Here is a 57,232-nt window from a genome sequence, read left to right as displayed (position 1 = left end):
GCCTGGTGTTTGCGGCGCTGCGCGAGCGGCCGTGGATGCAGGAGATGCGCTACGTCTGGCAGCTCAAGCACCATCTGTCGCGGGTCAGCGGCTACCTGCCGGCGCTACGCCGCGGCGTCGCGGAGCACAACCACGTGGCGCTGGGCATCCTCAGTTTCTACCACCAGGGCATGGCGCAGCTTGCCGAGCTCAACGGCCGCACCCTGGACGATGACAGCGAATTGATCGCCGAGCGCGAGCAGTTGCGTCAGCAGCGTGAACGACTGGGCCTGCCGCGCGACGTCGACGGCTACGACACTGAGGACCTGGCCGCCTTCAAGCGCGGCTAAGTTGTCTCGACGTCGGGACTGATCTGCCGGCAGGCCTTCGAGGAGGCGCTGTAAACCCATCCCTGGGCGCTACCTACGCCCTGCTGCGCTCTCGCATCCTGCTCCGCTTGCAGGGCCGGTGCTGGCCATCCATGGCCAGCCCGTTCGGAGCAGTGCTCCTCACCCATGGCGTAGAACCTCCTCTACGACCTACCGCCAGCGTCCCTCGATCGGATAGCCCTCAGCGTATCAGGCCTTGCTGGCGTAGGCGTAGAGTAGCGTCTCCTGGGCGCTGATCGGTGCGGCGTCGCCCAGCTCACGCTTGTGGTAGGTGCCGTCGCTGTCGAGCAGCCAGCTCTGGCAGTTGTCGACCAGGTAGGTCTCGAGGTCCTTGCGTACCCGTGCGGCCAGTTTACGGTCCAGCAGCGGGAAGCAGGTCTCGACGCGATGGAACATGTTGCGCTCCATGAAGTCCGCGCTGGAGGCCCACACCTCGGGGCTGGCATCGTTATGGAAGTAGAACACCCGGGTGTGCTCAAGAAAGCGGCCGACGATCGAGCGTACCCGGATATTGTCCGAGATGCCCGGCACGCCGGGGCGCAGGCAGCACATTCCGCGTATGATCAGATCGCACTCCACGCCGGCATGGGAGGCGCGGTACAGGGCGCGAATCAGCTTGGGCTCGGTGAGAGAATTGCACTTGATGATCAGGTGCGCACGACGACCGGCGGCGGCGTGGGCGGCTTCACGGTCGATCATCGCCACCATCTGCTCATGCAGGGTGAAGGGGGCGTGCAGCAGATGTTCGATGTGGCGTGCCTTGCCCATGCCCGACAGCTGCTGGAAGACCTTATGCACGTCCTCGCACAGCGCCTCGTGAGCGGTCATCAGGCTGTAGTCGGTATAGAGCTTGGCGGTACCCGAGTGGTAGTTGCCGGTGCCGAGGTGTGCGTAATAGCGCAGTTCGCCGCGTTCGCGGCGCACGATATGCATTAGCTTGGCGTGCGTCTTGAAGGCCATGACGCCGTAGATCACGATAGCACCGGCTTCCTGCAGGCGCGAGGCCAGGGCCAGGTTGTCAGCCTCGTCGAAACGCGCGCGCAGCTCGATCACCACCGTGACTTCCTTGCCACCGCGGGCTGCCTCGACCAGCGCCGAGACGATCTGCGAATCGGCGCCGGTGCGGTAGAGGGTCTGCTTGATGGCCAATACGGCAGGGTCGCGGGCCGCCTCGGCGAGCAGCTCCTCCACCGGCGAGAAAGCATGGAAGGGGTGATGGAGCAGGATGTCGCCATCCTTGATCGCCTCGAACAGCGAATCGTGCTTCTTGAGCGCCTTGGGCAGTCCCGGGGTAAACGGGCGGTAGCGCAACTCAGGGCGCTCGACGTCGGCCAGCACCGCCATCATGCGGGTCAGGTTGACCGGCCCCTGAACGCGGTAGAGGTCATTCTGCTCGAGCTCGAATTGCTTGAGCAGGAACTCGGCCAGCGGTTCGGGACAGTTGTCGGCAACCTCCAGGCGCACCCCGCTGCCGTAGCGGCGTGCCAGCAGTTCACCACGCAGCGCCGAGGCGAGGTCGGAGACCGCCTCGGGGTCGACGGAAAGATCGGCGTTGCGGGTCAGGCGGAACTGGTAGCAGCCGCGCACCTGCATGCCAGGAAAGACCTCATGGGCATGGGCGTGGATCATCGACGACAGGAACACGTACTCGCTGTAGCCCTCGGCACAGCACTCCGCAGGCAGTGCGATCAGCCTTGGCAGCGAACGCGGTGCGGGGAGGATCGCCAAGCCGCCCTCGCGGCCGAAAGCGTCCTTGCCCTCCAGCTCGACGATGAAGTTGAGGCTCTTGTTGACCAGCCGTGGGAAGGGATGCGACGGATCCAGGCCGATGGGGCTGATGACAGGCATGATCTCGTCATCGAAATAGTCCCGCACCCATGCCTGTTGGGCAGGTGTCCACTGGTCGCGGCGGCGAAAGCGCAGATGTTGCTCCTCGAGGGCCGGGATCAGCACCTCATTGAGTAGCTGATACTGGCGTGCTACCTGCTCATGGGCAATGCGCGAGATCTCGCCGAGGACCTGGCGCGGCAGCATGCCGTCGGCACCGGTACTATCGTTGCCCAGCGCCAGCTGATGCTTGAGACCGGCGACGCGAATTTCGAAGAACTCGTCGAGGTTCGACGAGAAAATCAGCAGGAACATCAGCCGATTGAGCAGCGGATGCGATTCATCCAAGGCCTGTTCCAGTACGCGAATATTGAACTGCAGGTGCGACAGCTCGCGGTTCAGGTAGAGCGCCGGATCGTCGAGGTCGAGCGCCGAGGGGTCTCCCTTGGCACGCACCCCGGTGCGGGTGCGGTTGACCCGCAGCGGCGGTGTCTCGGCCGCTGCGGGAGCCTCCGCCGGCCGCGACGGCTGGTTGGTATCGGACATGGCGCGCGGCTCTTCCATCTTGCCTCCTGAGGCAGAGGAAGGGCCACGCGGCTGTGAGGTGCCGGCCCTTCCGGTTAGTGGGCGAGCAGCCGCGCTGCTCGCTTGGCAAAGTAGGTCAGTACGCCGTCGGCCCCGGCGCGTTTGAAACACATCAGCGACTCGAGCATCACCTTGTCGGCATCGAGCCAGCCCTGCTCGAAGGCGGCCATGTGCATGGCGTACTCGCCGCTGACCTGATAGGCGAAGGTCGGCACCCTGAGCTCCTCCTTGACCCGCCGCACCACGTCGAGATACGGCATGCCCGGCTTGACCATCACCATGTCGGCCCCCTCGGCGATGTCCATGGCCACCTCGTGGAGCGCCTCGTCGCCGTTGGCGGGGTCCATCTGGTAGGTGGACTTGTCGGCACGGCCCAGGTTGCCGGCCGAGCCCACCGCATCGCGGAACGGCCCGTAGTAGCTCGAGGCGTACTTGGCGCTATACGCCATGATGCGCGTATTGTGCAGGTGCTCCTGTTCGAGCACCGCGCGGATCGCGCCGATGCGCCCGTCCATCATGTCCGAGGGCGCCACCACGTCGGCGCCGGCCTCGGCGTGGGACAGCGCCTGCTTGAGCAGGGTTTCCACGGTGCGGTCGTTGTTCACATAGCCCGTCTCATCGAGGATCCCGTCCTGACCGTGGCTGGTATAGGGGTCGAGGGCCACGTCGGTGATCACGCCAAGCTCGGGCAGGGCCGCCTTGAGCTCGCGTACGCTGCGCTGCACTAGGCCGCTGGCGCTGTAGGCCTCCTCGGCCAGCTCGCTCTTGAGCTCGGCGTCGACCACCGGGAACAGCGCCAGCGCCGGGATGCCCAGCTCGAAGGCCTCGCGGGCCTCCTCGATCAGCAGGTCCAGCGAGAGCCGTTCGACGCCGGGCATCGAGGGCACCGCTTCACGGCGACCGCTACCTTCGAGCACGAATACCGGCCAGATCAGGTCGGCCGGGGTCAGCGTCGACTCGCGCATCATGCGGCGCGAAAAATCGTCCTTGCGCATGCGCCGCATACGCGCGGCGGGAAACTGTCGTGTTGTGCCAAGACTCAAGGGAATTCTCCGGTCGTTAAGCGTGACCGCCGTATCAGTATGGGTCGCTGAGATGACCAAACGATGACAGCCGGTGCGCATGAATGATGTCGGACGTGGTGTCCGGTACTGCCCCGAGTATATCAGCGCCGCTCCGCTGCGGGAGTGCCCGCGGCGCAGACGCTGCGTCGGAGATGGGCTACAGTGAGGGATTCCTGCTGCCGGGCGGCAGGCATCACGGTCACAAGGAGAGCGGTATGAGCAAACAGGTGGCAGTCATTCTGTCGGGGTGCGGTGTCCAGGACGGCGCCGAGATCTATGAAACCACCCTGACCCTGTTGCGTCTCGATCAACTGGGGATCGGCTATCGCTGTTTCGCCCCGGATATCGCCCAGCACCATGTCATCGACCATCGGCACGGTGAACCGGTACCCGATGAGGCGCGTAACGTGCTGACCGAATCGGCACGGCTGGCGCGCGGCGAGATCAGTGAGCTCGCCGAGCTCGACCCGCAGGCCTTCGATGCGGTGATCCTGCCCGGTGGCTTCGGCGTGGCCAAGACGTTGAGTGACTTTGCTGTCGCCGGCAGCGATATGCAGGTGCTGGATTCCCTCGCGGCGCCGCTGGTCGCCTTCCACGAGGCGCGCAAGCCCATCGGTTTGATGTGTATCGCGCCGGTGCTGGTGCCGCGGCTATTCGGCGAAGGCATCGCGGTGACGGTTGGCCACGATCCGGCGGTCTCCGGGGCGATCAGCGCCATGGGCGGGCTGCATCGTGGCTGCAAGGTCGACGATATCGTGGTCGACTTCGAGCACCGCATCGTCACCACCCCGGCCTATATGCTCGCCGAGCGGATCAGTGAAGCGGCTAGCGGAATCTTCAAGCTGGTGGATCGCATCGATGAGCTGATCGATCGATAAACGCCGAGCAGCGAGCGCCTGGCCGCTCGCTGCTACTCCTCTTGCTCGCGCTTCTTGCGCTGCGCCAGGCGGCCAAACAGCATTCCTACCTCGTAGAGCAGGTACATGGGCACCGCCAGCAGGCTCTGGGAGATGATATCGGGGGGCGTCAGCAGCATGCCGATAACGAAGCAGCCGAGGAAGATGTAGGGGCGCTTCTTCGACAGGCTCTCGACGCTGGTGGCGCCGGAGAAGATCAGCAGGAAGGTGGCGATAGGGATTTCGAAGGCCACGCCGAAGGCGAAGAACAGCTTGAGCACGAAATTCAGGTAGGCGTTGATATCGGTCATCACCGCCACGTTCTCCGGCCCGGTCTGGGTGAAGAACTGGAACAGCAGCGGGAACACCACATAGTAGGCGAAGGCCGCGCCGGCATAGAACAGCGCCACGCTGGAGGCCAGGATCGGAATCGCCAGGCTCTTCTCGTTGTCGTAGAGCCCCGGGGCAATGAACGCCCAGGCCTGGTGCAGCACGAACGGCACGGCGATGAACACCGCCACCACCAGGGTCAGCTTGAACGGTGCCAGAAATGGTGACGCGACTTCGGTGGCGATCATCTGCGAGCCTTCCGGCAGCATGTCCACCAGCGGTTGCGACACGAAGATATAGATGTCGTTGGCGAAGGCGTAAAGGCCGAGGAAGATCACCAGAATCACCACCACCGCGCGCATCAACCGCGAGCGCAGCTCGATGAGGTGCTCGATCAGAGGGGCCTGGGACGCTTCATCCTGCGGGTCGCGCTGATTGTTGCGAGAGGCATCGTCGCTCATCGGGAGGGCGAATCCTTGTCACTGGAGGGCGATGATGGGGCTGCCTGCTCAGGCGTCACTGACTCGCGCCGTGCCTTGCTCGCCAGCGCCTTGTCCAGGCGCTCGTCGGCGGTGGGCGGCGTCTCCTCGACGTCAGCGTGGGACGTGGCGTCGCCTTTGGGTGGCGTGCCGCTGTTGGGTTCGGCGTAGCGCTCAACGTCACGCTTGACCTTGCCTAGACTCTCGTCGAGCTTTTTCTGCTGATCGTTGAGTTTCTGGCGCAGCTCTTCGGCTTCCAACTGCGCATTGATCTCGCGCTGCATGCCCGACACGGTGCGCTTGATCTTGCCGATCCATAGCCCCAGGGTACGCGCCGCCTTGGGCAGCCGTTCGGGGCCCAGCACCAGCAGGCCAACGATGCCAATTAACAGTAGCTCGAGAAAGCCGATATCCAACATGGGCGGTTACTTGCGCTCTTCCTGGTCCTCGGCCTTCTGCTCGGCCTGGACGTCGTAGGTGTGGCCGGCTTCCTCTTCGTGGCTGACCTTGGCCTGAGGCTCGTCGCTGGCGTCCTTATCCTTGTCCTTGTCGTCCTCGTGCATGGCCTTCTTGAAGCCCTTGACGGCACCGCCCAGATCGCCGCCGACATTGCGTAGCTTCTTGGTACCAAACACCAGGATGATGATGCCGAGTACGATTAACAGCTGCCAGATACTGATGCCACCTAACATGGTTGGGTCTCCCACTGATCGAATTATGCGTGCCGGCTCAGGGCGACGGCGTGCGGGCGGCTTTTTCATCCAGCCCGGAGGTGCCGAAGCGACGTGCCAGTTCATCGAGTACCGCCTGATGCTCAATATCGAGGTGCGACAGCATCACCAGGCTATGAAACCACAGGTCGGCGGTTTCGGCGACTACCGCTTGACGCTCGGCGTCAACGCCCCGTTCCGCATCCTTGGCGGCGAGAATCGTCTCGGTGGCTTCCTCGCCGACCTTTTCCAGAATCTTGTTCAGCCCCTTGTGGTGCAGGGCAGCGACATAGGAGCTGTCGGCAGCGGCGTGGCGGCGCTCTGCGAGCACTTCACTAAGCCGCTCGAGTATATCACTCATGGGGGTCATCCTCCGTCGCAAGGGGGTTGGGGTCAATGCCAGGCGAGCAGCAGCGCGCCGAGTGCGGCGACTGCGACCACCGGCCATGGCTGCTGTAAGGCCCAGCCCAGCAGCGGCTGCCAGGCGAGTGCCGCTGCCAGAAGCAGTACACCGAGGCGCAGGCGGCGGGCACCGCGGCTGCTGGATACCAGTTGGCGGCGCATGCCGACCAGCGATTCAGCCTGGCGACGGCGCTGCTGGCGCTCCAGCTCGGCCCGCGACATCACCTGGTGGGCCAGTACCGGTAGCTCTGGCAGCTGTCGGGTCAGCTCCGGCGCCTGGCGCTTGAGCGACTCCCATAGCCCGCTAGGGCCGGCGCGCTCCTTCATCCAGCGCTCCAGATAGGGCTTGGCGGTGCTCCACAGGTCGAGGTCAGGGTAGAGCTGGCGGCCCAGACCCTCGATATTGAGCAGGGTCTTTTGCAGCAGCACCAGCTGCGGCTGAACTTCCATGTTGAAGCGCCGCGCGGTCTGAAACAGGCCCAGCAGCACCTGGCCGAAGGAGATGTCCTTGAGCGGTTTCTCGAGAATCGGTTCGCACACCGCGCGGATCGCCGCGGCAAACTCGTTGGCACGGGTATCCTCGGCCACCCAGCCCGACTCGATATGCAGCGCGGCGACCTCATAATAATCCTGGTGGAAGAAGGCCAGCAGGTTGCGCGCCAGGTAGTCCTGGTCCTCGCGGGTCAGGCTGCCGACGATGCCGCAGTCGATGGCGATGTACTGTGGATCCTGGGGGTCGCCTCGGGACACGAAGATATTCCCGGGGTGCATGTCGGCATGGAAGAAGTTGTCGCGGAATACCTGGGTGAAGAAGATCTCCACGCCGCGCTCGGCAAGCTTCTTGAGGTCGGTCTGCTGGGCCTTGAGGGCGGCGAGATCGGCCACCGGCACGCCGTGGATACGCTCCTGAACCATCACCCGGGTGCGCGTCAGCGACCAGTGGATGGCCGGCACGTAGAGCAGCGGTGAATTCTTGAAGTTGCGCTTGAGCTGCGAGGTGTTGGCAGCCTCCTTGTGCAGATCGAGCTCGTCGAACAGCGTCGCCTCGTAGTCGCGCACCACTTCCACCGGGCGCAGGCGTCGCGCCTCGGGTACCCGCGCCAGCACCTGTGCCACGCGGTACATCAGCGCCATGTCCTGGCGCATCACCCGGTCGATGGCGGGGCGGATGATCTTGACCACCACGTCCTCGCCGCTGTGCAGCCTTGCGGCGTGGACCTGGGCGATCGAAGCCGAGGCCAGCGGGATGGTATCGAAGCTGGCGAAGGCCTCGTCCAGCGGCATCTCCAACTCGTCCTCGACCAGTGCCACGGCGGCCTCCCCGGGGAACGGCGGGACCTGGTCCTGGAGTCGCTTGAGTTCGTCGGCGATGTCGGGGGGTAGCAGGTCGCGTCGGGTCGACAGCATCTGGCCGAACTTGACGAAAATCGGCCCCAGCGCCTCCAGCGCCAGGCGTAGCCGCTCGCTGCGGGAGCGGCTGCCGATCGGTACCAGGCGCAGCGGAGACAGCTGGAAGGCCAGGCGCAGCCACCACGGCAGGCGCTCCAGCGGGATCAGCGTATCCAGCCGGTAGCGGGTAATCACCCACAGGATGCGCAACAGCCTCATGCCGCGCCTCCGGGACGGGCAGCCAGCCGTCGCTCGAGGCGCTCAATACGCGCTTCGAGCCGGTCACTGGCCAGCTCGACATTGGTCAGCAAGTCACGGGCGACGTCATGCTGGTCGTGGCCGGTGAACAGGCGTGCCTCCTCGAACAGGTATTCGCTGATATCGGCATGTAGCTGGCGGGCGCTGCGGGCGCCGAAGCGCCCTAGTCGGCGGCCACCCTCAGCCAGTTGGTGGGCCGGCTGGTCGCCGAGCAGGCGGGCCAGTTCGCCCTCCCAGTCGGCGTCGAGGTCCAGCAGCAGGTCGCGCAGCGCTTCGAGCAGGGCCGGGTTGCCACGCACCGCCAGGCGGCCGGTGAACATCAGGCGTTCGATGCTTTCGCCACCCAATAGGGCGCCGAGGCTTTCGGCGTCGAGCTCGACCCGTGCGTCGGCGTCGGTCGCATCGTCCGTACTGGCGCGCTGCAGATGCAGTCCCTGGGAGTGGACCTGCAGCAGCAGGCAGAGGCGCGGCGTGGTGAGGTTGACCACCAGCCGCTTGCCGGCCAGCGCCTCGAGCCGCGCCGGCGCCGCGGGGTCGCGGGCCAGCAGGGCATTGAGGGTCGCTTCGAGGCCGGCCAACAGCATCACAGCTTGATGCCGCGGTGCAGGGCGACGATGCCGCCGGTAAGGTTGGTGTACTCGACCCGCTCGAGGCCGGCCGCCTCCATCATCGCCTTGAGGCTCTCCTGATCCGGGTGCATGCGGATCGACTCGGCCAGGTAGCGGTAGCTGTCGGCGTCGTTGGCGACCAGTTCGCCCATCTTGGGTAACAGGCGGAAGGAGTACTCATCGTAGACCTTCGACAGCAGCGCGCTGGGGGGCTTGGAGAACTCCAGCACCAGCAGACGGCCGCCGGGCTTGAGCACTCGCGCCATGGAGCGCAGCGCGGCGTCCTTGTCGGTGACGTTGCGCAGGCCGAAGGCGATGGTGATGCAGTCGAAGCTGTTGTCGGGAAACGGCAGGCACTCGGCGTTGGCCTGGACGTACTCGACATTGCCGCCGACACCCTGGTCGAGCAGTTTGTCGCGGCCGACGCGCAGCATCGACTCGTTGATATCGGCCAGCACCACGCGGCCACGCGGCCCCACCAGGCGCGAGAACTTGAGCGTCAGGTCGCCGGTGCCGCCGGCGATGTCGAGCACGCTGTGGCCCGGGCGTACCCCGGCGCGTTCGATGGTCAGGCGCTTCCAGACACGGTGGATACCCAGTGACATCAGGTCGTTCATGACGTCGTAGCGGGCTGCCACCGAGTGGAAGACGTCGGCGACGCGGGAGGCCTTCTCCTCGAGGGGGACTTCCTGATAGCCGAAGTGGGTGGTGCGCTTGTCCATGGATGGTCCCTGGCTGGATTCGTCGAGCCAACGCGCCGGGCGCGTCGGCAAATGGCGATATTGTAGCGCCCCGCCTGGGGTGTTGTCCTGCGCGGTAGGGTCGCGGGCAGGGGGATTCTAGGTAGTCGTATCGCTCGGGGCTGATCCGGCGGCAGGCCTGCGAGGAGGCGCTGTAACCCCCTCCCTGGGCGCTACCTTGCGCCCTGCTGCGCTCCCGCATCCTGCTTCGCTTGCAGGACCGGTGCTGGCCATCCATGGCCAGCCCGTTCGGAGCGATGCTCCTCACCCATGGCGCAAACCTCCTCTTCGACCTGCCCCCGGCGTCCCTCGCCAGCAGCTATTGCGATAGCCCAGACGATATAGCTCAGAGCTGCTTGAACTGGATGGTCTGGGGTTCCCGGGAGGCGCCGGCTTCTTCTAGGCGGCGCAGATAGTCGGCCCAGTTGGTGTCGTGATTGACGGCCAGGGCGTAGAGGTAGTCCCAGCTGTAGAGGCCGCTGTCGTGGCCGTCGTCGAAGTGCAGCTTGAGCGCGTAGTTGCCGGCCTGGGTGATGTTCTGCAGGCCGACGTCCTTCTTGCCGACCTGCAGCACGGCGGTATCGGGGCCGTGGCCGCGCACCTCGGCGGAGGGCGAGAAGACCCGCAGGTACTCGACGCTGAGCAGGAAGCGCTGGCCGTTGGGGTACTCCAGCTCCAGCTCGCGGGCCTTCTTGTGGTAGTGCACCTTGGAGGGGATCGGGGTGTCCATGTTCATGGCTCCGGGGTTGAGGCCTTAGGAGTGCAGCTTTCGACTCTGCCCGAGCGATAAGGCCAGCGTCGAGAAGGCGCGGTGTAAGCCGACGACAGGCCTCCGCGGAGGCGCTGTGAACCCCTCCCTAGGCGCTACCTACGCCGTCCCTGGCGTAGAACCTCCGCTTCGACCTGTCCTCGGCGCCGCGCCGCCAGCCACTATTCTGATGCTAGCCGCTGCGGTTAGAGGATATACCGCGACAGGTCCTCATCCATGGCCAGTTCGCCGAGCTGAGAGTTGACGTAGTCGGCGTCGATGACCAGCGGGCTGCCCAGGTCGCCGCCCTTGAACGAGGCCTCCTCGAGCAGGCGCTCCATCACCGTATGCAGGCGCCGTGCGCCGATGTTCTCGGTGCCTTCGTTGACCTGCCAGGCGATCTCGGCGATGCGCTGGATGCCGTCCTCGGTGAAGCTGATCTCCAGGCCGTCGGTGGCCAGCAGCGCCTGATACTGCTTGGTCAGCGCCGCGGAGGGCTCGGTGAGGATGCGCTGGAAGTCGTTGGGCGTCAGCGCCTCGAGCTCGACGCGGATCGGCAGGCGCCCCTGCAGCTCGGGAATCAGATCCGAAGGCTTGGAGAGGTGGAAGGCACCGGAGGCGATGAACAGGATATGGTCGGACTTGACCATGCCGTGTTTGGTCGACACCGTCGAGCCCTCGATCAGCGGCAGCAGGTCGCGCTGCACGCCCTCGCGGGAGACTTCACCACCGCTGGATTGCTGGCCCTTGGTAACCTTGTCGATCTCGTCGAGGAAGACGATGCCGTTCTGCTCCACGGCTTCAATGGCGCGGCGCTTGATCTCCTCCTCGTTGACCAGCTTGGCGGCCTCTTCGTCACGCAGCAGCTGCCAGGCGTCCTTGACCGCGACGCGTTTGGTCTCGCTCTTCTGCTTGCCCATGTTGGCAAACATGCTCTGCAGCTGGTTGGTCATCTCCTCCATGCCCGGCGGCGTCATGATATCGATGCCCGGACCCTGGGGCGTGACCTGGATATCGATCTCCTTGTCGTCGAGCTGGCCCTCGCGGAGCTTCTTGCGGAACAGCTGGCGGGTCGAGCTATCGCTGCGCGGCGCTTCTTCCTGGCCCCGTGGCGGCGGCAGCAGGGCATCGAGGATGCGATCCTCGGCGGCGTCTTCGGCCTTGTGGCGCACTTCTTCCTTGGCCTGCTCGCGGGTCAGTTTGATCGAGGCTTCGGTGAGGTCACGAATGATCGATTCGACGTCGCGGCCAACGTAGCCGACCTCGGTGAACTTGGTGGCTTCGACCTTGATGAAGGGCGCATTGGCGAGCTTGGCCAGACGCCGGGCGATCTCGGTCTTGCCGACCCCGGTGGGGCCGATCATCAGGATGTTCTTGGGCGTCACCTCGCCGCGTAGCGAATCATCGAGCTGCATGCGCCGCCAGCGATTGCGCAGGGCGATGGCCACGGCGCGCTTGGCATCCTGCTGGCCGATGATGAACTGGTCGAGGGCGTGAACGATTTCACGGGGTGTCATCTGGGTCATGGGGCGGCCTTCAGAGCTCTTCGAGGGTGACGTTGTGATTGGTGAACACGCAAATGTCACCGGCGATCTCGAGGGACTTCTCGGTGATCTCGCGGGCCGACAGCTCGGTGTTATCCAGCAGCGCGCGGGCCGAGGCCAGGGCGTAGTTGCCACCCGAGCCGATGGCGATGATGCCGCGCTCGGGCTCTACCACGTCACCGTTGCCGGTAATGATCAGTGAAGCATCCTTGTTGGCCACTGCCAGCAAAGCTTCCAGACGCCGCAGCGCACGGTCGGTACGCCAGTCCTTGGCCAGCTCCACGGCGGCCTTGACCAGATGGCCCTGGTACTTCTCCAACTGTGATTCGAAGCGCTCGAACAGGGTGAAGGCGTCGGCAGTGCCGCCGGCGAAGCCGGCCAGCACCTGACCGCGATACAGCCGGCGCACCTTGCTGGCATTGCCTTTCATCACCGTGTTGCCGAGTGACACCTGGCCGTCGCCGGCCAGCGCTACCTTGCCGTCGCGGCGCACGGATACGATCGTGGTCATGTGGTGTTTGCTCCCAAAAAGACGTGCAACAGGAGATGCGGGCACCTCGCGGTGAAATCAACCGGGAGGCGCTGGCGGACTAGTTCTGAAGACGGATCATCAGCGGCTCGATGCCCTGGGTCAGCATCAGGTCCTGGGCGCGGTTGAGCTCGCGTGTGTCGTCGTAGGGGCCGACCTGAACGCGGTGCCAGGTCTCGTTGTCACCGGACTGCACCTCGCTGATCTGCGCCTGGAGGCCGAAGTTGCGCAGCCGACCGGCGAGCTGCTCGGCGTCGCCCGACTCGCGGAACGATGCCGCCTGGAGCATATAGCGGCTGGCGTTGGTCGCGCTCGCCGGTTGGCTGGGCGCTTCAGCGGTGGCCTGTTCTGCAGCCTCGTCGGCGGCAGTGGTGCGGGCGATCTGCTCGGCGATGGGGTCCACGGCCTCGTCGCTGGGCGGCTCGGCGGCGGCGGTCTCTTCGCTGGGTGCTGGCGGCTGGGGCGGTGCCACCACCTCGGAGCGTGGCGCGACCACCTCGGATTCCGGTAGCAGCGTATAGAACTCGAAGGTTGGCATGCGCGGCTCGTCGGGGCCGTCCGGCTCACCCTCGGCGGGGGGGCTGCTGGAGGATGGCTTGGGCAGTACCGTGGCCATCGGCGTGGGGGCGCTCTCCTGCACGTACTGGGCGAGGAAGAAGCCGGCCACCAGGCCGGCTACCCCCCACAGCCATCCGGGCACGCCGCCACGCTTGGCTGGGGCTCGGCGGCGCGGGGCGGCACCGCGTTTCTTGGGCGCGGGACGGCGGGCCATTACATCTCCTCGGGAGCGCTGACGCCCAGCAGGTCGAGGCCGTTGCGAATCACCTGACGGGTCGCCAGGCCCAGCGCCAGGCGGGCGTTGCGCTGGGCGTCGTCGTCGACCATTACCTTCACCGCGTTGTAGCAGGTGTGGAAGTCGGCGGCCAGGTCCTGCAGGTATTGGGCGACCTGCTGCGGTTCGCGATTGCCGGCGGCGTGCTCGACTACCTCGGGGAAGCGTGCCAGGCGGTTCATCAGCGCCTTCTCCTGGTCGGCGTCGAGCAAGGCCAGGCTGGCCATGGCCAGGGCGTGATCGAAGGGCTTGCCGTCGGCCTCGGCGCGGCGCAGCACGCTGCACACCCGGGCGTGGGCGTACTGCACGTAGTAGACCGGGTTGTCGTTGGACTGTGAGCGGGCCAGGTCGATATCGAACGTCAGCTGCGAGTCGGCGCGGCGCGCGGCGAGGAAGTAGCGGGTGGCGTCGCGACCCACCTCGTCGATCAGGTCACGCAGGGTGACGTAGCTACCGGCGCGTTTGGAGAGCTTGACCTCGACCCCGGAGCGGGTGACCAGCACCATCTGGTGCAGCACGTAGTCGGGCCAGCCCTGGGGGATGCCGGTTTCCAGCGCCTGCAGGCCGGCGCGCACGCGGGTCACCGTAGAGTGGTGGTCGGCGCCCTGCTCGTTGATCACCTGCTTGAAGCCGCGCTGCCACTTGTCGAGGTGGTAGGCGACATCGGGCAGGAAGTAGGTGTAGCCGCCGTCGCGCTTGCGCATCACGCGATCCTTGTCGTCACCGAAGTCGGTGGTGCGCAGCCATAGGGCACCATCTTCCTCGTAGGTGTGGCCACCCTCGACCAGTTTGGCCACGGTATCCTCGACCTTGCCGTCGTCGTATAGCGATGACTCCAGGAAGTAGACGTCGAAGGTGACGCCAAAGGCTTTGAGGTCGAGGTCCTGCTCGCGGCGCAGGTAGGCGACGGCGAACGCGCGGATGGCGTCGAGATCGTCGGCATCCGCCTTGGCGGTGACGTGGCGGTCATCGGCGTCGACCGTCTCGCCGGCCAGGTAGCTGGAGGCGACGTCTTCGATATAGCCGCCGCGGTAGCCATCTTCCGGCCAGCTGGGGTCGTCGGGGCCGAGGCCCTTGGCGCGGGCCTGCACCGAGAGCGCCAGGTTACTGATCTGGGCGCCGGCGTCGTTGTAGTAGAACTCGCGGGTGACGTCGAAGCCGGTGGCATCGAGCAGCCGGCAGATCGAGTCGCCGATCGCCGCGCCGCGGCCGTGGCCGACGTGCAGCGGCCCGGTAGGGTTGGCCGACACGAATTCCACCTGCACTTTCTGGCCCGCGCCGATCAGGCTGCGGCCGTAGGTGTCGCCGGCGTCGAGTACCTGGTTTACCACCTGGGCCACGGCGTCGGTGGCGGCGAAGAAGTTGATGAAGCCGGGCCCGGCGATCTCGGTGCTGCGGACGGCAGGTGACTCGGGCAGTGCGGCGACCAGCGCCTCAGCCAGCTCGCGGGGCTTCTTGCCGGCCGGCTTGGCCAGCATCAATGCCAGGTTGGTGGCGTAGTCGCCGTGGGCCTTGTCCTTGGTGGGATCGACCTTGATGGTGGGGGCGACGTCGGCGGGTAGCACGCCCTGCTGCTTTAGGTTGGCAAGTGCCTCGTCGAGCAGCGCGATGATGGTCTCTTTCATGAGGGTCCTGGTGTCCTGTGGCGCGTGGCGTGGCAACGGCCGAAACGGCTTGGCCGCCCATTATCGGCAATTGCGGGGCGGCTTTAAACCCTAAGGGGAAAAGCGGGTGCGAATGCTTGGTGGGAGCGTTGCGCGGGTGATCTGCTGCTCACTCCTTCCACGGTCGCGGCTTTACCGGGCACAGCCTTTCGCGAAGACGCTGTGAACCCTTCCTTGGGCGCTCCATTTTTCATCCCTGAAAAATGAGCTTCGCTCCAGGCTGTCCCCGGCGCCGCGGCCAGGGCAGCGTCGGCACCCAGTAGCAGCTTGGCGCTATAGATGCCACGACGCCTGGCGCCGCTTGCGCCAAACTTAGCTCAACGTCTGTGGATCGATATCCAGCGACCATCTGACGCGGCGCGCGTCGCGGCTAGCCTCGAGCCAGGCGACCAGCCAGGCGCTGGCTTCGTGGAGCTTGCTGCGCTGGGCGCCGCTCAGCATCAGCTGCACGTGGTAGCGGTTCTGGCGGCGCTCCATCGGCGCCGGTACTGGGCCCAGGCAGTGCACATCCGGGCTGCCGGCGAGCCACTCGCGCAGCGCCTGGCCGGCGCTTGAGGCCAGCGCCGTGGCGTCGGCCTCACGGGGGCTCTCGAAGCGCGCCAGGGCCATGAAGCGGTAGGGCGGCAGGCCGGCGACGCGGCGCTCGGCGAGCAGCTGCTCGGCCAGCGCAGCATAGCCGCTCTCGGCCAGCTGGCGCAGCTGTGGGTCGTCGCTGTGCAGGGTCTGCACCAGCACGCGGCCAGGGTGCTCGGCGCGACCGGCACGACCGGCCACCTGCACCAGCAGCTGAGCGTTCTGCTCCAGGGCGCGGAAGTCGCTGGCATATAGGCCGGCGTCGGCGTTGACCACCACCACCAGGGTGACGTGGGGCAGATGGTGACCCTTGGCCAGCATCTGGGTGCCCACCAGCAGGCAGGGCTCGCCGCGCCTGACCTCGCCGAGCATGTTATCCAGGGCGTCCTTGCGCCGCGTGCTGTCGCGGTCGATGCGATGCACCGGCACGTCGGGGAACAGCTCGGCAAGGGTTTCTTCGGTGCGCTCGGTGCCGGCCCCCAGCGGGCGCAGGTCGGCGCTGCCGCAGCTGGGGCAGGCGTCGGGCAGTGCCTGCTTGTGGTCGCAGTGGTGGCAGGCGAGGTGGTGGGGCTGGCGATGCAGCGTCAGCCGTGCGTCGCAGTGATCGCACTCCGCCATCCAGCCACAGGCGTGGCAGGCCAGGGTAGGGGCGAAACCGCGGCGGTTGATGAACACCAGTACCTGATGGCAGGCGGCCAGCGTGGTGCCAATGGCGTCGACCACCGGTGCCACCAGGCCGCCGCGGCGTGACCGCCCGCGCAGGTCGACCAGCTCCATGCGTGCCGGGGCGTGGCGGCTGGCACGCTGGGTGAGGTGCAAATGGCGATAGCGACCGCTGCGGGCCTGGGCGAGTGTCTCCAGCGATGGCGTGGCGCTGCCCAGCACCAGTGGGATGGCGTCGCGGTGGGCGCGCGCCACGGCCAGGTCGCGGGCATGGTAGCGCAGCCCGTCCTGCTGCTTGAGCGAGCCGTCATGCTCCTCGTCGACGATGATTGCGCCGGGACTCGCCAGGGGGGTGAAGATCGCCGAGCGGGTGCCGATCACGATCGGCGCGCGGCCGCTGGCGGCGGCCAGCCAGGCATCGAGGCGTTCGCCGTCGGAGAGCCCCGAGTGCAGTGCCACCACCGGCACCCGGAAACGCTTGCGGAAGCGCTGCAGGGTCTGCGGGGTGAGGCCGATCTCGGGCACCAGTACCAGCGCCTGGCGGCCGCGTGCCACCACGGCTTCGATCAGCTGCAGGTAGACCTCGGTCTTGCCGCTGCCGGTAACGCCGTGCAGCAGGCAGGGGTGGAAGCGGTCGAGACCTTCATGCATGGCGGCCAGCGCCTCGGCCTGTTCGCGCTTTAGTGGCAGGCTGGGCTCGGCGAGCAACTGGTTGGCTGCCGGTGGCTGTGCGGCGATCAGCGGTTCGCTGCTGGCCTCGGCGAGGCCCTTGTCGTGCAAGCCGTCGAGCTGGGCACGGCTGAAGCCCTGGGCGGTAATCGCACCTGTCGCCAGCCCACGCGGGTGCTGCTTGAGGAGCGCCAGCAGCTCGGCCTGACGGCGCGCGCGGCCGAGCGTGTCGGGGGACACCGTGCGGCCGCGCTCGGTGAGTTGCCAACGCTCCCGGGTGCGGGCCTCCAGCGGGCGCCCCTGGCGCAGCAGCAGCGGCAGCGACTGGTAGAGAGTGTCGCCCAGCGAGTGCTGGTAGTAGCGTGCCGTGAAGCGGCACAGCCATAGCCAGTCGGCGGGCAGCGGGGTGCTGTCCAGCCAAGCGCTGACCGACTTGAGGTCGGCCAACGGGAACTCGCTGTGGGCGCGGCACTCGACGACGATGCCGATGACCTCGCGGCGACCAAAGGGGACCTGAACCCGTAGCCCCGGCTGCCAGCCTCCGGGAGGCGCGGTGGCGCAGGGGCGATAGTCGAACAGCCGGCGCAGCGGCGTGGGCACGGCGACCGCCAGCACCTGGGCTGGGCGTGAGACGTCGGGCATGTCAAAAGAAGTGGCGGGCAATTGGCCTCCGCGGCTGGTTCTGCTAAGATGCGTGCCCTTCGGGCTCGGGGCGCGACCCCGTGGCTTCGAAACCACCCGGTCTGTCGTTGCGCTGATAAGGCATGACAACTGTATGACAACCGTATGCGGTGCCTGGCAGATGAGATCAGGTGGCGGCATACAGCATCATGAGGCTTCAAGATGAAACAAGGTATCCACCCCGATTACAAGAAGGTCAGCGCTACCTGCAGCTGTGGCGCTACCTTCGAGGTCGGCTCGACCTCAGGCCAGGATTTCAACCTGGACGTCTGCTCGCAGTGCCATCCGTTCTACACCGGCAAGCAGAAGCAGGCGACCACCGGTGGCCGCGTCGAGCGCTTCAACAAGCGCTTTGGTGCCGCCGTCAAGCGCGGCTGATAGGCTCGCTGCTGAACTGCAAGAAGACCCGCCGCTCGGCGGGTTTTTTGTGGGCGTTCGGCCGGCTGCGCTGCGATAAGCTCGGCGTTATGCTTGAGGCGCTAGCCATAAGATTCGCTAAATATCTGGAAATACCTTCAAACATTCGATTAAAAGTCTTGAATGACAGCAACTTGGCTCAAGTTGTGGGGCTGAGCGTTTTTCTATATTCTGATTCGACTTTCTCGTTGAAGACGACTGGATAACGACGCATATGACAGACGCCAAGAAGCAAGCTGCGCTGGACTATCACGCCAACCCGATCCCCGGAAAACTCTCCATCGAGCTCACCAAGCCGACCGCGTCGGCCAAGGATCTGGCGCTGGCCTATAGCCCCGGTGTGGCCGAGCCGTGTCGCGAGATCGCCAAGGATGTCGAGAACGCCTACCTGTATACCGGCAAGGGCAACCTGGTGGCGGTGATCTCCGATGGTTCGGCAATCCTCGGCCTGGGTAACCTCGGCCCGCTGGCGAGCAAGCCGGTAATGGAGGGCAAGGGGGTGCTGTTCAAGCGCTTCGCCGGTATCAACTCGGTGGACCTCGAAGTCGACGCCGAGAGCCCGCAGGCCTTCATCGATACCGTGGCGCGAGTGGCCATTACCTGGGGGGGCATCAACCTAGAAGATATCAAGGCGCCGGAGTGCTTCGAGATCGAGCGGGCGCTGGTCGAGCGCTGCAACATCCCGGTGTTCCACGATGACCAGCACGGTACCGCCATCGTTACCGCGGCGGGCATGCTCAATGCCCTGGATATCGCCGGCAAAGCCCTCGACGAGGCGCGTATCGTGTGCCTCGGTGCCGGTGCGGCGGCTATCGCCTGCATGAAGCTGCTGGTGGCCTGTGGGGCCAAGGCTGAGAACCTGTTCATGCTCGACCGCAAGGGTGTGATTCACAGCGGGCGTGACGATCTCAACCAGTACAAGGCGATGTTCGCCACCGAGACCGATAAGCGCACCCTGGACGATGCCATCGAAGGGGCCGATGTGTTCCTCGGCCTGTCGGGACCCAACCTGCTGTCTCCTGAGCAGCTCAAGAAGATGGCCGCCAACCCGGTGGTGTTCGCTTGCTCCAATCCTGATCCCGAGATTCATCCCGATGTCGCCAACGCGGCGCGTGATGACGTGATCATGGCCACCGGCCGTTCCGATTACCCCAATCAGGTCAACAACGTGCTCGGCTTTCCGTTCATCTTCCGCGGTGCGCTGGACGTACGTGCAACGGCGATCAACGAGGAGATGAAGGTAGCCGCGGTACACGCGCTCAAGGACCTGGCGCGCGAGCCGGTGCCGCAGTACGTGCTGGATGCCTATGAGCTCGATGCCCTCGAATTTGGTCGCGGCTACATCCTGCCCACGCCGCTGGATGCGCGTCTGCTCGATCGCGTCTCGGCGGCGGTGGCCCAGGCCGCGGTGGACTCCGGCGTGGCGCGCAAGCCGTTCCCGGCCCACTACCCCCTGAATAGCGTCGATGAGGTCTACGGCGGCTAAGGTCGCCTCAGGTCCCGTCGAGGTAGTGCCACGATGCCGGCCCTTCGGGGCCGGCATTATTGTGTGTGGTTACCAGCTGTAGACCAATGAGGCGCTGGTGGTCATGTCGCTGCGGGCGGTGGCGGTCTCGGGAGGCTGCGAGTTGCGGCGGATCTCGTGGGAGAGCCGCAGCGCCATGCGCGAATTGATGCGTGCGGTCAGCGCCGAGTAGGAGCGCGAGGTGGTATTGTCGCGGGTCGCCTCCAGTGACAGCTCCTGGGAGAAGGCGGCGTTGTCGGTGATCTCCCAGTCGTAGGCGAGTGCGCCGTAGCCGACGCTCAATCCTTCGCTCTCTTGATCGCGCACGTCATCGAAACGATAGCCGGGCCCAGCCTCCAGTGACAGGTGGTGAGTATCGCTGTCGAGGAGCTGGCGGCCGTAGCCGGCGATCGCCGTGACCTGCTGGTCGTAGCCGCTGAAACGGTCCTTCTCCCAGCGGGCGAAGCCGAACAGGTAGTGGTCGCCATCGAAGTCGTAGCGCTCGCGCCAGGCGGCCAGATACTGCTCGGCGCTGGTGGTGTCGTCGCGGGCCACGTTGCGGATCTCGCCGCGCAGGCTGTGGGTCCAGTTGCCGGTCAGCCAGGTCAGCCTGCCCTTGCCGAGCAGGGTACGGCTGTCGGTGTTGCCGGAGAGCTGGGTGAAGCCGAACTCGAGGTCGCCGGTGAAACGATCGTCCTCTTCGTCAGGCGGCGGTGGCGCATAGAAGGGGCTTGCCTGGGCGCTGAGCGGCATCGTCAGCACAATGGCTGCTACGCCGCATAGGCCAAGCCATTGACGTCGCATGCTGTAACTCCGTGTCGCTGCATGGGTGTCAGCCTACCGGGGGCAGGCGCCGGGTGCCAGGTGGCGAGGCTTGGGCGGCATCCGTGCCGCCCGCATCGAGTTCAGAAGATGGCCTCGTATGAGCCGGTGCCCTGAGAGCCACTACTATCCTCGATCTCTCGACCAACGCTGCGCGGCTGGTAGTCGGGCAAGTGGTCGCCATGGAACAACTCGCTGATGCCGCCGGACTGGTCGTCGTGGAGGCGTCGGCCGGTATCGGCGTCGACCCGCACGCGTACGATATTGTCGGGCGCCTCGGGCATTGCCTCGGGGCGGCCGTTGAGGGCATTGCCCATGAAGTCGATCCACACCGGCAGGGCGGCGCGACCGCCGTATTCGCCGGTGGTCTCGTTGTTGTCCTTGCCGATCCATACGGTAGTGACGATGTCGTCGTTGTAGCCGGCGAACCAGGCGTCGCGCTGTTCGTTGGTGGTGCCGGTCTTGCCGACGATGTCCTGGCGGCCGAGCTCGAGGGCGGCACGACCGGTGCCACTGTCGATCACGTCGCGCAGCATGTCGCGCAGGATGTACACCGACGTTGGGTCGGCGACGCGCTCGGCGAGCGGGTAGAGGCGACCGTCGATCTCAACGTCGGTGGCGCCGTTATCACACTCGCGGCAGGCGACCCGAGGTACCGCCTCGTCGATGACGTTGTCATCGTTGCCGCGGGTCACGCGCTCGACGAACCAGGGGGAGACCTGGAAACCACCGTTGGCAAGTACCGCATAGGCGTTGGTCATTTCCAGCGGGGTCAACGAGGCGCTGCCCAGCGCCAGCGACAGGCCGCGTGGCAGACGGCTCTCGGCGAAGCCGAAGCCCTCGAGGAATTCGATGGCGTTCTCGATACCCAGGCTCTGCAGCACGCGCACCGTGACCAGGTTGCGCGACTGTGCCAGCGCTACCCGCAGGCGGGTCGGGCCGAGGAAGTTGCCGCCGGCGTTGACCGGTCGCCATAGGTCGTTGCTGCCATCTTGCATCACCACCGGAGCATCGTTGACCACCGTGGCGGCGTTCATATCGCCGTCCTGAAGTGCGGCAAGGAACACGAACGGTTTAAAGATCGAGCCCGACTGGCGCTGCGCCTGGGTAGCGCGGTTGAACTTGCTGGCATTGAAGCTGAAGCCACCCTGCAGGGCCAGGATCGCCCCGGTATCCGGCTCCAGGACCACGATCGAGCCCTCAGCGTCAGGACGCTGGGAGAGCCGGAAGCTGCCGTCGTCGCGCTCCAGAATGCGCACCAGGTCACCGCGACTGGCGATCTCGGCCGCCGAGCTCGGTTCGGGGCCGCGGGCAAAAGCGCTGCGATATTCGCGGGCCCAGCTCAGGCCGTCCCACTCGAGGGTGACCAGTTCGCCGCGCCGGTCGAGCACGGTCATCTCGCGCCCCTCGCTTTCGACCACGATGGCTGCCTGCAGCGGGCCGAAGCCGGGGGTGCGCTCGAGCACCCGCAGCCAGTTGCTGACGTCGCCGTCGATGCCCTCGACCTGGCTCTGGCTGCTCTCGGCGGCCTGGCGGGCGGTCTCCATGACCTCGGGGGACTCACCAAGCTCTTCCTCGAGACCGCTGCGTTCGGTGCGCTCCTGGGCCTCGACCAGGCTCGAGGGGATGCCGGTATCCTCGGGGCCGCGCCAGCCGTGACGGGTATCGTAGTCGATCAGGCCGCGGGTCAGAGCGTCGCGGGCGAAGGGCTGCAGCTCGCTGTCCAGCGTGGTGTGGATACGATAGCCACCGGTGTAGGCCTCGTCACCGTAACGCTCGATGGCGAACTGGCGGGCCATCTCGGCCACGTAGGGGGCATCGATCTCGACCTGGGCGGTGAAACGCTGGGCGGTGATCGGGGCTTGCACCGCTTCGTCATAGGCGGCTTGGTCGATATAGCCAAGATCGCGCATGCGAAACAGGATCCAGTTGCGGCGGATCAGCGAGCGCTCGGGGTTGGCCAGGGGGTTGAACGACGACGGCGCCTTGGGCAGGCCGGCAATCATTGCTTTCTGGGCCAGGGTCAGCTCGGAGAGCGGCTTCTGATAGTAGGTTTCAGCCGCAGCGGCGACGCCGTAAGCGCGGTTGCCGAGGAAGATCTTGTTGATGTAGAGCTCGAAGATCTCCTCCTTGCTCAGCACCTGTTCCATCTGCAGTGCCAGCAGGATCTCGCGAATCTTGCGGGTAAAGGTGCGATCCAGGGTCAGCAGGTAGTTGCGCGCCACCTGCATGGTGATGGTGGAGCCACCGGTCTGAATGTTGCCGCCGCTGGATACCAGCTCATAGGCGGCACGGGCCAGACCGCGCGGATCGACGCCGGGGTGGTCGAAGTAGTTGGCGTCCTCGGCGGCCAGCAGTGCTTGGACCAGATCCTCGGGCACCTCGTCGAAATCGATGGCCATGCGCCGCTCTTCACCGAATTCACCGATCAGCTTGCCGTCTCGACTGAAGATGCGCAGCGGCGTATGCAGCTCGAAATCCTGAAGCTGGCGCACGTCGGGCAGTCCCGGGGCGAAGTAGAGGGCTGCGCCGACAACGGCCAGTACACTGGCGGTGCCCAGCGAGAGCATGAGCCAGAGCAACGAAATAGCGGAGGTTTTGAGCAACTTCATGAAGAGGCGGTACCCGTGGTGCGTGGAGGAAGCGGCGCTGAAATGGACGCAGGAACCAAAAGGGTATTATAGGAAGCCTGGTCGTTTGCCACCAGCGTTGAAGGTGCAACTCCCTGGTAGTTGTGTGATGTCGAGAAAGATCATGTAACCTCATGGTAAGGGCTTATGGTAAAGGAATGAGCCCTTTAGCCGATAATAATGACTGTGGCGTCATCGGCGCCGTGCAGGGGAGTAAAACTTTGGTGCGACTCAAGCGCTCGGGTAGGGCATTGGTCGGGGTCGATATCAGTTCGGCGACGGTCAAGCTCATAGAGCTCAAGCATGCCGCCAGTCATTATCAGGTCGATAGCTATGCGGTGCATCCGCTACGCGAGGGGGCCGTGGTGGAGCGCCGCATCCGTCATATGCAGGATGTCGCCACTGCGCTGCGTGCCGCCGTCGAGCAGGCACGCCTGCATACCCGCCGTGCCTGTGTGGCAGTGCCTGCCAGTGCAGCGATCACCAAGACGCTGACCTTCCCCGCCTCGCTCAACGATGACGAGATCGAGGCGCGCATCGAGTTGGAGTCTGACAAACATATTCCGTTTCCGTTCGCCGAGGTGGCCTTCGACTTTCAGCGCCTCGGGCCCAATGCACGCTACGGCGATCAGCAGGACGTTTTGCTGGTCGCCTGCCGTCAGCAGGATGTCAGCCAGTTGACCGAGGCCCTGCTGCAGGCGGGGCTGGAGCCGGACGCGGTAGACGTCGAGACCTTCGCCATGGAGCGTGCCTTCGGCGAGCTGCGTCACCAGCTGCAGTCGTCGTTGCCGCACGAAGACGACTGCGTAGCTCTGGTCGATATCGGTGCCACCATGAACTCGTTTCACGTGCTGCACCAGGGGCGTGTCACCTACAGCCGCGACACCGTGTTCGGCGGTCGCCAGTTGACCGAAGAGATTCGCAGTCGCTATGGCCTTAGCCTCGAGGAGGCCGGTCTGGCCAAGAAGCGTGGCGGCCTGCCCGAGGACTACCCCCGCGAGGTGCTGGAGCCGTTTCTCGATACACTGGTCCAGCAGATTGGACGCTCACTTCAGCTCTACTACACCGCCGGACGCAAGTTCGAGGTCAAGCGCCTGATGATAGCCGGCGGCTCCAGCGTAGTGCCGGGGCTCAGTGAGCGACTGATGCAGGATAGCGGCATGGACGTGACCATCGCCAATCCCTTTCTGCGCATGAAGATCAACTCGCGAATCGATATTCACACCCTGGCCGGGGATGCCCCGGCCATGCTCACGGCCTGTGGTCTGGCCATGAGGGCGCGCCAATGACCATCGAGATCAATCTGCTGCCGTGGCGTGACCGCGTGCGCGAACGCCGTAGCCGACGCTTTCATATCGCATTGGTGCTGGCGGCTGCCGTCGGGTTGGGCAGTGGAGCCAGCATGACCCTCTTCTATCAGCAGCGGCTCGAGGCGCAGCAGCAGCGCAACGCTCACGTGGAGGCCCAGGCGGCGCAGCTCGAGCGGGATATCCGCTCGATCGGCGAGTATGAGGAGGCGCGGGCACAGATGCTCGATCAGATCGACGTATTCAGCCGTTTGCAGGTGGGGCGCCCACAGACCGTGCACGTCTTCAATCAGCTGGTTGAAAGTCTGGAGGAGGGTGTTCACTACACGCGCCTGTCGCGCCAGGGCGATTCGCTGCGCCTGGTGGGGCTGGCCGACAGCAACCGCCAGGTATCCGATCAGCTGCGCGCGCTGGCGGCGGCGAGTGCACTCGACGTACCGGTGCTGTCCGAAGTCGAATCCGAAGATGGGGCGGCTCGCCGGCGGTTCAGTCTAAGCGTCAATCAGCAGATGCCCGATGACGTCGAACCGCGCGCCGATGAGCGGGTGCCGGAGCGGGACGCCGAGGAAGTGTCGTCATGAGTCTGGCGGGGGAGTGGCGGCGGCTGCGTGAGCTAGAGTGGCGTGAGCTGGACATCAAGGAGTCGGGTCGCTGGCCGTGGTCGCTGCAGCTGATCTGCTGCCTGCTGGCGCTGGGGCTGACCTTCGCCGGGATGCACTGGTACCTGGCAGCGCCCAAGGCCGAGGAGCTGGCAGCGGCCGAGCGCCACGAGCAGAGCCTGTTGCGCGACTACCAGAGCAAGGCCGTGCAGGCGGCAAACCTGCCCGCAATGCGGGCCCAGTCGGATGAGTTGGAAGCGCGTCTGGAGGCGCTGCTGGAGATGCTGCCCACCGGCGCCGAGATTCCCTCGCTCATCGACAATATCAGCGAAACGGCGATCGACAACGCGCTGTCGATCGACTTCATTCGGCTGCGAGCCCCGGAAGAGCGTGACTTCTACGTCGAGCAGCCGTTCGATATTCAGGTCCGGGGCGACTATCACCGCATTGCGGCCTTCCTGGCCGGGGTGGCAGGCCTGCCGCGCATCGTGACCCAGCATGATTTCAGTCTGGAGCCGGTCGAAGGCGGCAGTCAGCTGCGCCTCTCGATGCTGGCGCGCACCTACAGCTATCGCCGCGATGCCGAGGAGGCGCCATGAAGACCGCGTCGCTGGCCTTGGTGGTGAGCCTGCTGCTGCTGGGAGGCTGTGCCGACCCTGACCTGACCGGTCTCGAGCGTGAGCTCGAGGCGCTCAAGCGCAACCCCGGCGAACTGACGGTGGCACCGCTGCCCGAGCTGCCGCGCTATCGTGCGCCGGGCTATGAGCAGGCCGATGCGCGCAGCCCGTTCGAGGCACGGCGCCCGGATGATGACAGTGCCGCCGCGCCGGCGGAAGGCGAGCGCGCGCCGGATCCCGAACGCCCGCGAGAGCCCCTCGAGCGCTACGACCTCAGCGAGCTCGAGCTGGTCGGGACCCTGACGGTCAATGCTCAGCCTTCGGCGCTGCTACGGTCACCGGAAGGGCAGGTACATCGGCTGCGGGTCGGCAATTATCTGGGGGCCGATGACGGCCGCATCGTGAGCATCACCAGCGCCTCGATCGTGCTGGTAGAGACCGTGCGTGAGCGAAATGCCTGGGTCGAGCGAACGCGAGAAATGACGCTGCCCAACTAGGGCGATCAATATAAGCCGCTGAGCCGGGAGGGCAGGCGGCGTGGCGCAGGGGAATACGACAATGAGCATTATCACGCGTCTGACTGCAGCCCTGACCTTGGCGCTGCTGAGCCTGCCAGCGCTGGCGGCATCGACGCTCGACGACCTTAGCTATCGTCAGGGGGCGGGGGGCGAGCTGGAGGTCGTGCTGACGTTCGGTGGTGGCGTCCCAGAGGTGCGAGGCTATCGTCTCGACGATCCGGCGCGTTTGACCATCGACCTGATGGACACCGCCAGTCGCCTCGAGCGTAGCCGGCAGTCGCTGGAGATCGCCGGGGTGCGTGATTTGACCACTCTCGAAGCTGGGTCGCGTACCCGGCTGGTGTTCGCCCTCGAGGGTGCGCTGCCCTACAACACGCGCCAGGAAGGGAATTCCCTGGTGCTGTCGATCGGGGGTGACGGTGGCGCTCAGCCTGCGTCGATGCCCCGGGCCGAGCCGGCCGCTGCGCAACGCGCCGCTGAGCCTGTCAGCCGTGAGCCGCGCATCGAGGAGATCGACTTTCGCCGTGGCGAAGAGGGGGCCGGGCGACTGATCGTTACCTTCGACCGCTCGGGTGTCGATTCCCGGGTCCGCGAGAGCGGCAGTCGCGTGATCGCCGAACTGCGCCGGGTGGAGCTGCCGGCCGAGCTCGATCAGGTGCTCGACGTGACCGATTTTGGCACGCCGCTGCGGCGCATCAGTCCGCAGCCGGGGCGCGATGGTGTGACCCTCGAGCTGGAAGCCAGCGGCGACTATGCGATGCTCTCGACCCACACCGGCCGCGAGCTGGTGATCGAGATTCAGCCGGTGTCCCAGGCCGAGCGCGAGACCCGTGAACGCGACCGCTTTGCCTATACCGGCGAGCGTATCACGCTCAACTTCCAGGACATCGAAGTGCGCTCGGTGTTGGCGATCATCGCCGATTTTACCGGTCTCAATCTGGTCGCCAGCGACAGCGTCACCGGTAACGTCACCCTCAATCTCGAGGATGTGCCCTGGGATCAGGCCCTTGACCTGGTGCTCAAGAGTCACGGCCTGGCCAGCCGCCAGGAGGGCAATGTGATCGTGGTGGCGCCGGCCTCGGAGCTGGCCAATATCGAGCGCCAGGAGATCGAATCCCGCGAGCAGATGGAGACGCTCTCCCCGCTGACCACCGAAATGATCCAGGTTCGCTATGCCCGGGCTTCGGACCTCGCCGCCCTGCTGCGTGGCGAGGGCGGCTTCGGGCTGCTCACCGAGCGTGGCCGGGTCAGCGTCGACCAGCGCACCAACACCCTGTTGATTCAAGACACTGCCGATCAGATCCAGAGCATTTTGCGCACCCTGGACCAGCTCGACGTCGCGGTGCGCCAGGTGCAGATCGAGGCGCGCATCGTGATCGCCCGCGACAGTGCCACTCGTGAGCTGGGCGTGCGCTGGGGCGCCTCTTCGACCCGCGGATTTCGGGAGCGTGAGAGATCAGGTGATACGCTTTCACCTCCAGAGGTGAATAACCTCGTCGACAACGTGGGGCGTAACATCAACCCGCAGGGGCTCAACCGTGCCCGGGGAGGCTTGGCAGTGGACATGGGGAGCGCCACCAACCCATTGAGTACCTTTGCCTTCGGCTACCTCTCCGGCGACATCCTGCTCGACCTCGAGCTGCGCGCCCTGGAGAGTGAAGGCAAGAGCCAGACCATCTCCCAGCCGCGGGTGATTACCGCCAATCAGCGCACCGCGGTGATCAAGCAGGGCACCGAGATTCCCTATCAGGAGGCTACCTCCAGTGGTGCGACCAGTACCGAGTTCAAGGAGGCGGTGCTGTCGCTCGAGGTCACCCCGCAGATCACCCCGGATAATCGCATCATCATGGATCTGATGATCAACAACGACACCGTATCCGACCAGAGTTTTGAAGGGGCACCGGCGATCGATACCAATCAGATCGAGACTCAGGTACTGGTCGACAACGGCGAAACCGTGGTGCTGGGCGGGATTCTCACCACCGAGCAGATCCGCAGCCTGTTCAAGACGCCGTTCTTCGGTGACCTACCGCTGATCGGCAATCTGTTCCGCTATACCCAAGACTCGAGCGAAAAGGTAGAGTTGCTGGTATTCATCACCCCGAGAATCATCGAGGACGGACTGGCAATTCGCTGATGCAGGACTTACCCAATCTATTTCTGATCGGCCCCATGGGGGCCGGCAAGAGCACCATCGGCCGCCTGTTGGCGGCCGAGCTGTCGCGTGACTTCTTCGATAGCGATCACGAGATCCAGGGCCGCTGTGGCGCCGATATCCCGTGGATCTTCGAGATCGAGGGCGAGGCGGGGTTCCGTGAGCGCGAGGAAGCCATGGTCGATGAGCTCACCCAGCGCGAGGGCGTGGTGGTCGCTACCGGCGGTGGCGCGGTGATGCGCGAGAGTAATCGCCGTGCCTTGCGCGAGCGCGGCACGGTGATCTACCTCTATACCACCGTCGAGCAGCAGCTGCGGCGGACTGCCAAGGATCGCAATCGCCCGCTGCTGCAGAACGGCAATCCCGAAGAGATCCTGCGCGGCATGTTTGCCAAGCGCGATCCGCTGTATCGTGCCACCGCCGACCTCATCGTGCGCACCGACCGCCGTGGCCCGCGTTCGGTCGTCAGCGAAATCGTGCGCCGCGTGACGCGTCTCGTCGATCCACTGCAATGCAAGGCCTGACATGACCACATCTTCCACGTCGCCGGTGACGCTCAACGTCGAACTCGGCGAGCGCAGTTACCCCATCCATATCGGTGCCGATCTGCTCGGCGATCCCCAGTGGCTGTCGCCCCATCTGGCCGGTCGCCAGGTGATGGTCGTGACCAACGAGGTCGTGGCGCCGTACCACCTCGAACGCTTCAAGGCCGGCCTGCCCGCCGACCTGGAGGTGCGCGAGCTGGTGCTGCCCGACGGCGAGGCAACCAAGACCCTCGATCACGTCAGCCGCATTTGGGATGCCCTGCTCGAGGCCGGCTTCAATCGTCGCTGCACCCTGGTGGCGCTGGGGGGCGGCGTGATTGGTGACATGGTGGGCTATGCGGCCGCCAGCTATCAGCGCGGTGTGGCCTTCATCCAGGTGCCCACCACGCTACTCTCCCAGGTCGACTCCTCGGTGGGCGGCAAGACCGGCGTCAATCATCCGCTGGGCAAGAACATGATTGGTGCCTTCTGGCAGCCGCGTGCGGTGCTGATCGATACTGCGACCCTGGCCACCCTGCCGGCGCGGGAGTTCTCGGCGGGGCTTGCCGAGGTGATCAAGTATGGCCTGATTCGTGATGCCGACTTCCTGGCCTGGCTGGAGGCCAACATGGTGGCGCTGCGCGAGCTTGATGGCGAGGTGCTGCGCGAGGCGATTCGCCGTAGCTGTGCGCTCAAGGCCGAGATCGTTGCCGCCGACGAGACCGAGCAAGGCGTGCGTGCGCTGCTCAATCTTGGCCATACCTTCGGCCACGCCATCGAAGCACATCAGGGCTACGGCAACTGGCTGCACGGCGAGGCGGTAGGCACGGGAATGCTGATGGCCGCCGAGCTGTCGCGGCGGCTGGGGTGGCTGACAGACGCGGACGTCGCCCGCACTCGGCGCATCATCGCCGCCGCTGGCCTCCCCGAGTCGGCGCCCGCGGCCATGGGGAAGGACGACTTTCTGAGTCGCATGCGACTCGACAAGAAGAATATCGATGCCCGGCTACGCCTGATACTGCTGCGTGGGCTGGGCGATGCCTGCTTGAATGACGAGACGCCGCCGGCGCTGCTGGAGGCACTGCTGAACGACTATCCACGCAGCTGATTTCGCTGCCTTCGCTCTGCGCCACATCCAGATCACGGCGCCTGCTGACCGCAGGCGCCGTTTTTTTCTGCTGTGCGGCTTGGCGCTCTGGCAGTAATTCGCATGCCTTATGCACAACTCGCATGGCTTTTTGCGTAAAAGCAAGACTAAAGTCTAACGGCGAGGAGCAGGGAGGAGTGAGGGTACAAGTCATTGACCTGCCACGTGTTTTTTATTGAATGGTGAGCTAACTAGCCGATTTTTGGCGATTTTTCTGATTGAGGAGAAGGTGGGGAATTGCGTGTCACAGGGTAGCTAGCTATGCTGTACGGCCTTTTTCACGCCAGACAACGGCCGCTCAACGGTAGTCATAAATAAAGAAAAACATTCGATAATAGCACTGAGCGCTTCTGGACACAAGACATCGATTTCAGTGAGGCACGCCCATGAGACAGGGTCTTCATCAGCCGGGTGAGTTCCGGGACAACTGCGGCTTCGGCCTGATCGCGCATATGGAGGGCCAGGCCAGCCATGCGCTGCTCAAGACCGCCATTGAGTCGCTGACCTGCATGACCCACCGCGGCGGTATTGCCGCTGACGGCAAGACCGGCGATGGCTGCGGCCTGCTGCTGAAGATGCCCGCCGACTTCATGCGCGCCGTGGCCCGTGAGTCGCTGGGTGTCGAACTGGGGCGCAGCTTTGCCGTGGGCAGCATCTTTCTGCCCGATGACGATGCTCGCGAAGACCATGCCCGCGAGGTGCTGGAAGCCGAGCTGGCAGCGCGCAACCTGACCGTGCACGGCTGGCGCGATGTACCTACCGACGCCAGCGTGTGCGGGCCGATGGCGCTGGACTGCCTGCCGCGCATTCGCCAGCTGTTCGTCGAGGCCGCTGACGAGCGACTCGATGCCCAACTGGCCGTCGACCTGTTCATGGCCCGGCGCCGCGCCGAGCAGCGCCTGCGCGACGAAGCAGACTTTTACATCTGCTCGCTGTCGGCCAAGGTGGTCTCCTACAAGGGCTTGATGATGCCCGTTGACCTGCCGACCTTTTATCGCGACCTCGGCGACGAACGCCTGGAGACGGCGATCTGCGTCTTCCACCAGCGCTTCTCCACCAACACCGCACCGCGCTGGCCGCTGGCGCAGCCGTTCCGCTTCCTGGCGCACAACGGTGAGATCAACACCATCGAGGCCAACCGCGGCTGGGCCAACTCGCGCAAGGAAAATTTCGTCAACGAGCTGCTGCCGGACATCGCCGAGCTCGATGAAATCGTCAATACCGTGGGCTCCGACTCCTCGAGCATGGATAACATGCTCGAGGTGCTGATGACCGGCGGCATGGACATCTACAACGCCATTCGCATGATGGTGCCGCCGGCATGGCAGAACGTCGAGACCATGGACGGCGACCTGCGCGCCTTCTACGAGTACAACTCGATGCACATGGAGCCATGGGACGGCCCGGCCGGCATGGTCATGACCGACGGCCGCCATGCAGTGTGCATGCTCGACCGCAACGGCCTGCGTCCGGCGCGCTGGGTGATCACCAAGAACGGTTTCATCACCTTGGCGTCGGAGATCGGTACCTATGACTACGCGCCAGAGGACGTGGTCGCCAAGGGGCGCGTTGGTCCCGGCCAGGTGCTCGGCATCGACACCGAGACCGGCGAGGTGCTGCACACCGAGGACATCGACAACCGTCTCAAGTCGGCCTTCCCCTACAAGCGCTGGTTGAAGGACCGCGCCCACTATCTGGAATCGGCGCTCACCGAGCTGGCGCGCTTCCAGCCGATGGACACCGACGATCTCAACGTCTATCAGAAGATGTTCCAGATCAGCTTCGAGGAGCGCGACCAGCTGTTGCGGCCGCTGGCCGAGAGTGGCCAGGAGGCGGTGGGCTCCATGGGCGACGACACGCCCATGGCGGTGCTGTCGCGCCAGAATCGGGTGCTCACTGACCACTTCCGGCAGAAGTTTGCCCAGGTCACCAATCCGCCCATCGACCCGCTGCGCGAAGCGATCGTGATGTCCCTGGAGACCTGCATCGGGGCCGAGCTCAATGTCTTCGAGGCGACGCCGGAGCATGCCCACCGGATCATCCTGACCACGCCGATCCTGTCGCCGCGCAAGTTTACCGCGCTGGTCAGTCACGAGGATCCGGCCTTCGCCAGTCATGCCTTGTCGCTTGCCTATGACCCCGAGCAGCAGGGGCTCAAGCAGGCGCTGCAGGCCCTCTGCCAGGAAGCCGAGGCGGCGGCGAGGGATGGCAAGGTGATCCTGGTGCTGTCGGATGCCAGTCTCGAGAAGGGCCAACTGCCGATCCATGCGGCGCTGGCCACCGGCGCCATCCACCACCACCTGGGCCGGCTGGCGCTGCGCCCGCGGGTCAATATCGTGGTTGAGACCGGCTACGCACGCGATGCCCACCAGATGGCGGTACTGTTCGGCGTGGGTGCCACCGCGGTCTATCCCTACCTGGCTTACCAGGTGCTGGCCGATATGCACCGCACCGGCGAGCTGACCGGCAACCCGGCGGATGCCCGCGAGAACTACCGCAAGGGCATGCAGAAAGGGCTCTACAAGATCCTCTCCAAGATGGGCATCTCGACCCTGGCTTCCTACCGCGGCTCGCAGCTTTTCGAAGCGGTGGGCCTGCACACCGAAGTGATGGAGATGTGTTTTACCGGCATGGCCTCGCGCATCGAGGGTGCCGGCTTCGCCGAGATCCAGATGCAGCAGTCGCTGCAGGCGCGCGACGCCTGGCTGCCGCGCAAGGGCATCAGTCAGGGTGGTCTGGTCAAGTACGTCCACGGCAAGGAGTATCACGCCTACAACCCCGATGTGGTGATGACACTGCAGGAGGCGGTCCAGCAGGGCGACTATCAGAAGTGGAAGAAATTCGCCCAGCTGGTCAATGATCGCCCGGTGGCGACCATTCGAGATCTGCTGGCCCTCAAGCCGGCCGCTGAGCCGCTGCCGCTGGATGAAGTGGAGCCGGTGGAGAGCATGCTTCCGCGCTTCGACAGCGCCGGCATGTCGCTGGGCGCGCTGTCGCCGGAGGCGCACGAGGCGCTGGCCCAGGCCATGAACGAGGCTGGCGGGCGCTCCAACTCCGGCGAGGGCGGCGAGGATCCCGCGCGCTATGGCACCATCCGCTCGTCCAAGATCAAGCAGATCGCCTCGGGGCGTTTCGGTGTGACGCCGGCCTATCTGGTCAATGCCGAGGTGCTGCAGATCAAGGTGGCCCAGGGCGCCAAACCCGGTGAGGGCGGCCAGCTGCCCGGCGGCAAGGTCAACGAGCTGATCGCACGGCTGCGCTACTCGGTGCCCGGCGTGACGCTGATCTCGCCGCCGCCGCACCACGACATCTACTCCATCGAAGACCTGGCGCAGCTGATCTTCGATCTCAAGCAGGTCAATCCGGATGCCCAGGTCTCGGTCAAGCTGGTCTCCGAGCCGGGGATCGGCACCATTGCCACCGGCGTGGCCAAGGCCTACGCCGACCTGATCACCGTGTCGGGCTACGACGGCGGCACCGCGGCCAGTCCGCTGACCTCGATCAAGCACGCCGGCAGCCCCTGGGAGTTGGGGCTGCCCGAGGTGCACCAGGCGCTGCGCATCAACGGCCTGCGCGACAAGATCCGTCTGCAGACCGACGGTGGTCTAAAGACCGGCCTCGACGTGGTCAAGGCGGCGATTCTCGGCGCCGAGAGCTTCGGCTTCGGCACCGCGCCGATGGTCGCGCTGGGCTGCAAGTACCTGCGCATCTGCCATCTCAACAACTGCGCCACCGGCGTCGCTACCCAGCACCAGTACCTGCGTGACGAGCACTTCCGCGGCACCGTCGACATGGTCAAGCACTACTTCCGCTTCATTGCCGAGGAAGTGCGCGAGCTGATGGCGATGCTCGGCGTGCGCCAGCTCACCGATCTGATCGGCCGCACTGACCTGCTCGAGGCGATCGAGGGGCAGTCCAACGCCCAGCGCCGGCTCGACCTGACACCGCTGCTGGAGAACGACCACGTGCCGGCCGACGCGCCGCAGTTCTGCCAGGTGGAGCGCAACGTGCCGCATGATCCGGGCGCCAAGAACCGCGAGGTGCTCGACGCCCTCAAGGGTGCCATCGAGGCCAAGTCGGGCGGCGAGTTCTCGTTCACCATCACCAACTGCGACCGCAGCGTGGCGGCGCTCACCTCCGGGGCCATCGCCAAGCGCTACGGCGAAGAGGGGCTCGAAGATGCGCCGATCACCGCGCGCTTCACCGGCGTTGCGGGCCAGAGCTTCGGGGTGTGGAACGCCCGCGGCCTGCATTTGCACCTCGAGGGCGACGCCAACGACTACGTCGGCAAAGGCATGAACGGTGGCTCGATCACCATCGTGCCGCCGCGGGCCAGCACCTTCGAGAGCCACGCGACGGCGATCGTCGGCAACACCTGCCTGTACGGCGCCACCGGCGGCAAGCTGTTCGCCGCCGGCCAGGCCGGCGAGCGTTTCGGCGTGCGCAACTCCGGTGCCCATGCGGTCATCGAAGGTGCCGGCGACCACTGCTGCGAGTACATGACCGGCGGCCTGGTGGCCGTGCTGGGCGAGACAGGCGTCAACTTCGGCGCAGGCATGACCGGGGGCTTCGCCTATGTGCTCGACGAGGACCGTACCTTCGTCGACAAGTACAACCACGAGCTGGTCGAGATCCATCGGATCAACACCGAGGCCATGGAGGCCTACCGGCGCCACCTGCGGGAAGTCATCGAAGAGTACGTTGCGGCCACCGATTCGGCCCGCGGCAAGGCGATTCTCGAGGACTTCAGCGACTTCATCCGCCACTTCTGGCTGGTGAAGCCCAAGGCAGCGAGCCTCAACGGCCTGCTCGCCGAATCCCGCCGGCGGCCCGAGTAAGCCCGACGTTCCAGACTTCGAGGAGAGACGACCATGGCAAACCGTCTGAGCAACGACTTTCAGTTCATCGATGTGGGTCGCCAGGACCCGCAGAAGAAAGAGGCACGTACCCGGGCCAAGGAATTCGCCGAGATCTACGAGCCCTACAAGCCCCAGGAGGCGGCCAGCCAGGCGCATCGCTGCCTGCACTGTGGCAACCCCTACTGCGAGTGGAAGTGCCCGGTACACAACTATATTCCCAACTGGCTGAAGCTGGTCAGCGAGGGCAACATCCTGGAGGCCGCGGAGCTGTCGCACCAGACCAACTCGCTGCCCGAGGTGTGCGGCCGGGTGTGCCCCCAGGACCGCCTGTGCGAGGGTGACTGCACCCTCAACGACGGCTTCGGCGCGGTGACCATCGGCTCGGTGGAGAAGTACATCACCGATACCGCCTTCGCCATGGGCTGGCGCCCGGACATGTCCCAGGTGACCTGGACCGATAAGAAGGTGGCGGTGATCGGCGCCGGCCCGGCAGGGCTCGGCTGCGCCGATATCCTGGTACGCAGCGGCGTCAAGCCGGTGGTCTATGACCGCTATCCGGAGATCGGCGGCCTGCTGACCTTCGGCATTCCCGAGTTCAAGCTCGAGAAGCACGTCATGGAGCGGCGCCGCGCAGTGTTCGAGGAGATGGGCATCGAGTTTCGCCTCAACACCGATATCGGCAGCGACGTGACCATCGATGACCTGCTTGCCGAGTACGATGCGGTATTCATGGGCATGGGTACCTACAAGTACATGCAGGGCGGTTTCCCGGGCGAGGATCTACCTGGCGTGCACAAGGCGCTCGACTACCTGATCGCCAACGTCAATCACTGTCTGGGCTTTGAGAAGGATCCGGCCGACTATGTATCGCTGGAAGGGCAGCGGGTGGTCGTGCTGGGCGGCGGCGATACCGCCATGGACTGCAACCGCACGGCGATCCGCCAGGGGGCGGCCAGCGTGACCTGCGCCTACCGCCGTGACGAGGACAACATGCCCGGCTCCAAGCGTGAGGTGAAGAATGCCCGCGAAGAGGGCGTCGAATTTCTGTTCAACCGTCAGCCGGTGGCAGTGGTCGGCGAGGAGCGGGTCGAGGGCGTCAAGGTGGTACGCACGCGGCTCGGCGAGCCTGATGAGAATGGCCGCCAGCGCCCCGAGGTGGTGCCGGGCTCCGAGGAGATTCTGCCCGCCGATGCGGTAGTCGTCGCCTTCGGTTTCCAGCCTACTGATATCGACTGGCTTGAGCCCAACCGCATCGAGGTGGACGAGCGCGGTCGCATCCAGACCAGCGAGGAGGCGGCGTTCGCCTTCCAGACCAGCAACGAGAAGATCTTTGCCGGTGGCGACATGGTGCGTGGCTCCGACCTGGTGGTGACGGCCGTCTACGAGGGCCGCCAGGCCGGCGAGGGCATCCTCGACTATCTGGGGGTGTGAGCCACCAAAGTGAGCGGCGCCGGAGTGGTGCCAGTAGCTCGCGGCTTTTCCGGCGACAGGTCTTCGAGGGGGCGCTGTGAATCCGTCCCTGGACGCTACCGATGCCATCCCTGGCATCGAACCCCCTCTACGACCTGTCCCCGGCGCCGCTGACCTTCGGCGGCCGCCGCTAGGTTGGGCGTGGAATTCCGCGACCCAAGCCTCCTGGAGGCGCAGCGGCGTGACTTCCCTAGGGCGCTGGCCAGTAGCGCAGCGGCACGCGGCGATCGACATGGATGTCGATCGAGGGGCAAGCGGGAGGGACCCCGGTTTGCCCCGACGCGTAGGCCGCCAGTGAATGGCCAGGGTTTCGCCCTTGGGGTCACGCGTCTCGCCTTCAGGAGGCGCCGGCAGCACCTGACTATTGATGCCACTCCGTTAGCCTCGCCAAAATTGAGCCGATTCGCCGAATCTGCTACTCTGTCGTCCCATCCTGGCGCGGTTTCCTGCGGCGCCTTCTGATCACGTTTCGACAGGTTTTCCATGACACGATATATCTTCGTGACCGGCGGCGTTGTGTCCTCTCTCGGCAAGGGCATCGCGTCGGCTTCGCTGGCGGCGATTCTCGAGGCGCGCGGCCTCAAGGTCACCATGCTCAAGCTGGATCCGTACATCAACGTCGATCCCGGCACCATGAGCCCCTTCCAGCACGGCGAGGTGTTCGTCACCGAAGATGGCGCCGAGACCGACCTCGACCTCGGTCACTACGAGCGCTTCATCCGCACCAAGATGACCCAGGGCAACAACTTCACCACCGGCCGCGTCTACGAGCACGTGCTGCGCAAGGAGCGCCGCGGTGACTACCTCGGCGGCACCGTCCAGGTGATCCCGCATATCACCGACGAGATCAAGCGCCGGGTCTACGAAGGCGGCGAGGGCTTTGACGTGGCGCTGGTCGAGATTGGCGGCACCGTGGGCGACATCGAGTCGCTGCCGTTCCTCGAGTCGATCCGCCAGATCAGAAGCGAGCTCGGCGCCAACCGCGCGATCTTTATGCACCTCACCCTGGTGCCCTACATCAAGACCGCCGGGGAGACCAAGACCAAACCGACCCAGCACAGCGTCAAGGAGCTGCGCTCCATCGGTATCCAGCCGGACATCCTGATCTGCCGCAGCGAGGTCGAGCTCGAGGCCAGCGAGCGGCGCAAGATCGCGCTGTTCACCAACGTCGAAGAGCGCGCCGTGGTGCCGCTGCAGGACGCCGACACCATCTACCGCATCCCGCTGATGCTCCACGAGCACGGCCTCGACGAGATCGTCTGCGACAAGCTGCGGCTGGAGGCCTCTGAGGCCGACCTGCACGAGTGGATCCGTGTGCTCGATGCCAAGCTCAATCCGCTCAAGTCGGTCAATATCGCCATGGTCGGCAAGTACATGGAGCTGCTCGACGCCTACAAGTCGCTCAACGAGGCGCTGATTCACGCCGGCATCCAGGGGCGGGTCAAGGTCAACGTGGACTATGTCGACTCCGAGGACATCGAGCGACACGGTACCGACCGCCTGGCCGGCAAGGACGCCATCCTGGTGCCCGGCGGCTTCGGCGAGCGCGGCGTGGAGGGCAAGATCGCCACCGCCCGCTATGCCCGCGAGAACGGCATCCCCTATCTGGGTATCTGCCTCGGCATGCAGGTCGCGGTAATCGAGTTCGCGCGCCACGTGGCCGGCTGGAATGACGCCAACTCCACCGAGTTCACCCACGATACCCAGCACCCAGTAGTCGGCCTGATCACCGAGTGGCTCAGCCCTGAAGGCAAGATCGAGCTGCGTGACGCCGCCTCCGACCTGGGTGGCACCATGCGCCTGGGTGGCCAGATATGCCATCTCAAGGCGGGCAGCAAGGCCCGCGAGGCCTACGGCAGCGACGAGATCGTCGAGCGTCACCGCCACCGCTTCGAGGTCAACAACCAGTTCATCGATGAGCTGGAAAAGGCCGGCCTGGTGGTCTCAGGCAAGAGTGTCGACCAGTCGCTGGTCGAAATGGTCGAGCTGCCGGATCACCCCTGGTACGTGGCCTGCCAGTTCCACCCCGAGTTCACCTCGACGCCGCGCGACGGTCATCCGCTGTTCTCGGGCTTCGTCAACGCCGCGCTGGAGCACAAGAACGTCCGCGCCCGTCAGCAGTCCCAGGCCCAGCCGCAGGGCTGAGCTCAAGGAGCGAGCATGTCGTCACCGCAACGTATCATCGAGTTTGCCGGCCTCAGCGCCGGCAATGCCCTGCCGCTGGGGCTATTCGGCGGCATGAACGTCCTCGAATCCCGCGATATGGCGCTCGAGGTGGCGGCGGCCTATGTCGAGGCGACCACTAAGCTGGGCATGCCTTACGTGTTCAAGGCCAGCTTCGACAAGGCCAACCGCAGCTCGATTCACTCCTACCGTGGGCCTGGCCTGGATAAAGGGCTCGAGATCCTCGACGAGGTCAAGTCGCGCTTCGGCGTACCGGTCATCACCGACGTGCACGAGCCCTGGCAGGCCAAGCCGGCCGCCGAGGTCGCCGACATCATCCAGCTGCCGGCCTTTCTGGCGCGGCAGACCGACCTGGTGGTGGCCATGGCCGAGACCGGTGCGGTGATCAATATCAAGAAGCCGCAGTTCCTGGCCCCCCACGAGATGCGCCATATCATTCGCAAGTGCGAGGAGGCGGGCAACGACCAGCTGATCCTCTGCGAGCGTGGGTCGAGCTTCGGCTACAACAACCTGGTGGTCGACATGCTCGGCTTCGGCGAGATGAAGCAGACCGGCTACCCGCTATTCTTTGATGTGACCCATGCGCTGCAGCGCCCGGGGGGGCGCGCCGATAGCGCCGATGGCCGCCGTGCCCAGGTCGCCGAACTGGCCCGGGCCGGCGTTGCCGTGGGGCTGGCCGGGCTGTTCCTGGAGGCGCATCCGGACCCGGACAATGCCAAGTGCGACGGCCCTTGTGCGCTGCCACTCGACCAGCTCGAGCCCTTCCTTGCCCAGCTCAAAGCGCTCGACGAGCTGGTCAAGGGGTTTGCGCCCCTGACGATTTCTTGAGCGGAGCCGTGACCCTCTCTCAAGCTAGGAAGCGCTGAATAAATCGGCGAGCGGGATGAAGCACAAGGCGCACGGGGCACAGAAACCGGAGCCTATGGGGATAGGTGAGGATTTCGAGCACCGCGCAACGCAGTAATTCGCCCGCGCAGACATTTGTGCAGTGTTTCCCTAGATCAACGCTGACTCACTAAAGGATATCACCATGAGCAAGATTGCCGACGTTCGCGCCCTCGAGGTGCTCGACTCGCGTGGCAACCCCACCGTGCAGGCCGAAGTGGTGCTGGAAAGCGGTGCCAAGGGCGTGGCATGCGCCCCCAGCGGTGCTTCCACCGGCTCGCGCGAAGCGCTTGAACTGCGCGATGGCGACACGTCCCGCTACTTGGGCAAGGGCGTACTCAAGGCCGTCGAGGCGGTCAACGGGCCGATCCGCGAGCGCCTGCTGGGCATGACCGTTGCCGACCAGCGCGCGTTGGACGACGCCATGCTGGAACTCGATGGCACCGACAACAAGGCCAACCTCGGCGCCAACGCGATCCTCGCCGTGTCGCTGGCGGCGGCCAAGGCGGCGGCGACCACCAAGGGCGTCGAGCTCTACGAGCACATCGCTGCCCTATACGGCCAGCCGGGGCAGTTCAGCATGCCGGTGCCGATGATGAACATCCTCAACGGCGGCGAGCATGCTGACAACAACGTCGACATCCAGGAGTTCATGGTCCAGCCGGTGGCGGCGCCCAACTTCCGCGAGGCGCTGCGCGTCGGGGCCGAGATCTTCCACGCTCTGAAGAAGGTGTTGTCGGCCAAGGGTCTGTCCACGGCGGTGGGCGACGAGGGTGGCTTTGCCCCCAACCTGGCCTCCAACGCCGAGGCGCTGGCGGTGATCAAGCAGGCTGTCGAAGATGCCGGCTACACCCTGGGTCGCGACGTCACTCTGGCGCTGGACTGTGCCGCCTCGGAGTTCTACCAGGACGGCCAGTACACCCTGGCCGGTGAGGGCAAGTCCTTCGACGCCGCGGGCTTCGTCGACTACCTGGCCGAGCTGTGCGACCAGTACCCGATCGTCTCTATCGAGGATGGCCTCGACGAGTCCGACTGGGCGGGCTGGAAGACACTGACCGACAAGCTCGGCGACAAGGTGCAGCTGGTGGGGGATGACCTCTTCGTCACCAACACCAAGATTCTCAAGCGCGGCATTGACGAGCAGATCGGCAATTCGATCCTGATCAAGTTCAACCAGATCGGCTCGCTCTCCGAGACCCTGGATGCCATCAAGATGGCCCAGGATGCCGGCTTTACCGCGGTGATTTCGCACCGCTCCGGCGAGACTGAGGACACCACCATCGCTGACCTGGCGGTGGCGACGTCGGCTGGCCAGATCAAGACCGGTTCGCTGTGTCGCAGTGACCGCGTGGCCAAGTACAACCGTCTGCTGGTGATCGAGCAGCAGCTAGGTGACAAGGTGGTCTATCCGGGGCTGGCGGCGATCAAGGGCCAGGCTTGATCGGGGTAGCACGTTCGGCGTAACGTCAGGCGGGGTCGTTGATCGGCCCCGCCTTTTATATGGCTATCCAAACGGCGTTGCTCTGTAGGCAATCTCTCCATCTCTTGTAAGACATCTCGTACATTTCGCCTGCGAACTTTGCTCGAAATTACCCCCTAAGCGCTCATCTCTTCCCCTGTTTTTTCTTTAAGCATTTGATATTTCTTGACTTTTTGTTTTTCCGGCGATGAGTAGACGTCCTGCGGGCGACGCTAGGGCCGGCTTGAGATGCCGGCGAGAACTGCCACAATGACCTCGGGATTTGGAGAAGCGGGGAGTGCTTTTCCGGCAGGATGCAACGGGATGCTAGTCGTGGTGCGCTGGGTGTGGCAGGACGCCGCCTCCCGGCACGGACGTCACCATTAGGACGTGGGCATAGGGACATGCTCAAGGGATTCGGCTTGGAGCGGGCGACCTACGGGTCGCCTTTTCCATGCACGCACGATGTAAAACGCCGCCGGTCAGTGACCGGCGGCGTTTTTTGTTGGGTGATGATGCACGGACACATGGCGCGCCGAGAGCCTCAGCGCTCGAGCTGCTCCAGCTTGCCGGGCTTACCGTCCCACTCCTCGGCGTCGGGCAGCGGGTCCTTCTTCTCGGCGATGTTGGGCCATACCTCGGCGAGCTCGGCGTTGAGCTCGATGAACTCTTCCTGGCCCTCCGGTAGCTCATCCTCGGCAAATATCGCCTCGGCGGGGCACTCCGGCTCGCATAGCGCGCAGTCAATGCATTCGTCGGGGTGGATGACCAGGAAATTGGGTCCCTCATAGAAGCAGTCCACCGGGCAGACCTCGACACAGTCGGTGTACTTGCACTTGATGCAGTTCTCGGTGACGACGAATGTCATGCCAGTCTCCCTTCCTCTGGCCGGTCGCTCGGCCAAGATGATGGTTGGTAAAAAGGTTATAAGAGCCGATGTTTTTATGCTGATGCGGCGGGGAATCTGACCATTCTAGTCGTGCCCCTAAAACGTCGCAAGCGGTGGTGGCTGTCGCCTTGGGCTAATTGGCCGGACCCAAGCGCCGCGGACTCGGGGCTATTGCCGATACAGCAACTTGCAGTAACGCTCGGGACTGATCCGTCGGCAGGTCTACGATGAGGCGCTGTAAACCATCCCTGGGCGCTACCGATGCCATCCATGGCATCGAACCTCATCTTCGACCTGCCGCCGGCGTCCCTCGCTAAGAGTGATAGCGATTGCTGTGGTCAACCTCATGGCGCAAGCGTAGCCGCAGAGAGTGGTCTTGCCTCACTTACAGCGCCTCTCGCCAGCGATACAACAGCTCCAGCGCCTGGCGCGGGCTCAGCTCGTCGAGTGCCAGGCCGCCAAGCTCATCGAGCAGCGGATGCGGGGTGCTGGCGAACAGGTCGTTCTGCTGCGGCACCGGTTCGCCGCTGGCGGCCAGTGAGGGGCGACTGCCCTGGTCGACCTCATGCTGCTCGAGCTGGGCGAGCTTTTCCCGCGCTCTGGCGATCACGCCCTGGGGCACCCCGGCCAGTTGGGCCACCTGCAGGCCGTAGCTTTGGCTCGCCGGGCCCTCCTCCACGCGGTGCATGAAGACGATCCCATCGCGATGCTCGGCTGCGGTGAGGTGGACGTTGGCCACCCCGGACGCCTGCTCGGTGAGCGCGGTCATCTCGAAGTAGTGGGTGGCGAACAGCGTGAAGGCCCGTGAGCGGGTCAGGTGTTCGGCGCTGGCCCAGGCCAGCGAGAGGCCGTCGAAGGTGCTGGTGCCGCGGCCGATCTCGTCCATCAGTACCAGGCTGTGATCGCTGGCGTTGTGCAGGATATTGGCGGTTTCAGTCATCTCGACCATGAAGGTCGAACGGCCGCCGGCGAGGTCGTCGGAGGAGCCGATGCGGGTGAAGATCCGGTCCACCGGGCCGATCTCGGCGTCGTCGGCGGGTACGAAGCTGCCGGTGTGGGCGAGTAGGGTGATCAGTGCCGCCTGGCGCATGTAGGTGGATTTACCGCCCATGTTGGGACCGGTGATCACCAGCATGCGACGGTCGTCGTCCATCATCAGGTCGTTGGGCACGAAGGGATGCTCGCTGACCTGCTCGACCACCGGGTGACGGCCGCCGCGGATGCTGATGCCTGGCGCCTCAGCGAGCCGCGGGCGCACGAACCCCAGCGCCTCGGCGCGCTCGGCGAAGGTGGCCAGCACATCGAGGCTGGCCAGCGCCTGAGCACTCGCCTGTAGTGGGGCGAGTTCGGCATTGAGTTCGTCGAGCAGGCTCTCGTAGAGCAGCTTCTCGCGGGCCAGGGCGCGGGACTTGGCGGAGAGCGCCTTGTCCTCGAACTCCTTGAGCTCCGGGATAATGAAGCGCTCGGCGTTTTTCAGGGTCTGGCGACGAATATAGTCGGCCGGGGCGTCGCGGGCCTGGCCACGAGGAATCTCGATGTAGTAGCCGTGAACGCGGTTGTAGCCGACCTTGAGGTTGGCAAGGCCCGTGCGCTCGCGTTCACGCCGCTCGAGCTCGATCAGGTAGTCGCCGGCGTGCTCGGCCAGTCCGCGGTATTCGTCGAGTTCATCGTCGAAGCCGTCGGCGATCACGCCGCCGTCGCGGATCACCACCGGCGGGTTGTCGATCAGCGCCCGGCTCAGGGTGTAGGCGAGCTCCGGGTAGGGGCGGATATGCCGCTTGAGGTCGTCGAGCGCGCTGCCGTCGGGGTAGCCGCGCAGCGCATCCTGCAGCTCCGGCAGCGCATTCAGAGCGTCACGCAGGCGCGCCAGGTCGCGGGGGCGGGCGCTGCGCAGCGCTACCCGTGCCAGGATGCGCTCGACGTCGCCGATCGCCTTGAGGTCGTCGCGCAGCGCCAAGTAGCCCTCCTGGTCGAGCAGCAGGGTCACCGCCGTCTGGCGCGCGCCGATCAGCGTATGGTCGCGCAGCGGGCGATTGAGCCAGCGCTTGAGCAGCCGGGCACCCATCGCCGTGGAGGTGGTGTCGAGCACGCTGGCCAGGGTGTTGTCGCCGCTGCCGCCGAGGTTGGTGTCGATCTCGAGATTGCGGCGGCTGGCGGCGTCGATCACCACCGCGTCATCGCGATTCTCGACGCCGATCGCGGTGACGTGGGGCAGCCGCGAACGCTGAGTATCGCGGGCGTAGTCGACCAACACCCCGGCGGCGATGATTGCCGCCTCCAGGTGGGCGCAGCCGAAGCCGCGCAGGTCCTGGACCTGGAATTGGTCGCATAGCAGACGTAGGGCGCTGTCGCGGTCGAACAGCCAATCGCTCTGGCGCTTGAGACTGGTGCGTTCGCCAAGCGCCGGAGGCAGCTCGAGACCGTCGGCGGCGAGCAGTTCGGCCGGCGCCAGCCGCTGCACCTCGGCCAGCATCTCGGCGTCGTCATCGACCTCGAGCACGCTGAAACGGCCGCTGGAGAGCTCCAGCCAGGCCAGCCCCCAGCGCCCGCCCTGGCTGTGCAGGGCCAGCAGCAGGTTGTCGCGACGGGCGTCGAGCAGCGCCTCGTCGTGCAGGGTGCCGGGGGTGACGATGCGCACCACGCGGCGCTCCACCGGCCCCTTGGCCAGCGCCGGGTCGCCGATCTGCTCGCAGATTGCCACCGACTCGCCGGCCTGGACCAGACGTGCCAGGTAGCCCTCGGCGCTGTGGTAGGGCACCCCGGCCATGGGAATCGGCTTGCCCGCCGATTGGCCGCGCTGGGTGAGGGTGATGTCGAGCAGCTTGGCGGCGCGCTTGGCATCGTCGAAGAACAGCTCATAGAAGTCGCCCATGCGATAAAACAGCAGCACGTCGGGGTGCTCGCGCTTGATCTTCAGGAACTGCTGCATCATCGGGGTGTGCGAGGGGCTGGCCTGGCTCATGGGGCTCCTTGACTCCTTGGATGGGCACACTAGGGTGGCGGCGAGGAGCTATCGTCGGCGCGTCGACGACTCTGCATTCGCAGCCAAAAGGCAGTATTCTACGCGCAAGCCAGCCCGACGTCAGGAGACCCGGCATGCCAGCATCCCCCCAGCGCCTCAGCAATCTCGACCTCGCCACGCTCGCCGAGCGTCTCGGCCGGCTGTGTCGACAGGAGGGCCGTCAGGTGACCTGCGCCGAGTCCTGTACCGGCGGCGGGGTGGCCAGCGCCATTACCGAGGTGGCGGGCAGTTCGGACTATTTCGAGACCGGCTATGTGACCTACTCCAACGCCGCCAAGACGCGCCTGCTAGGCGTTGACCCGATGCTGCTCGAGGCTCACGGCGCGGTGAGTCGCGAGGTGGTCGAAGCGATGGTCGCCGGTGCCTGCCGCGACAGCGGCGCCACACTGGGCGTGGCGATCAGCGGCGTGGCCGGCCCCGGCGGCGGCTCTGACGCCAAGCCGGTGGGCACGGTATGGTTGGCCTGGGGTGACGCCAACGCCCAGCAGGCCGAGCACTACCACTTTCCCGGTGACCGCCGTGCGGTGCGCGAGCAGGCCGTGCGTGCCGCGCTGGTGGGCTTGATCCAGCGCCTCGACGCCTGAACCACAGAAATTTACCGACTGAGAGTAGGCGAGCGAGGAATTTTTCGCCATACTACTGTGCAGTCATACAGTATTCGATTCCGTGCTCGTGATCGACGTAACATCCGCTATCGCTTAGGAGATCTCCCATGGCCCAGGACGACAACCGTTCCAAGGCGCTGAATGCCGCCCTCTCCCAGATTGATCGTCAGTTCGGCAAGGGCACCGTGATGCGGCTGGGCGATGCCCCGCGCGTGGTCATGCCGTCGGTGTCCACCGGTTCGTTGGGGCTGGATATCGCGCTGGGCATCGGTGGCCTGCCGCTGGGCCGCGTGGTCGAGGTCTTCGGCCCCGAATCGTCGGGCAAGACCACCTTGACCCTGTCGGTCATCGCCCAGGCCCAAAAGCAGGGTAAGACCTGCGCCTTCATCGATGCCGAACACGCTCTCGATCCAAGCTATGCCGAGAAGCTTGGCGTCAACCTCGACGATCTACTGGTGTCGCAGCCGGACACCGGCGAACAGGCCCTCGAGATCTGCGACATGCTGGTGCGCTCCGGCGGCGTCGACGTGATCATCATCGACTCGGTGGCGGCACTGACCCCGCGCGCCGAGATCGAAGGCGAGATGGGCGACTCCCACGTTGGCCTGCAGGCGCGCCTGATGTCACAGGCGCTGCGCAAGATCACCGGCAACATCAAGAACGCCAACTGCATGGTGGTGTTCATCAACCAGATTCGCATGAAGATCGGGGTCATGTTCGGCAGCCCTGAAACCACCACCGGCGGTAACGCCCTGAAGTTCTATTCCAGCGTACGCCTCGACATCCGCCGCACCGGCTCGGTCAAGCAGGGCGATGAGGTCACCGGTAACGAGACTCGCGTCAAGGTGGTCAAGAACAAGGTGGCGCCGCCGTTCCGCCAGGCCGAGTTCCAGATCCTCTACGGCAAGGGCATCTACCATGCCGGCGAGGTCATTGACCTGGGCGTGCAGTGCAAGCTGATCGACAAGGCTGGTGCCTGGTACAGCTACCAGGGCAACAAGATCGGCCAGGGCAAGGCCAATGCCGCCCAGTTCCTCGAGGATAACCCGGCGATCCTCGATGAGATCGAGAGCGGTATCCGCGGGCAGCTGCTGGCCCCCGTCGAGCCCAAGGAGAAGGACAAGCCCGAGGCGGCACTGGCTGACAGCGCCGAGGAGTCAGGCGAGGACGGCCTGCTCTAAGCCATGCCGGATGCCGCCCACGACTCGACGCCCCGCGACGACGCCATTCGTCTATTGGCAAGGCGCGAGTATTCGCGTCGTGAGCTGACGACACGCCTCGCGGCCAAGGGGCACGACAGTGAGACGCTGGAGGCGTGTCTCGATCTACTGGTCGAGCAGGGTCTTCAGTGCGACGCGCGCTTCGCCGAGAGCTTCGTGCGTTCGCGCATTGCGCGCGGCCAGGGCCCGCTGAAAATTCACGCCGAGCTTGGCCAGCGCGGCATTGACCGCGACGGTATCGAGCGGGCCTTCGACGAATGCCAGCGTGATAGCGGGGTCGATTGGTTGGCGCTGGCCGCCGAGGTGCTCGCCAAGCGTTTCACTGGCCCCGGCGAGACCCCGCGCGAGCGCGCCCGCCGCGAGCGCTTCCTGGCCTCGCGGGGGTTTGATTTCGAACAAGTTCGCCACGCCATGCAGCACGCCTGGTCGGCCTGATTCCCCACACCTGTGGGCACGCCTCGCAGTGCCCCACTGTCGTCGCTTGACGACTGCGTTATACTGGTGCCCCTTTGAACGACCCAGGTTGTGCCTATATGCGGCGCGCTGCGCCGGCTCGCCCGCCAGGTCAACACGCTTATCGTCACGGACACCCTATGAAAAGCGCAGATATCAGACAGGCCTTTCTGACCTTCTTCGAAGAGCAGGGCCACACCATCGTGCCGACGAGCTCGCTGGTGCCCGGCAACGACCCGACCCTGCTGTTCACTAACGCCGGCATGGTGCCGTTCAAGGACGTCTTCCTGGGACGTGATCCGCGTCCCTATGTACGTGCCACCTCGGCCCAGCGCTGTGTGCGCGCCGGCGGCAAGCACAACGATCTCGATAACGTCGGCTATACTGCACGCCACCACACTTTTTTCGAGATGCTCGGCAACTTCAGTTTTGGGGACTACTTCAAGCGTGACGCCATTCGCTTCGCCTGGACCTTTCTCACCGAGCGCCTGGGCTTGCCAGCGGAGAAACTGTGGGTGACCGTGCACGTCAGCGATGATGAGGCGGAGAAGATCTGGAAGGAGGAGATCGGCGTCGATCCGGCGCGCTTCTCCAAGCTCGACGAGGACAACTTCTGGCAGATGGGTGACACCGGCCCTTGCGGGCCGAGCTCGGAAATCTTCTTCGACCACGGCCCCGAGGTGTGGGGTGGGCCGCCCGGCAGCCCGGAAGAGGACGGCGACCGCTATATCGAGATCTGGAACCTGGTGTTCATGCAGTTCGATCGCGACGCCGGTGGCACGCTCAACCCGCTGCCCAAGCCCTCCATCGACACCGGCATGGGCCTGGAGCGGGTCGCTGCGGTGCTGCAGGGCGTGCACTCCAACTACCAGATCGACCTGTTCCAGAATCTGTTGGCGGCGGCGGCCAAGGCCACTGGCCATGCCGATACCGCTACGCCGTCGCTGCGCGTGATTGCCGACCATATCCGCTCCTGCGCGTTTCTGATCGTCGATGGCGTGCTGCCCTCCAACGAAGGGCGCGGCTATGTGCTGCGCCGGATCATCCGGCGTGCTATCCGCCATGGTCATAAGCTGGGCGCCAGCGAGCCGTTCTTCCACAAGTTGGTGGCGGCACTGGATGCCGAGATGGGCGACGCCTACCCGGAGCTGCGTCAGGCTAGCGAGCAAATCGCCCGGGTGTTGCTCAAGGAGGAGGAGCAGTTCGCGCGCACACTGGACCACGGCATGGGGTTGCTCGAGGCGGCGCTGGCCGACCTGCAGGGCGACGAGCTGCCGGGTGCCACGGTGTTCAAGCTCTATGACACTTACGGATTTCCCTTCGATTTGACCGCCGACGTCTGCCGCGAGCGCGGCGTGACCCTCGATGAGGCCGGTTTCGAGCGCGAGCTGGAGGCCCAGCGCCAACGTGCTCGTGCTGCCAGCCAGTTCGGTGCCGACTATGCGGCGGCCATCGAACTCGACGGCGAGACCACCTTCACCGGCTACGAGCGCCTCGAAGACGATGCTCGAGTCACCGCTCTGGTTGACGCTGAGGGCAACCCGCTGGCCGCGTTGGAGGCGGGCAGCAAGGGGGTGGTAGTGCTGGATCGCACGCCCTTCTACGGCGAGTCCGGTGGCCAGGTCGGCGACACCGGCTACCTGCATGCCAGCGGCGGGCGCTTCCAGGTCACCGACACCCAGAAGCAGGGCGGTCACCACTTGCATCACGGCGTGATGGTCGACGGCGAGCTGCGCGTGGGCGCCGAGGTGCGGCCGCAGGTCGACGCCGATCTGCGTGAGGCCACGCTGCGCAACCACTCCGCCACCCACCTGCTGCATAAGGCGCTGCGCATGGTGCTCGGCGAGCACGTGCAGCAGAAGGGCTCGTTGGTCAGCGCCGAACGGCTGCGCTTCGACTTCAGTCATTTCGAGGCGATGACGGCGGCTGAGCTGGCCGAGGTCGAGGCAATCGTCAACGCCCAGATTCTGGCCAATGCCGACACCCGCATCGAGCAGATGAGTCTCGACCAGGCCAAGGCCAAAGGCGCGGCGGCACTGTTCGAGGCCAAGTACGCCGACAGCGTCCGGGTGCTGACCATCGGCGCCGACGACTTCTCCATCGAGCTGTGTGGCGGCACCCACGTGGCGCGCAGCGGTGATATCGGTTGCTTCCATATTGTCAGCGAGACCGGCATCGCCTCCGGCGTGCGGCGTATCGAGGCCCTCACCGGCGAACACGCGCTGGCCTACTTCCAGGCCCAGGAAGCGCGCGTTGCACGTCTCGGCGAGACGCTCAAGAGCAAGCCGGAACAGGTCGAGGAGCGGGTCGCCTCGTTGGTCGAACGCAATCGCAGCCTGGAGAAGGAGCTCGAGCGCCTCAAGGCCAAGCTGGCCAGCGCTGCTGGCAGTGACATGCTTGCCGAGGCGATGGAAATAGGCGGCGTCAGGGTGCTGGTCAAGCAGCTCGAGGGCGTCTCTGGCAAGGAGCTGCGCGGCGTGCTCGACCAGCTCAAGAACAAGCTCGGCTCAGGTGTCGTGGTGCTGGGCGTGGCCGACGAGAGCGCTGGCAAGGTCAGCCTGATCGCCGGGGTCACCGACGACCTGACCGCGCGGGTCAAGGCCGGCGAGCTGGTCAACCACGTCGCCGGCCAGGTCGGCGGCAAGGGTGGCGGACGCCCGGACATGGCCCAGGCGGGCGGCAGCGATGCCGCGGCCTTGCCTGCGGCGCTAGGCAGCGTGCCGGATTGGCTGGCAGCCAAGCTGGGTTGATAAAACATTCCACTGACAACCAGGACAATCGCATATGGCGTTATACGTACAGAAATTCGGTGGCACCTCGGTGGGCTCGGTGGAGCGCATCAAGGCGGTGGCGGAGAAGGTCAAGCGCTTCCGTGACGACGGCCATCAGGTCGTGGTGGTGGTATCGGCAATGAGTGGTGAAACCAACCGCCTGATCGGCCTGGCCAGCGAAATCAATGACGAACCGACGCCGCGCGAGATGGACATGCTGGTGTCTACCGGCGAGCAGGTGACGATTTCGCTGCTGGCCATGGCGCTGCACAAGCTGGGCGTGCCAGCCACCTCCTACACCGGTGCCCAGGTCGGTATTCGCACCGACAGTGCCCACACCAAGGCGCGTATCCAAGGCATCGAGACCGATGACATGCGCGAGGATCTCGATGCCGGCCAAGTGGTGGTGGTGGCCGGTTTCCAGGGGGCCGACGACGAAGGCAATATCACCACCCTGGGGCGCGGTGGCTCAGATACCACTGGGGTGGCGCTGGCCGCGGCGCTCAAGGCCGACGAGTGCCAGATCTATACTGACGTCGATGGCGTCTACACCACTGATCCGCGGGTATGCTCCAAGGCCAAGCGTCTCGAGACCATCACCGTTGAGGAGATGCTCGAGCTGGCCAGTCTCGGCTCCAAGGTGCTGCAGATCCGCGCCGTGGAGTTCGCCGGCAAGTACAACGTGCCGCTGCGCGTGCTGTCCAGTTTCGAGGATGGCCCCGGCACCCTGATCGTCGCTGACACAGATGAAGAAGAGGACTCCATGGAAGAACCGCTGATCTCCGGTATCGCCTTCACCGCCAACGAGGCCAAGCTGACCCTGCTCAATACCCCGGATGTACCGGGTGTGGCGTCGCGGATTCTTGGCCCGATCGCCGATGCCAATATCGAAGTCGACATGATCGTGCAGAACGTGGCGCCGGTAGGTGACTACACTGACTTCACGTTCACCGTGGCCAAGGGCGATTTCAAGCAGACCACCCGTATTATCGAAGAGACCGTAATCCCGGATCTTGGCGGCGGCGAGCTGCGCGGCGATGACAATATCGCCAAGGTGTCGCTGGTCGGCGTTGGTATGCGCTCCCACGCCGGGGTGGCGTCGAAGATGTTCCGCGTGCTGGCCGACGAAAACATCAACATTCGGATGGTATCGACCTCGGAGATCAAGATCTCGGTGGTCATCGACGAAAAGCACATGGAGCTGGCAGTCAAGGCGCTGCACAAGGCATTTGGCCTGGACAAGAGTGACATCGAGAGCGAATAAGGATCCCACGCTGGCGTCATGCGTTCTACGCTTAGGGAGAAAGGAAGCTGATGCACGCCGGTACGGCTTTCATTCAACGCCAGTTTCGCGTGTGATGGTGGCGCATGAAAGTTGTACCAGGTTTGGCCTAGCGTGACGAATGGCGCATAATCTGTCAGCGCTTAGCGACAGGCACAGTGCATCCCGTAGCCGTAAGTCTGAGAAGGAGATCAGTCATGCTCATCCTAACCCGCCGTGTCGGCGAGACCCTGATGATCGGTGATGACATCACCGTGACGGTACTTGGGGTCAAGGGCAACCAGGTCCGCATCGGGGTCAATGCACCCAAGGATGTGGCCGTGCACCGTGAAGAGATCTATCAGCGCATCCAGCGCGAGAAATCGGACGGCAGCGACGGTGAGTCCCAGGCCTGACGCACGACCTGACGGTCGGGGGTCAGGGAACGTTCGGGCCGGCAGAGTCGCGCGCTTTGCCGGCTTTTACGTGACTGTGTTGTATGCAGCCGGCCGATGATAATGCCCGTCGGCGGCTTCGACAGCATGTTTCGCCAAGGCTGTCAGGAGAAGAAAGTTGTTGAAGGCATTGGACAATGGCCTTCGGAAACGGTAACATACGCGCCGTGTTGATGAGGGAGAGGTGGCCGAGTGGCTGAAGGCGCTCCCCTGCTAAGGGAGTATGGGGTTTATAGCCCCATCGAGGGTTCGAATCCCTCCCTCTCCGCCATTTACGCCGCGTACGCTAGCAGCGTGATCACATCAGCACACGCATGTCCTGCATGCACTGGAAGTTGCGCCCGTAGCTCAGCTGGATAGAGTACCTGACTACGAATCAGGTGGTCGGAGGTTCGAATCCTCCCGGGCGCGCCAGCTTCCACCACGATATGCCAGCGTCGAATCGATGCTCGCGATGTCCGTGGACACCAGTTCCCACTGTCGATACGACAGCCACGCGCCCGTAGCTCAGCTGGATAGAGTACCTGACTACGAATCAGGTGGTCGGAGGTTCGAATCCTCCCGGGCGCGCCACATCCCGACCCGTCCTTGCTTCGCAAGGGCGGGTTTTGTGTTTCTACTGCGCGTGTTAAGCGCCCTCGCTGACGGCGAGCGGCGCCTTCTGTGTGTCGGCGTGGACGAATCCCGGGGCGATTAAGCCGGCCAGCAGCGTGTCGAGGTCGGTCACCCGCTTGAGCGTGGCAAAGCGCTTCGCCGCCTCCACGTCTCGCCCGCGCATCTGATTGAGCCACTGCTTGAGCAGCGACACCACGACACGTTCGGGAAGTGTGCTACGCTGCAATGCGGCATAGTCGCGTAGGATGGCGGCGCGGCTTGCCCATTGGGTGGCGGCCATACGTTCACCGGTCGCCTGCCAGTGGCGGATACGCGGCGCTAGCCAGGGGTCGGCCAGGGCGCCGCGGCCTAGCATCACGTCGTGGCAGCCGGACAGCGTGCGCGCCTGCCAGTAGTCCTCGAGGGACCAGATGTCGCCGTTGGCGACTACCGGAATCGCCAGGTGGCGCCGAATACGGCCGATCCACTCCCAGTGGGCCGGTGGCCGGTAGCCCTCGTCGCGGGTGCGGGCATGGACCACCAGTTGTGCGGCGCCACCCTGTTCGGCGGCGCTGGCGCAGTCCAGCGCCCGGCGGCGGTCGGCAAAGCCGAGGCGGATCTTGGCAGTGACCGGTACCCGCCCCTCGGCGGCGCGGTGTACGGCGTCGACCGCTCGCTGCAGGCGCTGTGGGTCACGCAGCAGCGAGGCGCCGCCGTCGTGGCGGTTGACCAGCTTGGCTGGGCAGCCGAAGTTGAGGTCGAGGCTGGTGGCGCCGAGGCGAATCGCCTGGCGGGCATTGGCGGCCAGGGCCTCTGGGTCAGAGCCGAGCAGCTGCAGATGCACCGCCACCCCACTGGGCGTGGTCACCGGCTGACCCTGGGCATGCCGGGCCAGCTCCGGGCAGTGTTTGAGAAACACCCGCGGCGGCAAGCGTGCATCGACGACGCGCACGAATTCGGTCACCGTCCAGTCGAAGCCGGGCCAGGCGGTGAGCAGCGCGCGGGTATGCGCATCGATGACGCCCTCCATGGGCGCTAGGCCGATGCGGCCTTTATGTAGTAAATTAACAACGTGCGGCTCAACCATGGTGTCATTGCAATATCGTGGAATTCAGGCAGGTTATTGTACCAGCCAAGATGCGCCGCCACGGACCTCAATGCGCCGGGCCAAGAGGGGATACTAAACATGCTGGACACCCAACTGATGCAAGAGGGCCTCGCCCTGATGGCCTTCGGCATGGGCTTCGTGTTCGTCTTTTTGACCGTGCTGGTGCTGTCGACCACTGTCATGTCGCTGCTGCTCAGGCGCCTGGTGCCGGCGCCTGCCGCCGACGCCGCACCGCGGCCCTCGGCGCCAGCGGCAGCCGACGGCAACAGCGATGAACTCATGGTGGTGATGAGCGCCGCCCTGCATCGTTACCGTCAGCGCCATCGCCGCTAAGCAATGCCGCTGGCCAGCCAAGATACGATTTCAGCTACAAGGATAAGGTCACATGAGTGAGAGCCAACGCCCGCTGGGCATCACCGATGTGGTGCTGCGCGACGCTCACCAGTCGCTGTTCGCCACCCGTATGCGTCTCGACGACATGCTACCCATCGCTGCCAAGCTCGACGAGGTTGGCTTCTGGTCAGTGGAGTCCTGGGGTGGTGCCACCTTCGACGCCTGTATCCGCTATCTTGGCGAAGACCCTTGGGCACGCATTCGCGCCCTCAAGGAGGCGATGCCCAATACCCGCCAGCAGATGCTGCTACGCGCCCAGAACCTGCTCGGTTATCGCCACTACGCCGATGACGTGGTCGACAAGTTCGTCGAGCGCGCGCGCACCAATGGCGTCGATGTGTTTCGCGTCTTCGACGCCATGAACGACCCGCGTAACCTGGAGCGGGCCATCAAGGCCGTGCGCGACGTCGAGGGCCACGCCCAGGGCACCATCTCCTACACCGTCAGCCCGGTGCACACCATCGAGGGCTGGGTCGAGCTCTCCCAGCAGATCGAAGCGATGGGCGCCGACTCCCTGGCGATCAAGGACATGGCCGGCCTGCTCACCCCCTACACCGCCTTCGATCTGGTCTCGCGCTTGAAAAAAGCGCTCAAGATCCCGGTCCATATGCAGTGTCATGCCACCACCGGCATGTCCACCGCCACCGCCCTCAAGGCGGTCGAGGCAGGCATCGACAACGTCGACACCGCCATCTCCTCGATGTCGATGACCTACGGCCACAGCCCCACCGAATCGGTGGTCGCCATCCTTCAGGGGACCGAGCGCGACACCGGCCTCGATCTCGAATTGCTCGAGGAAATCGCTGCTTACTTCCGCGAAGTGCGCAAGAAGTACGCCGCCTTCGAGGGCTCGCTCAAGGGCATCGATTCGCGGATCCTGGTGGCTCAGGTGCCCGGCGGCATGCTCACCAACATGGAAGGCCAGCTCAAGGAACAGGGTGCCGGCGACAAGCTCGACGACGTGCTCTCCGAAATTCCCAAGGTGCGCGAGGACCTCGGCTTCATCCCGCTGGTCACGCCCACCTCGCAGATCGTCGGCACCCAAGCGGTGATGAACGTGATGATGGGCGAGCGCTACAAGTCGATCTCCAAGGAGGTCCAGGCGCTGCTCAAGGGGGAGTACGGTGCGGCCCCTGCACCCTATAACGACGAGCTGCAGCAGCGCGTCCTGAAGGGCGAGGAACCCATCACCTGCCGCCCGGCAGACCTGCTCGAGCCGGAGATGGATCGCCTGCGCGACGAACTCAAGGCCAAGGCCAAGGATGAGGGCATCCGGCTGGAGCAGGGCGAGCGCGAGATCGACGACGTGCTGACCTACGCACTGTTCCCGCAGATCGGTCTCAAGTTCCTCAAGAACCGCGACAACCCGGATGCCTTCGAGCCGGCCCCGCAGGCCCCCGAGGCGGCATCCCAGCTGCCGGCCAAGGCCGCCGCTGCCCAGCCGCCGGCCACCCGCCAGGAGGCCGCCGGGCCCGAGACCTACACCATCACCGTCAACGGCAAGCAGTACGTGGTCGAAGTTGCAGAAGGCGGCGAGATCGGCCAGGTGCAGGAAGGCGGGGGTGCGGCCAAGCCCGCTACCGCACCCGCAGAAAGCGCCCCGGCCGCCAGCGGCGAGCCGATCACCGCGCCGCTGGCCGGTAATATCTTCAAGGTCAACGTCAAGGCCGGTGACAGCGTCGCCGAAGGCGATGTGGTCATCATTCTCGAGGCCATGAAGATGGAGACCGAAGTGCGTGCCGCCAGTGCCGGCACGGTGTCCGAGGTCAAGGTCAAGGAAGGCGACAGCGTATCGGTAGGCGATACGCTGATCGTGCTCTAAGGGCGACCCATGGATAACCTGTTGACGCTTTGGCACGGCTCGGGGCTATATAACCTGCAGTTCGGCCAACTGGTAATGATCCTGATTGGCCTGGTGCTGCTCTACCTCGCCATCCACAAGAAGTTCGAACCGCTGCTGCTGGTGCCGATCGGCTTTGGCGGGATACTGGCCAATATTCCCGAGGCCGGGCTGGCGCTGTCGGCGCTGGACCAGGCGATCGAAGTGGCCAGTCCCGCGGTGCTGCAGCAGATTGCCGCGGCCATGCAGCTGACCCTCGACCCGCTGGCCGGGCCCGAGGCGTGGCGAGCCACCCTGTACGCCGAGTATCACAACGGACTCGATCCCGAGCAGATGCGCGCCGCCGGTGATGTTGCGCGCGGGGTCGGTTACGGCAACGGCATGCTCTACACCTTCTATCAGGTGGCGATCGCCTCCGGCATCGCGCCGCTGGTGATCTTCATGGGCGTTGGGGCAATGACCGACTTTGGCCCGCTGCTGGCCAACCCGCGTACCCTGTTCCTGGGCGCTGCGGCGCAGTTCGGTATCTTCGCCACGGTGCTCGGGGCGGTGGGCCTCTCGGCGCTGGGGGTGATGGACTTCTCGCTCAACCAGGCCGCCGCTATCGGCATCATCGGCGGCGCCGACGGCCCCACCTCGATCTACGTGTCGAGCATCCTGGCCCCGGAGTTGCTGGGGGCGATTGCGGTGGCTGCCTACGCCTACATGGCGCTGGTGCCGCTGATTCAGCCGCCGATCATGCGTGCCTTGACCTCCAAGCGTGAGCGCCAGATCACCATGACCCAGCTGCGCCCGGTGTCGAAGCTCGAGAAGATCGTCTTCCCGCTGGTACTGCTGATGCTGGTGGCGCTGTTCCTGCCCGACGCAGCGCCGCTGCTGGGGATGTTCTGTTTTGGCAACCTGATGCGCGAGTGCGGCGTGGTCGAACGCCTCTCCGACACCGCCCAGAATGCGCTGATCAACATCGTCACCATCTTCCTCGGACTGGCGGTGGGCTCACGGCTGGTCGCTAACCAGTTCCTGGCAGTCGAGACGCTGGGCATCATGGGGCTTGGCATCGTCGCCTTTGCGATCGGCACCGGCGCCGGCATCCTGATGGCCAAGCTGATGAATGCCATGAGCAAGATGCCGATCAACCCGCTGATCGGTGCCGCCGGCGTCTCGGCGGTGCCGATGGCGGCACGGGTGGCCAACAAGGTGGGGCTGGAATCGAATCCGCACAACTTCCTGCTGATGCACGCCATGGGCCCCAATGTGGCGGGCGTGATCGGCTCGGCAGTGGCCGCCGGGGTGATGATCAAGTACCTGGGCTAGCGGAAGACATCGCTATCAACCCAACGAGGGGGCCGATGGGCCCCCTCGTTGCGTTTGCTAGGTGGGTTTGGTCAGTCCAGCGCCAGACCCTGTCGACGCTGCTTGAGGCGGTAGCGCAACGCCAGCACGATCGATAGCGCGGCCAGGGTTAGCAGCGCCAGCGAGATGGGCCGGGTGAAGAACAGCGTCCAGTCTTCGTTGGTCATCAGTGCGCGGCGCAGGTTGGTCTCGGCGATGGGGCCGAGGATCACGCCGAGTACCAGCGGTGCCAGCGGATAGTCGAGCTTGGCCAGCAGATAGCCGAAGACGCCGATGCCCAGCAGCAGGTAAATATCGGTGACGCGATTGTTGAGCGCGAAGGCGCCAACCATGCAGCAGGTCAGTACCACCGGCACGATGATCGATTTGGGTACGTTGGTGACCTTGAGGAACAACCGCATGCTGAGCAGGCATACCACCAGCATCATGGCGCCGGCCAGGAACATCGCCATGAACATGCCATAGACGGTGTCGGCGTGATCCATGATCAGCCGCGGGCCGACGCCGATGCCGTGCACCATCAGTGCCGCCATCAGCACTGCGTCCACCGCGCTGCCGGGGATGCCCAGCGCGATCATCGGGATCAGGCCGCCGCCGGAGGTCGCCGAGTTG

46 protein-coding genes and 3 tRNA genes (2 of these 49 cut by a window edge) are annotated in these 57,232 nt (G+C 65.1%); 28 read left to right on the top strand and 21 right to left on the bottom strand.

Annotated features, from left to right (window positions below; all coding sequences use genetic code 11):
- Positions 1–329: the 3' portion of a DUF3087 family protein gene (locus tag BLT16_RS12705; RefSeq protein ID WP_089658888.1), read on the top strand. The gene continues 184 nt to the left of window position 1, outside the view; the window shows 329 of its 513 coding nt (coding positions 185–513); its start codon lies off the left edge, out of view; the stop codon is at positions 327–329.
- A 228-nt stretch (positions 330–557) separates the two neighbouring features.
- On the opposite strand, the gene ppk1 is transcribed toward BLT16_RS12705, so the two are convergent.
- Positions 558–2,741, bottom strand: a complete 2,184-nt coding sequence (ppk1, locus tag BLT16_RS12700) for a polyphosphate kinase 1 (RefSeq protein ID WP_089658988.1) — start codon at positions 2,739–2,741, stop codon at positions 558–560.
- Positions 2,742–2,815: 74 nt separating this feature from the next.
- Positions 2,816–3,823 carry a porphobilinogen synthase gene (gene hemB, locus BLT16_RS12695; protein ID WP_089658887.1) on the bottom strand — a complete coding sequence of 336 codons (1,008 nt, stop codon included), beginning with the start codon at positions 3,821–3,823 and terminating at the stop codon, positions 2,816–2,818.
- Between the two features lie 236 nt (positions 3,824–4,059).
- Here hemB and elbB point away from each other — a divergent pair, with 236 nt between their 5' ends.
- Positions 4,060–4,722, top strand: a complete 663-nt coding sequence (elbB, locus tag BLT16_RS12690; protein WP_089658886.1) for an isoprenoid biosynthesis glyoxalase ElbB — start codon at positions 4,060–4,062, stop codon at positions 4,720–4,722.
- A gap of 32 nt (positions 4,723–4,754) precedes the next feature.
- Here the strand turns inward: elbB and tatC are convergent, their stop codons facing one another.
- The 13 genes from tatC to BLT16_RS12625 form a co-directional block, all read right to left on the bottom strand.
- Positions 4,755–5,531: a twin-arginine translocase subunit TatC gene (tatC, locus tag BLT16_RS12685; protein ID WP_089658885.1), complete on the bottom strand. Its 777-nt coding sequence runs from the start codon at positions 5,529–5,531 to the stop codon at positions 4,755–4,757.
- Complete coding sequence (gene tatB, locus BLT16_RS12680) at positions 5,528–5,968, bottom strand: Sec-independent protein translocase protein TatB (protein WP_089658884.1); 441 nt, start codon at positions 5,966–5,968, stop codon at positions 5,528–5,530. Before tatB ends, tatC begins: the two co-directional genes overlap by 4 nt.
- Before the next feature lie 6 nt (positions 5,969–5,974).
- Positions 5,975–6,241, bottom strand: a complete 267-nt coding sequence (gene tatA / locus BLT16_RS12675; RefSeq protein ID WP_089658883.1) for a Sec-independent protein translocase subunit TatA — start codon at positions 6,239–6,241, stop codon at positions 5,975–5,977.
- Positions 6,242–6,278: 37 nt separating this feature from the next.
- Complete coding sequence (locus BLT16_RS12670) at positions 6,279–6,620, bottom strand: phosphoribosyl-ATP diphosphatase (protein WP_089658882.1); 342 nt, start codon at positions 6,618–6,620, stop codon at positions 6,279–6,281.
- Between the two features lie 32 nt (positions 6,621–6,652).
- Positions 6,653–8,269 carry a ubiquinone biosynthesis regulatory protein kinase UbiB gene (gene ubiB, locus BLT16_RS12665; protein WP_089658881.1) on the bottom strand — a complete coding sequence of 539 codons (1,617 nt, stop codon included), beginning with the start codon at positions 8,267–8,269 and terminating at the stop codon, positions 6,653–6,655.
- Entirely contained in the window at positions 8,266–8,892 is a 627-nt protein-coding gene (locus BLT16_RS12660) for a ubiquinone biosynthesis accessory factor UbiJ (RefSeq protein WP_089658880.1), read from the bottom strand. Before BLT16_RS12660 ends, ubiB begins: the two co-directional genes overlap by 4 nt.
- Positions 8,892–9,638 (bottom strand): bifunctional demethylmenaquinone methyltransferase/2-methoxy-6-polyprenyl-1,4-benzoquinol methylase UbiE, encoded by a 747-nt coding sequence (gene ubiE / locus BLT16_RS12655; protein WP_089658879.1) that lies wholly within the window; start codon positions 9,636–9,638, stop codon positions 8,892–8,894. The genes BLT16_RS12660 and ubiE overlap by 1 nt, the downstream gene beginning before the upstream one ends.
- Positions 9,639–10,002: 364 nt before the next feature.
- Positions 10,003–10,386 carry a gamma-butyrobetaine hydroxylase family protein gene (locus BLT16_RS12650; RefSeq protein ID WP_089658878.1) on the bottom strand — a complete coding sequence of 128 codons (384 nt, stop codon included), beginning with the start codon at positions 10,384–10,386 and terminating at the stop codon, positions 10,003–10,005.
- A gap of 224 nt (positions 10,387–10,610) precedes the next feature.
- The gene (hslU, locus tag BLT16_RS12645) at positions 10,611–11,930 is read right to left on the bottom strand and encodes an ATP-dependent protease ATPase subunit HslU (protein WP_089658877.1); all 1,320 of its coding nucleotides are present in this window, start codon (positions 11,928–11,930) and stop codon (positions 10,611–10,613) included.
- A gap of 10 nt (positions 11,931–11,940) precedes the next feature.
- Positions 11,941–12,459 (bottom strand): ATP-dependent protease subunit HslV, encoded by a 519-nt coding sequence (gene hslV / locus BLT16_RS12640; RefSeq protein ID WP_089658876.1) that lies wholly within the window; start codon positions 12,457–12,459, stop codon positions 11,941–11,943.
- A 79-nt stretch (positions 12,460–12,538) separates the two neighbouring features.
- On the bottom strand, positions 12,539–13,249 hold the full coding sequence (locus tag BLT16_RS12635; protein ID WP_089658875.1) for an SPOR domain-containing protein: 711 nt from the start codon (positions 13,247–13,249) through the stop codon (positions 12,539–12,541).
- A complete protein-coding gene (gene argS / locus BLT16_RS12630) occupies positions 13,249–14,934 on the bottom strand; it encodes an arginine--tRNA ligase (RefSeq protein ID WP_089658874.1) in 1,686 nt (561 codons plus the stop codon). Before argS ends, BLT16_RS12635 begins: the two co-directional genes overlap by 1 nt.
- Before the next feature lie 351 nt (positions 14,935–15,285).
- Positions 15,286–17,520 carry a primosomal protein N' gene (locus BLT16_RS12625; RefSeq protein ID WP_089658873.1) on the bottom strand — a complete coding sequence of 745 codons (2,235 nt, stop codon included), beginning with the start codon at positions 17,518–17,520 and terminating at the stop codon, positions 15,286–15,288.
- 201 nt (positions 17,521–17,721) lie between these two features.
- Between BLT16_RS12625 and rpmE the strand changes: the two genes are divergently transcribed.
- Positions 17,722–17,937, top strand: coding sequence for a 50S ribosomal protein L31 (rpmE, locus tag BLT16_RS12620; RefSeq protein ID WP_089658872.1), 216 nt, complete (start codon positions 17,722–17,724; stop codon positions 17,935–17,937).
- A 253-nt stretch (positions 17,938–18,190) separates the two neighbouring features.
- Positions 18,191–19,462: a malic enzyme-like NAD(P)-binding protein gene (locus BLT16_RS12615; RefSeq protein WP_089658871.1), complete on the top strand. Its 1,272-nt coding sequence runs from the start codon at positions 18,191–18,193 to the stop codon at positions 19,460–19,462.
- Between the two features lie 69 nt (positions 19,463–19,531).
- Here the strand turns inward: BLT16_RS12615 and BLT16_RS12610 are convergent, their stop codons facing one another.
- Both BLT16_RS12610 and BLT16_RS12605 read right to left on the bottom strand, forming a co-directional pair.
- Positions 19,532–20,284, bottom strand: coding sequence for a DUF481 domain-containing protein (locus BLT16_RS12610; RefSeq protein WP_089658870.1), 753 nt, complete (start codon positions 20,282–20,284; stop codon positions 19,532–19,534).
- 101 nt (positions 20,285–20,385) lie between these two features.
- Positions 20,386–22,914: a penicillin-binding protein 1A gene (locus tag BLT16_RS12605; protein WP_089658869.1), complete on the bottom strand. Its 2,529-nt coding sequence runs from the start codon at positions 22,912–22,914 to the stop codon at positions 20,386–20,388.
- A gap of 242 nt (positions 22,915–23,156) precedes the next feature.
- Between BLT16_RS12605 and pilM the strand changes: the two genes are divergently transcribed.
- From pilM to eno, 12 genes are all read left to right on the top strand, one after another.
- Positions 23,157–24,221 (top strand): type IV pilus assembly protein PilM, encoded by a 1,065-nt coding sequence (gene pilM, locus BLT16_RS12600; RefSeq protein ID WP_089658987.1) that lies wholly within the window; start codon positions 23,157–23,159, stop codon positions 24,219–24,221.
- A complete protein-coding gene (locus tag BLT16_RS12595) occupies positions 24,218–24,820 on the top strand; it encodes a PilN domain-containing protein (protein ID WP_089658868.1) in 603 nt (200 codons plus the stop codon). The genes pilM and BLT16_RS12595 overlap by 4 nt, the downstream gene beginning before the upstream one ends.
- Complete coding sequence (locus BLT16_RS12590; RefSeq protein ID WP_089658867.1) at positions 24,817–25,437, top strand: type IV pilus inner membrane component PilO; 621 nt, start codon at positions 24,817–24,819, stop codon at positions 25,435–25,437. The genes BLT16_RS12595 and BLT16_RS12590 overlap by 4 nt, the downstream gene beginning before the upstream one ends.
- Positions 25,434–25,952, top strand: coding sequence for a pilus assembly protein PilP (locus BLT16_RS12585; protein WP_089658866.1), 519 nt, complete (start codon positions 25,434–25,436; stop codon positions 25,950–25,952). Before BLT16_RS12590 ends, BLT16_RS12585 begins: the two co-directional genes overlap by 4 nt.
- A gap of 61 nt (positions 25,953–26,013) precedes the next feature.
- On the top strand, positions 26,014–28,110 hold the full coding sequence (locus BLT16_RS12580) for a type IV pilus secretin PilQ (protein WP_089658865.1): 2,097 nt from the start codon (positions 26,014–26,016) through the stop codon (positions 28,108–28,110).
- Positions 28,110–28,652, top strand: coding sequence for a shikimate kinase AroK (gene aroK, locus BLT16_RS12575; protein ID WP_089658864.1), 543 nt, complete (start codon positions 28,110–28,112; stop codon positions 28,650–28,652). The genes BLT16_RS12580 and aroK overlap by 1 nt, the downstream gene beginning before the upstream one ends.
- Position 28,653: 1 nt before the next feature.
- Positions 28,654–29,760 carry a 3-dehydroquinate synthase gene (aroB, locus tag BLT16_RS12570; RefSeq protein WP_089658863.1) on the top strand — a complete coding sequence of 369 codons (1,107 nt, stop codon included), beginning with the start codon at positions 28,654–28,656 and terminating at the stop codon, positions 29,758–29,760.
- Positions 29,761–30,185: 425 nt separating this feature from the next.
- The gene (gene gltB / locus BLT16_RS12565) at positions 30,186–34,637 is read left to right on the top strand and encodes a glutamate synthase large subunit (protein WP_089658862.1); all 4,452 of its coding nucleotides are present in this window, start codon (positions 30,186–30,188) and stop codon (positions 34,635–34,637) included.
- Between the two features lie 33 nt (positions 34,638–34,670).
- Positions 34,671–36,089: an FAD-dependent oxidoreductase gene (locus BLT16_RS12560; protein WP_089658861.1), complete on the top strand. Its 1,419-nt coding sequence runs from the start codon at positions 34,671–34,673 to the stop codon at positions 36,087–36,089.
- 522 nt (positions 36,090–36,611) lie between these two features.
- Positions 36,612–38,273, top strand: coding sequence for a CTP synthase (locus tag BLT16_RS12555; RefSeq protein ID WP_089658860.1), 1,662 nt, complete (start codon positions 36,612–36,614; stop codon positions 38,271–38,273).
- Between the two features lie 15 nt (positions 38,274–38,288).
- Positions 38,289–39,140 carry a 3-deoxy-8-phosphooctulonate synthase gene (kdsA, locus tag BLT16_RS12550; RefSeq protein ID WP_089658859.1) on the top strand — a complete coding sequence of 284 codons (852 nt, stop codon included), beginning with the start codon at positions 38,289–38,291 and terminating at the stop codon, positions 39,138–39,140.
- Positions 39,141–39,342: 202 nt separating this feature from the next.
- Complete coding sequence (eno, locus tag BLT16_RS12545; RefSeq protein ID WP_089658858.1) at positions 39,343–40,638, top strand: phosphopyruvate hydratase; 1,296 nt, start codon at positions 39,343–39,345, stop codon at positions 40,636–40,638.
- Positions 40,639–41,200: 562 nt separating this feature from the next.
- On the opposite strand, the gene fdxA is transcribed toward eno, so the two are convergent.
- Together fdxA and mutS are read right to left on the bottom strand one after the other, a co-directional pair.
- Positions 41,201–41,524: a ferredoxin FdxA gene (gene fdxA / locus BLT16_RS12540; protein ID WP_089658857.1), complete on the bottom strand. Its 324-nt coding sequence runs from the start codon at positions 41,522–41,524 to the stop codon at positions 41,201–41,203.
- Between the two features lie 406 nt (positions 41,525–41,930).
- Positions 41,931–44,507, bottom strand: a complete 2,577-nt coding sequence (gene mutS, locus BLT16_RS12535; protein WP_089658856.1) for a DNA mismatch repair protein MutS — start codon at positions 44,505–44,507, stop codon at positions 41,931–41,933.
- A 134-nt stretch (positions 44,508–44,641) separates the two neighbouring features.
- On the opposite strand from mutS, the gene BLT16_RS12530 reads away from it, so the two are divergent.
- From BLT16_RS12530 to BLT16_RS12490, 9 genes are all read left to right on the top strand, one after another.
- Positions 44,642–45,151, top strand: a complete 510-nt coding sequence (locus BLT16_RS12530) for a CinA family protein (protein WP_089658855.1) — start codon at positions 44,642–44,644, stop codon at positions 45,149–45,151.
- Positions 45,152–45,279: 128 nt separating this feature from the next.
- The gene (gene recA, locus BLT16_RS12525) at positions 45,280–46,353 is read left to right on the top strand and encodes a recombinase RecA (RefSeq protein WP_089658854.1); all 1,074 of its coding nucleotides are present in this window, start codon (positions 45,280–45,282) and stop codon (positions 46,351–46,353) included.
- A gap of 3 nt (positions 46,354–46,356) precedes the next feature.
- On the top strand, positions 46,357–46,827 hold the full coding sequence (locus BLT16_RS12520) for a regulatory protein RecX (RefSeq protein WP_089658853.1): 471 nt from the start codon (positions 46,357–46,359) through the stop codon (positions 46,825–46,827).
- A gap of 158 nt (positions 46,828–46,985) precedes the next feature.
- Positions 46,986–49,595 carry an alanine--tRNA ligase gene (gene alaS, locus BLT16_RS12515; protein ID WP_089658852.1) on the top strand — a complete coding sequence of 870 codons (2,610 nt, stop codon included), beginning with the start codon at positions 46,986–46,988 and terminating at the stop codon, positions 49,593–49,595.
- 34 nt (positions 49,596–49,629) lie between these two features.
- Positions 49,630–50,880, top strand: a complete 1,251-nt coding sequence (locus BLT16_RS12510; protein ID WP_089658851.1) for an aspartate kinase — start codon at positions 49,630–49,632, stop codon at positions 50,878–50,880.
- Between the two features lie 215 nt (positions 50,881–51,095).
- Complete coding sequence (gene csrA, locus BLT16_RS12505; protein ID WP_076746352.1) at positions 51,096–51,293, top strand: carbon storage regulator CsrA; 198 nt, start codon at positions 51,096–51,098, stop codon at positions 51,291–51,293.
- 217 nt (positions 51,294–51,510) lie between these two features.
- Positions 51,511–51,603 (top strand) — tRNA-Ser (locus tag BLT16_RS12500).
- 66 nt (positions 51,604–51,669) lie between these two features.
- A tRNA-Arg gene (locus BLT16_RS12495) sits at positions 51,670–51,746 on the top strand.
- 82 nt (positions 51,747–51,828) lie between these two features.
- Positions 51,829–51,905 (top strand) — tRNA-Arg (locus BLT16_RS12490).
- A 55-nt stretch (positions 51,906–51,960) separates the two neighbouring features.
- Here the strand turns inward: BLT16_RS12490 and BLT16_RS12485 are convergent.
- Positions 51,961–52,956, bottom strand: a complete 996-nt coding sequence (locus BLT16_RS12485; protein ID WP_089658850.1) for a tRNA dihydrouridine synthase — start codon at positions 52,954–52,956, stop codon at positions 51,961–51,963.
- 156 nt (positions 52,957–53,112) lie between these two features.
- Between BLT16_RS12485 and BLT16_RS12480 the strand changes: the two genes are divergently transcribed.
- Genes BLT16_RS12480 through BLT16_RS12470 form a run of 3 tightly spaced genes read left to right on the top strand, consistent with a single transcriptional unit; the run spans position 53,113 to position 56,581 of the window.
- Entirely contained in the window at positions 53,113–53,367 is a 255-nt protein-coding gene (locus BLT16_RS12480; RefSeq protein WP_089658849.1) for an OadG family protein, read from the top strand.
- A gap of 52 nt (positions 53,368–53,419) precedes the next feature.
- Positions 53,420–55,249, top strand: coding sequence for a sodium-extruding oxaloacetate decarboxylase subunit alpha (gene oadA / locus BLT16_RS12475; protein ID WP_089658848.1), 1,830 nt, complete (start codon positions 53,420–53,422; stop codon positions 55,247–55,249).
- 9 nt (positions 55,250–55,258) lie between these two features.
- Complete coding sequence (locus tag BLT16_RS12470; protein ID WP_089658847.1) at positions 55,259–56,581, top strand: sodium ion-translocating decarboxylase subunit beta; 1,323 nt, start codon at positions 55,259–55,261, stop codon at positions 56,579–56,581.
- Positions 56,582–56,652: 71 nt separating this feature from the next.
- Here the strand turns inward: BLT16_RS12470 and BLT16_RS12465 are convergent, their stop codons facing one another.
- Positions 56,653–57,232, bottom strand: partial view of a tripartite tricarboxylate transporter permease gene (locus tag BLT16_RS12465; RefSeq protein WP_245701642.1) — the final stretch only. It continues 926 nt past the right edge of the window; 580 of the gene's 1,506 nt are visible here — the last part of the coding sequence; the start codon falls outside the window, past its right edge; the stop codon is at positions 56,653–56,655.

This window comes from Franzmannia pantelleriensis (genome assembly GCF_900102875.1).
Classification (GTDB): Bacteria; Pseudomonadota; Gammaproteobacteria; order Pseudomonadales; family Halomonadaceae; genus Franzmannia; species Franzmannia pantelleriensis.
The sequence above is the reverse complement of the archived record's forward strand: the minus strand, read 5'-3'. Positions and strand labels throughout refer to the sequence as shown.

What these genes read in the sequence shown, in the direction of transcription:
- ppk1 (WP_089658988.1), bottom strand. Translation starts at nt 2,741, where the DNA reads ATGTCCGATACCAACCAGCCGTCGCGGCCGGCGGAGGCTCCCGCAGCG.
- elbB (WP_089658886.1), top strand. Translation starts at nt 4,060, where the DNA reads ATGAGCAAACAGGTGGCAGTCATTCTGTCGGGGTGCGGTGTCCAGGAC.
- tatC (WP_089658885.1), bottom strand. Translation starts at nt 5,531, where the DNA reads ATGAGCGACGATGCCTCTCGCAACAATCAGCGCGACCCGCAGGATGAA.
- tatB (WP_089658884.1), bottom strand. Translation starts at nt 5,968, where the DNA reads ATGTTGGATATCGGCTTTCTCGAGCTACTGTTAATTGGCATCGTTGGC.
- tatA (WP_089658883.1), bottom strand. Translation starts at nt 6,241, where the DNA reads ATGTTAGGTGGCATCAGTATCTGGCAGCTGTTAATCGTACTCGGCATC.
- BLT16_RS12670 (WP_089658882.1), bottom strand. Translation starts at nt 6,620, where the DNA reads ATGAGTGATATACTCGAGCGGCTTAGTGAAGTGCTCGCAGAGCGCCGC.
- ubiB (WP_089658881.1), bottom strand. Translation starts at nt 8,269, where the DNA reads ATGAGGCTGTTGCGCATCCTGTGGGTGATTACCCGCTACCGGCTGGAT.
- BLT16_RS12660 (WP_089658880.1), bottom strand. Translation starts at nt 8,892, where the DNA reads ATGCTGTTGGCCGGCCTCGAAGCGACCCTCAATGCCCTGCTGGCCCGC.
- ubiE (WP_089658879.1), bottom strand. Translation starts at nt 9,638, where the DNA reads ATGGACAAGCGCACCACCCACTTCGGCTATCAGGAAGTCCCCCTCGAG.
- BLT16_RS12650 (WP_089658878.1), bottom strand. Translation starts at nt 10,386, where the DNA reads ATGGACACCCCGATCCCCTCCAAGGTGCACTACCACAAGAAGGCCCGC.
- hslU (WP_089658877.1), bottom strand. Translation starts at nt 11,930, where the DNA reads ATGACCCAGATGACACCCCGTGAAATCGTTCACGCCCTCGACCAGTTC.
- hslV (WP_089658876.1), bottom strand. Translation starts at nt 12,459, where the DNA reads ATGACCACGATCGTATCCGTGCGCCGCGACGGCAAGGTAGCGCTGGCC.
- BLT16_RS12635 (WP_089658875.1), bottom strand. Translation starts at nt 13,249, where the DNA reads ATGGCCCGCCGTCCCGCGCCCAAGAAACGCGGTGCCGCCCCGCGCCGC.
- argS (WP_089658874.1), bottom strand. Translation starts at nt 14,934, where the DNA reads ATGAAAGAGACCATCATCGCGCTGCTCGACGAGGCACTTGCCAACCTA.
- BLT16_RS12625 (WP_089658873.1), bottom strand. Translation starts at nt 17,520, where the DNA reads ATGCCCGACGTCTCACGCCCAGCCCAGGTGCTGGCGGTCGCCGTGCCC.
- rpmE (WP_089658872.1), top strand. Translation starts at nt 17,722, where the DNA reads ATGAAACAAGGTATCCACCCCGATTACAAGAAGGTCAGCGCTACCTGC.
- BLT16_RS12615 (WP_089658871.1), top strand. Translation starts at nt 18,191, where the DNA reads ATGACAGACGCCAAGAAGCAAGCTGCGCTGGACTATCACGCCAACCCG.
- BLT16_RS12610 (WP_089658870.1), bottom strand. Translation starts at nt 20,284, where the DNA reads ATGCGACGTCAATGGCTTGGCCTATGCGGCGTAGCAGCCATTGTGCTG.
- BLT16_RS12605 (WP_089658869.1), bottom strand. Translation starts at nt 22,914, where the DNA reads ATGAAGTTGCTCAAAACCTCCGCTATTTCGTTGCTCTGGCTCATGCTC.
- BLT16_RS12595 (WP_089658868.1), top strand. Translation starts at nt 24,218, where the DNA reads ATGACCATCGAGATCAATCTGCTGCCGTGGCGTGACCGCGTGCGCGAA.
- BLT16_RS12590 (WP_089658867.1), top strand. Translation starts at nt 24,817, where the DNA reads ATGAGTCTGGCGGGGGAGTGGCGGCGGCTGCGTGAGCTAGAGTGGCGT.
- BLT16_RS12585 (WP_089658866.1), top strand. Translation starts at nt 25,434, where the DNA reads ATGAAGACCGCGTCGCTGGCCTTGGTGGTGAGCCTGCTGCTGCTGGGA.
- BLT16_RS12580 (WP_089658865.1), top strand. Translation starts at nt 26,014, where the DNA reads ATGAGCATTATCACGCGTCTGACTGCAGCCCTGACCTTGGCGCTGCTG.
- aroK (WP_089658864.1), top strand. Translation starts at nt 28,110, where the DNA reads ATGCAGGACTTACCCAATCTATTTCTGATCGGCCCCATGGGGGCCGGC.
- aroB (WP_089658863.1), top strand. Translation starts at nt 28,654, where the DNA reads ATGACCACATCTTCCACGTCGCCGGTGACGCTCAACGTCGAACTCGGC.
- gltB (WP_089658862.1), top strand. Translation starts at nt 30,186, where the DNA reads ATGAGACAGGGTCTTCATCAGCCGGGTGAGTTCCGGGACAACTGCGGC.
- BLT16_RS12560 (WP_089658861.1), top strand. Translation starts at nt 34,671, where the DNA reads ATGGCAAACCGTCTGAGCAACGACTTTCAGTTCATCGATGTGGGTCGC.
- BLT16_RS12555 (WP_089658860.1), top strand. Translation starts at nt 36,612, where the DNA reads ATGACACGATATATCTTCGTGACCGGCGGCGTTGTGTCCTCTCTCGGC.
- kdsA (WP_089658859.1), top strand. Translation starts at nt 38,289, where the DNA reads ATGTCGTCACCGCAACGTATCATCGAGTTTGCCGGCCTCAGCGCCGGC.
- eno (WP_089658858.1), top strand. Translation starts at nt 39,343, where the DNA reads ATGAGCAAGATTGCCGACGTTCGCGCCCTCGAGGTGCTCGACTCGCGT.
- fdxA (WP_089658857.1), bottom strand. Translation starts at nt 41,524, where the DNA reads ATGACATTCGTCGTCACCGAGAACTGCATCAAGTGCAAGTACACCGAC.
- mutS (WP_089658856.1), bottom strand. Translation starts at nt 44,507, where the DNA reads ATGAGCCAGGCCAGCCCCTCGCACACCCCGATGATGCAGCAGTTCCTG.
- BLT16_RS12530 (WP_089658855.1), top strand. Translation starts at nt 44,642, where the DNA reads ATGCCAGCATCCCCCCAGCGCCTCAGCAATCTCGACCTCGCCACGCTC.
- recA (WP_089658854.1), top strand. Translation starts at nt 45,280, where the DNA reads ATGGCCCAGGACGACAACCGTTCCAAGGCGCTGAATGCCGCCCTCTCC.
- BLT16_RS12520 (WP_089658853.1), top strand. Translation starts at nt 46,357, where the DNA reads ATGCCGGATGCCGCCCACGACTCGACGCCCCGCGACGACGCCATTCGT.
- alaS (WP_089658852.1), top strand. Translation starts at nt 46,986, where the DNA reads ATGAAAAGCGCAGATATCAGACAGGCCTTTCTGACCTTCTTCGAAGAG.
- BLT16_RS12510 (WP_089658851.1), top strand. Translation starts at nt 49,630, where the DNA reads ATGGCGTTATACGTACAGAAATTCGGTGGCACCTCGGTGGGCTCGGTG.
- csrA (WP_076746352.1), top strand. Translation starts at nt 51,096, where the DNA reads ATGCTCATCCTAACCCGCCGTGTCGGCGAGACCCTGATGATCGGTGAT.
- BLT16_RS12485 (WP_089658850.1), bottom strand. Translation starts at nt 52,956, where the DNA reads ATGGAGGGCGTCATCGATGCGCATACCCGCGCGCTGCTCACCGCCTGG.
- BLT16_RS12480 (WP_089658849.1), top strand. Translation starts at nt 53,113, where the DNA reads ATGCTGGACACCCAACTGATGCAAGAGGGCCTCGCCCTGATGGCCTTC.
- oadA (WP_089658848.1), top strand. Translation starts at nt 53,420, where the DNA reads ATGAGTGAGAGCCAACGCCCGCTGGGCATCACCGATGTGGTGCTGCGC.
- BLT16_RS12470 (WP_089658847.1), top strand. Translation starts at nt 55,259, where the DNA reads ATGGATAACCTGTTGACGCTTTGGCACGGCTCGGGGCTATATAACCTG.